The organism is Catenuloplanes japonicus (genome assembly GCF_000717135.1).
In the GTDB taxonomy this organism is placed as follows: domain Bacteria; phylum Actinomycetota; class Actinomycetes; order Mycobacteriales; family Micromonosporaceae; genus Catenuloplanes; species Catenuloplanes japonicus.
This window is the reverse complement of record NZ_JNXY01000029.1, coordinates 56,003-111,419: the sequence shown is the minus strand read 5'-3', so window position 1 is coordinate 111,419 and position 55,417 is coordinate 56,003. Positions and strand designations below refer to the sequence as shown.

At 71.8% G+C, this 55,417-nt stretch carries 58 protein-coding genes (2 of these 58 cut by a window edge); 24 read left to right on the top strand and 34 right to left on the bottom strand.

Translation table 11 applies throughout. The features are described 5' to 3' along the window. From OP04_RS34900 to OP04_RS34875, 6 genes are all read right to left on the bottom strand, one after another. Nucleotides 1-547, bottom strand: the beginning of a protein-coding gene (locus tag OP04_RS34900; protein WP_033344186.1) for a methyl-accepting chemotaxis protein. The gene continues 1,022 nt to the left of window position 1, outside the view; only the first 547 of its 1,569 coding nucleotides appear in the window; its start codon is at nt 545-547; its stop codon lies beyond the left edge, outside the window. Between the two features lie 4 nt (nt 548-551). Next, nucleotides 552-1,619, bottom strand: coding sequence for a multiple monosaccharide ABC transporter substrate-binding protein (chvE, locus tag OP04_RS34895; protein ID WP_033344185.1), 1,068 nt, complete (start codon nt 1,617-1,619; stop codon nt 552-554). Nucleotides 1,620-1,691: 72 nt separating this feature from the next. Then, complete coding sequence (locus OP04_RS34890) at nt 1,692-2,420, bottom strand: hypothetical protein (RefSeq protein WP_033344184.1); 729 nt, start codon at nt 2,418-2,420, stop codon at nt 1,692-1,694. A 33-nt stretch (nt 2,421-2,453) separates the two neighbouring features. Beyond that, nucleotides 2,454-3,119, bottom strand: coding sequence for a FadR/GntR family transcriptional regulator (locus OP04_RS34885; RefSeq protein ID WP_033344183.1), 666 nt, complete (start codon nt 3,117-3,119; stop codon nt 2,454-2,456). A gap of 4 nt (nt 3,120-3,123) precedes the next feature. Beyond that, nucleotides 3,124-3,879, bottom strand: coding sequence for an SDR family NAD(P)-dependent oxidoreductase (locus OP04_RS34880; protein WP_033344182.1), 756 nt, complete (start codon nt 3,877-3,879; stop codon nt 3,124-3,126). A gap of 1 nt (nt 3,880) precedes the next feature. Beyond that, nucleotides 3,881-4,720: a fumarylacetoacetate hydrolase family protein gene (locus OP04_RS34875; protein ID WP_033344181.1), complete on the bottom strand. Its 840-nt coding sequence runs from the start codon at nt 4,718-4,720 to the stop codon at nt 3,881-3,883. 907 nt (nt 4,721-5,627) lie between these two features. Between OP04_RS34875 and OP04_RS50460 the strand changes: the two genes are divergently transcribed. Next, nucleotides 5,628-6,344: a hypothetical protein gene (locus tag OP04_RS50460; protein WP_051799552.1), complete on the top strand. Its 717-nt coding sequence runs from the start codon at nt 5,628-5,630 to the stop codon at nt 6,342-6,344. Here the strand turns inward: OP04_RS50460 and OP04_RS34865 are convergent. Beyond that, on the bottom strand, nt 6,328-6,990 hold the full coding sequence (locus tag OP04_RS34865) for a GNAT family N-acetyltransferase (protein WP_033344180.1): 663 nt from the start codon (nt 6,988-6,990) through the stop codon (nt 6,328-6,330). The genes OP04_RS50460 and OP04_RS34865 overlap by 17 nt on opposite strands. 92 nt (nt 6,991-7,082) lie before the next feature. Here OP04_RS34865 and OP04_RS34860 point away from each other — a divergent pair, with 92 nt between their 5' ends. The 4 genes from OP04_RS34860 (at nt 7,083) to OP04_RS34845 (ending at nt 10,957) form a co-directional block, all read left to right on the top strand. Continuing rightward, nucleotides 7,083-8,084 (top strand): proline racemase family protein, encoded by a 1,002-nt coding sequence (locus tag OP04_RS34860; protein WP_198154081.1) that lies wholly within the window; start codon nt 7,083-7,085, stop codon nt 8,082-8,084. After that, a complete protein-coding gene (locus OP04_RS34855) occupies nt 8,081-8,983 on the top strand; it encodes an ornithine cyclodeaminase family protein (RefSeq protein ID WP_033344179.1) in 903 nt (300 codons plus the stop codon). Before OP04_RS34860 ends, OP04_RS34855 begins: the two co-directional genes overlap by 4 nt. Before the next feature lie 45 nt (nt 8,984-9,028). Next, nucleotides 9,029-9,799 carry an SAM-dependent methyltransferase gene (locus tag OP04_RS34850; protein ID WP_033344178.1) on the top strand — a complete coding sequence of 257 codons (771 nt, stop codon included), beginning with the start codon at nt 9,029-9,031 and terminating at the stop codon, nt 9,797-9,799. Between the two features lie 63 nt (nt 9,800-9,862). Next, nucleotides 9,863-10,957 (top strand): site-specific integrase, encoded by a 1,095-nt coding sequence (locus OP04_RS34845; protein ID WP_033344177.1) that lies wholly within the window; start codon nt 9,863-9,865, stop codon nt 10,955-10,957. Here OP04_RS34845 and OP04_RS54960 read toward each other — a convergent pair. From OP04_RS54960 to OP04_RS34810, 8 genes are all read right to left on the bottom strand, one after another. Next, on the bottom strand, nt 10,938-11,654 hold the full coding sequence (locus tag OP04_RS54960; RefSeq protein WP_198154080.1) for an MmyB family transcriptional regulator: 717 nt from the start codon (nt 11,652-11,654) through the stop codon (nt 10,938-10,940). The two genes, OP04_RS34845 and OP04_RS54960, sit on opposite strands and share 20 nt — an antisense overlap. A gap of 81 nt (nt 11,655-11,735) precedes the next feature. After that, nucleotides 11,736-12,317 (bottom strand): TIGR03086 family metal-binding protein, encoded by a 582-nt coding sequence (locus tag OP04_RS34835; protein ID WP_085067007.1) that lies wholly within the window; start codon nt 12,315-12,317, stop codon nt 11,736-11,738. A gap of 37 nt (nt 12,318-12,354) precedes the next feature. Then, on the bottom strand, nt 12,355-12,867 hold the full coding sequence (locus tag OP04_RS34830; protein ID WP_085067006.1) for a globin domain-containing protein: 513 nt from the start codon (nt 12,865-12,867) through the stop codon (nt 12,355-12,357). Next, nucleotides 12,864-13,322, bottom strand: a complete 459-nt coding sequence (locus OP04_RS34825; protein ID WP_033344176.1) for an SRPBCC family protein — start codon at nt 13,320-13,322, stop codon at nt 12,864-12,866. The genes OP04_RS34830 and OP04_RS34825 overlap by 4 nt, the downstream gene beginning before the upstream one ends. A gap of 53 nt (nt 13,323-13,375) precedes the next feature. After that, the gene (locus tag OP04_RS56580) at nt 13,376-13,501 is read right to left on the bottom strand and encodes a hypothetical protein (RefSeq protein WP_269746725.1); all 126 of its coding nucleotides are present in this window, start codon (nt 13,499-13,501) and stop codon (nt 13,376-13,378) included. A 158-nt stretch (nt 13,502-13,659) separates the two neighbouring features. Beyond that, the gene (locus tag OP04_RS34820) at nt 13,660-14,508 is read right to left on the bottom strand and encodes an NmrA family NAD(P)-binding protein (RefSeq protein WP_033344175.1); all 849 of its coding nucleotides are present in this window, start codon (nt 14,506-14,508) and stop codon (nt 13,660-13,662) included. A 70-nt stretch (nt 14,509-14,578) separates the two neighbouring features. Further along, on the bottom strand, nt 14,579-16,774 hold the full coding sequence (locus tag OP04_RS34815; RefSeq protein ID WP_033344174.1) for a heavy metal translocating P-type ATPase: 2,196 nt from the start codon (nt 16,772-16,774) through the stop codon (nt 14,579-14,581). Continuing rightward, nucleotides 16,767-17,645: a hypothetical protein gene (locus OP04_RS34810; protein ID WP_051799548.1), complete on the bottom strand. Its 879-nt coding sequence runs from the start codon at nt 17,643-17,645 to the stop codon at nt 16,767-16,769. The genes OP04_RS34815 and OP04_RS34810 overlap by 8 nt, the downstream gene beginning before the upstream one ends. 101 nt (nt 17,646-17,746) lie before the next feature. On the opposite strand from OP04_RS34810, the gene OP04_RS34805 reads away from it, so the two are divergent. Then, entirely contained in the window at nt 17,747-18,043 is a 297-nt protein-coding gene (locus tag OP04_RS34805; protein WP_033344173.1) for a metal-sensitive transcriptional regulator, read from the top strand. Here the strand turns inward: OP04_RS34805 and OP04_RS34800 are convergent. Further along, on the bottom strand, nt 18,040-19,110 hold the full coding sequence (locus OP04_RS34800; protein WP_033344172.1) for a hypothetical protein: 1,071 nt from the start codon (nt 19,108-19,110) through the stop codon (nt 18,040-18,042). The genes OP04_RS34805 and OP04_RS34800 overlap by 4 nt on opposite strands. Then, a complete protein-coding gene (locus tag OP04_RS34795) occupies nt 19,107-19,781 on the bottom strand; it encodes a GNAT family N-acetyltransferase (protein WP_033344171.1) in 675 nt (224 codons plus the stop codon). The genes OP04_RS34800 and OP04_RS34795 overlap by 4 nt, the downstream gene beginning before the upstream one ends. A gap of 71 nt (nt 19,782-19,852) precedes the next feature. Between OP04_RS34795 and OP04_RS34790 the strand changes: the two genes are divergently transcribed. The 4 genes from OP04_RS34790 to OP04_RS34775 all read left to right on the top strand — a co-directional run bounded on the left by OP04_RS34790 (nt 19,853) and on the right by OP04_RS34775 (nt 22,996). Then, entirely contained in the window at nt 19,853-20,518 is a 666-nt protein-coding gene (locus OP04_RS34790) for a glycoside hydrolase family protein (RefSeq protein ID WP_033344170.1), read from the top strand. A 43-nt stretch (nt 20,519-20,561) separates the two neighbouring features. Then, nucleotides 20,562-21,197, top strand: coding sequence for a class I SAM-dependent methyltransferase family protein (locus OP04_RS34785; RefSeq protein ID WP_033344169.1), 636 nt, complete (start codon nt 20,562-20,564; stop codon nt 21,195-21,197). 96 nt (nt 21,198-21,293) lie between these two features. Further along, complete coding sequence (locus OP04_RS34780; protein WP_198154079.1) at nt 21,294-21,707, top strand: peptidase inhibitor family I36 protein; 414 nt, start codon at nt 21,294-21,296, stop codon at nt 21,705-21,707. After that, nucleotides 21,704-22,996 carry a TolB family protein gene (locus OP04_RS34775; protein WP_033344168.1) on the top strand — a complete coding sequence of 431 codons (1,293 nt, stop codon included), beginning with the start codon at nt 21,704-21,706 and terminating at the stop codon, nt 22,994-22,996. Before OP04_RS34780 ends, OP04_RS34775 begins: the two co-directional genes overlap by 4 nt. Before the next feature lie 454 nt (nt 22,997-23,450). Here OP04_RS34775 and OP04_RS34770 read toward each other — a convergent pair whose 3' ends face one another. The 3 genes from OP04_RS34770 to OP04_RS34760 form a co-directional block, all read right to left on the bottom strand. Further along, nucleotides 23,451-23,828 (bottom strand): hypothetical protein, encoded by a 378-nt coding sequence (locus tag OP04_RS34770; protein WP_033344167.1) that lies wholly within the window; start codon nt 23,826-23,828, stop codon nt 23,451-23,453. A gap of 68 nt (nt 23,829-23,896) precedes the next feature. Next, on the bottom strand, nt 23,897-24,874 hold the full coding sequence (locus OP04_RS34765; RefSeq protein ID WP_198154078.1) for a 2-dehydropantoate 2-reductase: 978 nt from the start codon (nt 24,872-24,874) through the stop codon (nt 23,897-23,899). After that, entirely contained in the window at nt 24,868-26,253 is a 1,386-nt protein-coding gene (locus OP04_RS34760; protein ID WP_198154077.1) for an L-serine ammonia-lyase, read from the bottom strand. The genes OP04_RS34765 and OP04_RS34760 overlap by 7 nt, the downstream gene beginning before the upstream one ends. A 115-nt stretch (nt 26,254-26,368) precedes the next feature. Between OP04_RS34760 and OP04_RS34755 the strand changes: the two genes are divergently transcribed. From OP04_RS34755 to OP04_RS34735, 5 genes are all read left to right on the top strand, one after another. Continuing rightward, nucleotides 26,369-27,274 (top strand): N-acetylmuramic acid 6-phosphate etherase, encoded by a 906-nt coding sequence (locus OP04_RS34755; protein ID WP_033344166.1) that lies wholly within the window; start codon nt 26,369-26,371, stop codon nt 27,272-27,274. 3 nt (nt 27,275-27,277) lie between these two features. Further along, nucleotides 27,278-28,243, top strand: a complete 966-nt coding sequence (locus OP04_RS34750; RefSeq protein WP_033344165.1) for a BadF/BadG/BcrA/BcrD ATPase family protein — start codon at nt 27,278-27,280, stop codon at nt 28,241-28,243. Between the two features lie 325 nt (nt 28,244-28,568). Beyond that, nucleotides 28,569-30,281: a DUF4331 domain-containing protein gene (locus OP04_RS34745; protein ID WP_063746740.1), complete on the top strand. Its 1,713-nt coding sequence runs from the start codon at nt 28,569-28,571 to the stop codon at nt 30,279-30,281. Between the two features lie 15 nt (nt 30,282-30,296). Beyond that, on the top strand, nt 30,297-31,532 hold the full coding sequence (locus OP04_RS34740; RefSeq protein ID WP_033344164.1) for a tetratricopeptide repeat protein: 1,236 nt from the start codon (nt 30,297-30,299) through the stop codon (nt 31,530-31,532). Next, the gene (locus OP04_RS34735; protein ID WP_051799545.1) at nt 31,529-33,268 is read left to right on the top strand and encodes a sulfite exporter TauE/SafE family protein; all 1,740 of its coding nucleotides are present in this window, start codon (nt 31,529-31,531) and stop codon (nt 33,266-33,268) included. Before OP04_RS34740 ends, OP04_RS34735 begins: the two co-directional genes overlap by 4 nt. A gap of 171 nt (nt 33,269-33,439) precedes the next feature. On the opposite strand, the gene OP04_RS34730 is transcribed toward OP04_RS34735, so the two are convergent. After that, nucleotides 33,440-34,069 carry a TetR/AcrR family transcriptional regulator gene (locus tag OP04_RS34730; RefSeq protein ID WP_033344163.1) on the bottom strand — a complete coding sequence of 210 codons (630 nt, stop codon included), beginning with the start codon at nt 34,067-34,069 and terminating at the stop codon, nt 33,440-33,442. 52 nt (nt 34,070-34,121) lie between these two features. Between OP04_RS34730 and OP04_RS34725 the strand changes: the two genes are divergently transcribed. The 4 genes from OP04_RS34725 (at nt 34,122) to OP04_RS34715 (ending at nt 36,255) form a co-directional block, all read left to right on the top strand. Beyond that, nucleotides 34,122-34,994, top strand: coding sequence for a ketopantoate reductase family protein (locus tag OP04_RS34725; protein ID WP_033344162.1), 873 nt, complete (start codon nt 34,122-34,124; stop codon nt 34,992-34,994). A gap of 105 nt (nt 34,995-35,099) precedes the next feature. Continuing rightward, a complete protein-coding gene (locus tag OP04_RS34720; protein ID WP_198154076.1) occupies nt 35,100-35,420 on the top strand; it encodes a PadR family transcriptional regulator in 321 nt (106 codons plus the stop codon). Further along, nucleotides 35,417-35,977 carry a hypothetical protein gene (locus OP04_RS53880; protein WP_157240790.1) on the top strand — a complete coding sequence of 187 codons (561 nt, stop codon included), beginning with the start codon at nt 35,417-35,419 and terminating at the stop codon, nt 35,975-35,977. The genes OP04_RS34720 and OP04_RS53880 overlap by 4 nt, the downstream gene beginning before the upstream one ends. 62 nt (nt 35,978-36,039) lie before the next feature. Next, nucleotides 36,040-36,255: a hypothetical protein gene (locus tag OP04_RS34715; protein WP_033344161.1), complete on the top strand. Its 216-nt coding sequence runs from the start codon at nt 36,040-36,042 to the stop codon at nt 36,253-36,255. Between the two features lie 21 nt (nt 36,256-36,276). On the opposite strand, the gene sodN is transcribed toward OP04_RS34715, so the two are convergent. The 4 genes from sodN to OP04_RS34695 all read right to left on the bottom strand — a co-directional run bounded on the left by sodN (nt 36,277) and on the right by OP04_RS34695 (nt 38,398). Further along, a complete protein-coding gene (gene sodN / locus OP04_RS34710; protein ID WP_033344160.1) occupies nt 36,277-36,681 on the bottom strand; it encodes a superoxide dismutase, Ni in 405 nt (134 codons plus the stop codon). A 1-nt stretch (nt 36,682) separates the two neighbouring features. Next, nucleotides 36,683-37,177 (bottom strand): flavin reductase family protein, encoded by a 495-nt coding sequence (locus OP04_RS34705; RefSeq protein WP_198154075.1) that lies wholly within the window; start codon nt 37,175-37,177, stop codon nt 36,683-36,685. 91 nt (nt 37,178-37,268) lie between these two features. After that, nucleotides 37,269-37,526: a YbaB/EbfC family nucleoid-associated protein gene (locus OP04_RS34700; RefSeq protein WP_033344159.1), complete on the bottom strand. Its 258-nt coding sequence runs from the start codon at nt 37,524-37,526 to the stop codon at nt 37,269-37,271. A gap of 62 nt (nt 37,527-37,588) precedes the next feature. Beyond that, nucleotides 37,589-38,398, bottom strand: coding sequence for a sulfite exporter TauE/SafE family protein (locus tag OP04_RS34695; protein WP_198154074.1), 810 nt, complete (start codon nt 38,396-38,398; stop codon nt 37,589-37,591). Nucleotides 38,399-38,487: 89 nt separating this feature from the next. Between OP04_RS34695 and OP04_RS34690 the strand changes: the two genes are divergently transcribed. Next, nucleotides 38,488-40,056 carry a flavin monoamine oxidase family protein gene (locus OP04_RS34690; RefSeq protein ID WP_033344158.1) on the top strand — a complete coding sequence of 523 codons (1,569 nt, stop codon included), beginning with the start codon at nt 38,488-38,490 and terminating at the stop codon, nt 40,054-40,056. A gap of 36 nt (nt 40,057-40,092) precedes the next feature. Here OP04_RS34690 and OP04_RS34685 read toward each other — a convergent pair whose 3' ends face one another. The 4 genes from OP04_RS34685 to OP04_RS34670 form a co-directional block, all read right to left on the bottom strand. Next, nucleotides 40,093-41,247 carry an EAL and HDOD domain-containing protein gene (locus tag OP04_RS34685; RefSeq protein WP_085067005.1) on the bottom strand — a complete coding sequence of 385 codons (1,155 nt, stop codon included), beginning with the start codon at nt 41,245-41,247 and terminating at the stop codon, nt 40,093-40,095. Between the two features lie 55 nt (nt 41,248-41,302). After that, nucleotides 41,303-41,809 carry an HAD domain-containing protein gene (locus tag OP04_RS34680; RefSeq protein ID WP_051799542.1) on the bottom strand — a complete coding sequence of 169 codons (507 nt, stop codon included), beginning with the start codon at nt 41,807-41,809 and terminating at the stop codon, nt 41,303-41,305. Then, entirely contained in the window at nt 41,797-42,333 is a 537-nt protein-coding gene (locus tag OP04_RS34675) for a hypothetical protein (RefSeq protein WP_033344157.1), read from the bottom strand. Before OP04_RS34675 ends, OP04_RS34680 begins: the two co-directional genes overlap by 13 nt. A gap of 208 nt (nt 42,334-42,541) precedes the next feature. Then, nucleotides 42,542-43,804 carry a saccharopine dehydrogenase family protein gene (locus OP04_RS34670; RefSeq protein WP_051799541.1) on the bottom strand — a complete coding sequence of 421 codons (1,263 nt, stop codon included), beginning with the start codon at nt 43,802-43,804 and terminating at the stop codon, nt 42,542-42,544. A 113-nt stretch (nt 43,805-43,917) separates the two neighbouring features. Here OP04_RS34670 and OP04_RS34665 point away from each other — a divergent pair, with 113 nt between their 5' ends. Beyond that, on the top strand, nt 43,918-44,625 hold the full coding sequence (locus OP04_RS34665; RefSeq protein WP_033344156.1) for a TetR/AcrR family transcriptional regulator: 708 nt from the start codon (nt 43,918-43,920) through the stop codon (nt 44,623-44,625). A gap of 281 nt (nt 44,626-44,906) precedes the next feature. Next, on the top strand, nt 44,907-45,491 hold the full coding sequence (locus tag OP04_RS34660) for a hypothetical protein (RefSeq protein ID WP_157240788.1): 585 nt from the start codon (nt 44,907-44,909) through the stop codon (nt 45,489-45,491). Here OP04_RS34660 and OP04_RS48715 read toward each other — a convergent pair. Then, a complete protein-coding gene (locus OP04_RS48715) occupies nt 45,488-46,330 on the bottom strand; it encodes a family 43 glycosylhydrolase (RefSeq protein ID WP_085067004.1) in 843 nt (280 codons plus the stop codon). The genes OP04_RS34660 and OP04_RS48715 overlap by 4 nt on opposite strands. A 194-nt stretch (nt 46,331-46,524) precedes the next feature. Between OP04_RS48715 and OP04_RS34650 the strand changes: the two genes are divergently transcribed. Further along, on the top strand, nt 46,525-47,706 hold the full coding sequence (locus tag OP04_RS34650) for an alpha/beta hydrolase (protein ID WP_085067003.1): 1,182 nt from the start codon (nt 46,525-46,527) through the stop codon (nt 47,704-47,706). A gap of 167 nt (nt 47,707-47,873) precedes the next feature. Here OP04_RS34650 and OP04_RS34645 read toward each other — a convergent pair whose 3' ends face one another. The 3 genes from OP04_RS34645 to OP04_RS53875 form a co-directional block, all read right to left on the bottom strand. After that, nucleotides 47,874-50,495: a M48 family metalloprotease gene (locus OP04_RS34645; RefSeq protein ID WP_033344154.1), complete on the bottom strand. Its 2,622-nt coding sequence runs from the start codon at nt 50,493-50,495 to the stop codon at nt 47,874-47,876. Then, entirely contained in the window at nt 50,492-51,001 is a 510-nt protein-coding gene (locus OP04_RS34640; protein ID WP_033344153.1) for a hypothetical protein, read from the bottom strand. Before OP04_RS34640 ends, OP04_RS34645 begins: the two co-directional genes overlap by 4 nt. A gap of 96 nt (nt 51,002-51,097) precedes the next feature. Then, the gene (locus tag OP04_RS53875) at nt 51,098-51,346 is read right to left on the bottom strand and encodes a hypothetical protein (protein WP_198154073.1); all 249 of its coding nucleotides are present in this window, start codon (nt 51,344-51,346) and stop codon (nt 51,098-51,100) included. Nucleotides 51,347-51,526: 180 nt separating this feature from the next. Here OP04_RS53875 and OP04_RS50450 point away from each other — a divergent pair, with 180 nt between their 5' ends. Continuing rightward, on the top strand, nt 51,527-54,997 hold the full coding sequence (locus OP04_RS50450) for a PQQ-dependent sugar dehydrogenase (RefSeq protein ID WP_051799539.1): 3,471 nt from the start codon (nt 51,527-51,529) through the stop codon (nt 54,995-54,997). Between the two features lie 45 nt (nt 54,998-55,042). Here the strand turns inward: OP04_RS50450 and OP04_RS50445 are convergent, their stop codons facing one another. Beyond that, nucleotides 55,043-55,417: the end of a helix-turn-helix domain-containing protein gene (locus tag OP04_RS50445; RefSeq protein ID WP_085067001.1), read on the bottom strand. 534 nt of this gene lie beyond the right edge of the window; 375 of the gene's 909 nt are visible here — the last part of the coding sequence; its start codon lies beyond the right edge, outside the window — the gene reads right to left on this strand; its stop codon occupies nt 55,043-55,045.

The window sequence follows — 55,417 nt, the reverse complement described above, 5'->3', positions numbered from 1 at the left end:
CCCGGTTGCTGGCGGTGGTCCGCGCCGCGTCCTCGAACGTGATGGTGTCGGCGAACAGCTGCCGCTCGTTGTCGAGCACGGCGCTGGTCAGGTAGTTGTCGACGTCGGTCTGCTCCCACGCCAGGCGCGCCTGCGACTGCTCCGCGACCGCGGCGGCCACGAACCGCGTGATCACCTGCGTGTAGTCCGCGTACACCGTCCTGATCCGCTCGACGGAGGAGGCCAGTGCGGGCGGCAGCGCGATCGCGCCGAGCTGGCCGAGCAGTTCCTCGCCCTGGGCCACGTGCGCGGACAGCAGGTCGGACTGGGCGGCCGGGTCCGCGCGGATGACCGACTGCAGGCCGCTGACCTTGAGCTCGCTGGCCAGCTGGTCGAGGCGGAGCACCAGCGCGCTGGCCGCGTTGACGTTCTCCAGCTGGTCGGAGGCCCGGTCGGCCTGCCGGTCGCTGATGATCGTGACGGTCATGCAGGTCGCGAGCGCCAGCAGGGACGCGGCCACCAGCAGCGCCAGCTTCGTGCGTACCGAGAGGTCGAGGAATCTGCTCACCGTGTCACCCCGAGATCTGTGCGGCCGTGTAGTAACCACCGTCGACCAGGACCCGCTGATAGTTGGCCTTGGTGACGGTCACCGGCTGGAGCAGGAACGTGGCGACGTCCTTGACGCCGTTGTTGTACTGCTTCGTGTCGTTCACGATCGGTTCGCCGACGCCGGTGACCAGCGAGTTGACCATCTGCACGGCGACCTTCGCGAGCTCGCGCGTGTCCTTGTAGACGGTCTGGCCCTGCTCGCCCTTGGCGATCAGCTTCACGGAGTCGATCTCCGCGTCCTGGCCGGTCAGCACCGGCAGCGCGGTCGGGGCGTAGCCGCCCTCGGTCAGCGCCTCGATGATGCCGCGCGTGATGCCGTCGTAGGGCGACAGGATCGCGTCCACCCGCCGGTTCGCATAGGTGCTGCTCAGCAGCCGGGCCATCCGCTCCTTGGCGACCTTGCCGTCCCAGCGCTGGGTGGCCACGGCCGCGAAGCTCGTCTCTCCGCTGCGCACGACCAGAGAGCCGCTGTTGATGTACGGCTGGAGCACGCTCATCGCGCCGTTGAAGAAGAACGTGGCGTTGTTGTCGTCCGCGGAGCCGGCGAACAGCTCCAGGCTGCGCGCCCCGCCGCCCCGGCCCAGGGTCTCGACGATGTAGGTCGCCTGCATCACGCCGACCTTGAAGTTGTCGAACGTGGCGTAGTACGAGATGTCGTTCGTGTCGCGGATCAGCCGGTCGTAGGAGATGACCGGGATCTTCGCGGCCGCGGCCCTGCCCAGCACGTCCTTGAGCTTGGTGCCGTCGATCGCGCCGACCACCAGCGCCTTCGCGCCGTCGTCGATCATCTGCTGGATCTGGGACACCTGCACGCCGGTGTCGTCGTCGGCGTACTGCAGCGACGTCTTGTAGCCGAGCAGGGAGAACTGGGACTGCATGTTCTCGCCGTCGCCGATCCACCGCTCGGATTTCTGGGTGGGCATCGCGAGTCCGACCAGGCCGCGGTCCGGCGCGCTGACGTCCGCCGTGTCACCGCCGCAGCCGGCCAGCGCCAGGACGAGCACCAGGCTCGCCGTGAATCTGCGGGTCATGGCCTCAGCAGACCACCACCGGGCGTCTTGAGACCCTAAAACCGGAAAAATCCTTACTTAGTACGGCACGCTCTAGTACCGCACGTATGGGCTCGTCAGGTCGTTCCAGCGCAGCCAGGACGTGATCGTGCCGCCGAGCATCAGGATCGCGTCGTAGAGCGCGTGCGCGACCATCGCGGCGATCAGCCCGTGCCCGAACGTCAGGTAGAACATCGCCATCCCGACGAACCACGAGTTCACCGTGCCGAGCCAGCCCAGATAGGAGTGCCCGTTGCGGAACCGGCCGTTCACGGTGAGCAGCGCGGCGGCCAGCAGCCAGCTCGACGCGCCGGTCAGATGGTCCTCCAGCAGGCCCAGCGTGGCGAAGTTCGCCAGCGGGATCAGCAGTGTCTCGTACAGCCACCGGATCAGCCCGAGCGTGATCCAGTTCAGTGCGGACAGGATCGGGACCATGCTGATGAAGAAGATGCAGCGGAACAGCAGCTCCTCGAAGAGCCCTGCGTTCAGGCTCAGCCACATGCCACGCCCGAACATCATGCCCGGCGGTGGTGGCGGCGCGTACTCCACCCGCGCCGCCACCACGATCGCGAAGACCGCGAACGCGGCGGCCCAGGCGAACAGCGGCCAGACCGCCAGCAGCCCGCCCGGCACGTCCGTGACCGGCCCGAACACCAGATCCACGGCCGGCCGCATCTGATCGTCGAAGAAGATCCACAGCAGCCCGAGCACGGTGAACGCCCAGGCGGTGACGCGCAGGAAGACGGCAGTGATCGCGGCCGGATGAATCTGTATCGGATCCACGACTCTCAGTGCAACAGATCAGGTCAACACCGCTCACACGGTACGCCGCAGCCACTCCTCGATCTCGGCCACGTGCACGGTCGCCCACGACCGCGCCAGCTCCGGTTCCCCGGCCGCGATCGCGTCCAGGATCGCCCGGTGCTGCTGCCGGGTCCGCCCGATCGCGTCCGCCTGCGTGCGCCCGCGCCAGGTCCGCGCGCGCACGGTCGGCCCGCTCAGCGCGTCGATCAGCGAGCACAGCACGTCGTTGCCCGCACCCGCCGCGATCCGCCGATGGAACTCCAGGTCGTTCGCGACCACGGCGTCCAGATCCTCCAGCCCGTCCAGCGCGTCCACCAGCCGGCGCAGCTCCTCCACGTCCGTCATCCGCTGGGCGGCCAGCGCGGCCGCGGCCGGCTCCAGGATGCGGCGGACCTCGAAGAACTGCAGCACGCCGGCGTCCGGATGGAAGTCGACCACGAACGCGACCGCGTCCAGCAGCAGCGCGGGGGACAGGCTCGTCACGTACGTCCCGTCGCCCTGCCGCACGTCCAGCACCCGGATCAGCGCCAGCGCCTTCACGGCCTCGCGCAGCGAACTGCGGGACAACCCGAGTCGCTCCGCGAGGTCCGCCTCCTTCGGCAGGCGATCGCCGGGCCGCAGCGTACCCGCGAGGATCATGTCCTTGATCTTCGCGATCGCGATGTCGGTGAGCGCCACGTCGTTATGCCGGCTTGGGCGGAAGACGCAGGCCGTGCACGCCGCCGTCCACCGCCAGCACCGCGCCCGTGGTCGACCCGGAGTGCGGCCCGGCCAGGTACGCGATCGCGGCCGCCACCTCGTCCGCCGCGACCAGACGACCGGTCGGCTGCCGGGCCTCCAGCGCCGCCAGCGCGGCCGCCGGGTCCTCCGCCTGCGCCATCAGCCGCCGCACCCACGGCGTGTCCGCGGTGCCCGGATTGACGCAGTTGACCCTGATCCCCTCGTGCACGTGGTCCGCGGCCATCGCCAGCGTCAGCGCCTGCACCGCGCCCTTGGTGGCGCTGTAGAGCGCACGCTGCGGCAGGCCCACGTGCGCCGCGATCGAGCAGGTGTTCACGATCGCCGCGCTCGCCGACTCGCGCAGGTGGGGGAGCGCGGCACGGGTGACCCGGACCAGGCCGGTCACGTTCACGTCCAGCACCCGCGCCCACTCGAGGTCGTCGTTGTCCTCCACGGTGCCGACCGCGCCGACCGCCGCGTTGTTGACCAGGATGTCCAGCCCGCCGAGCCGCTCCGCCGCACTGTCCACGGCCGCGCGCACCGCCTCGTCGTCCGCCACGTCCGCGGTGAACCCGATGATCGACTCCGGCAGCCCCTCCAGCACCCGGTCCAGCACCGCCACGTGCGCGCCCCGCTCGGACAGCCAGCGCGCCGTCGCCAGCCCGATCCCGGACGCGCCGCCGGTGACCAGCGCGGACAGCCCGTCGAACTCGCGCATCTCAGGCCGCCCCGAACGTCTGCCGCTGCCGCCCGAGCCCGTCGATCTCCAACTCGACGACGTCACCGGCCCGCAGGTAGGGCTTCGGCTCCGGCTGCCCGAGCGCGACACCGGCCGGGGTGCCGGTGTTGATCACATCGCCCGGATAGAGCGTCATGAACTGGGACAGGTAGCGCACGATCTCGTACACGCCGAAGACCATGTCCCTGGTGTTGCCCGCCTGCTTGGCCTCGCCGTTGACCCAGAGGCGCAGCCCCAGATCCTGCGGGTCGGCGATCTCGTCCGCGGTCACCAGCCACGGCCCCAGCGGGTTGAACGTCGCGCTGTTCTTGCCCTTGTCCCACTGCCCGCCGCGCTCCAGCTGGAACGCACGCTCGGACACGTCGTTCACCACGGCGTACCCCGCGATGCAGCCCTTCGCCTCGTCGACGTCCTTCAGGTAGGCGGCCTTCCGCCCGATCACGACGGCCAGCTCGACCTCCCAGTCCGTCTTCACGCTGTTACGCGGGATCAGCACCTCGTCAAAAGGTCCGATGACCGTGTCCGCCGCCTTCATGAACACCACCGGCTCCCCGGGCGTCTGCGCACCCGACTCCGCCGCGTGATCCCGGTAGTTCAGCCCGATGCACACCACCTTGCCGATTCTCGCCACCGGTGCGCCGATCCGCAGCCCTTCGGCCTCGATGATCGGCAGGTCATCCGGAATCTCCGCCAGCCCGCCCGCAGCCAGGAAGCGCGCGTCGACGTCACCGGTCACGCCGGACAGATCCCGCAGCCGCCCGTCCTCACCGAGCACCGCCGGCCGCTCCTCGCCGACCGGCCCCACCCGCAACAGCTTCACACCAACCACCGCCAAACATCAGATGACTAGGTACCCGCCCCACCCAACCAGCCCCCCGACATCCCGCACAAGGCCCCCAGATCAAGATCCAGTTCATTTTCCCGCTTCCGGCGTGGTGCGGCAGCGTTGCTCCCGCGGGCAAACCTCGCGCCGGGCTCCGCTGGCGCTCCGCACGACACGAGGAGCCGGTTCCGCCGTGCACCGGCAAACCCGCGGCCCGTTGCCTGACCGGAAGGCCCCCACCCGAGCACTTGAAGCCTGTGTAACTCCTATTTCACGAAATGTCGGACGTAGCGTGCCCGCAGTGCATGGCGAGGTGCTTTGACTCTCCTGGCGCGGGTGGCGCGGGGACTGACGCTATGGGCCTTAAATGGTGATATTTCGGGTGTGGAGCGTCGGCGTGGTTCCGGGGGCGCGCACCGGACCCTGGGTTGTCCTGGTGGTGCGGAGTCGGCTCCGAGCGGTGGGCCGAAGCGGAGCGATGCCGGCGGAGTCCTCGGTGCGGCGGGAGGTTCGCCCCCGGGAGCAACGGGCTGGGCCGTGCTGGAAGCGGGAAGGTCCTCGATGTCCGAGTCTCGGGATGCGGCGGGTTGGTCTCGGCTGTCGTGTTCGTGAATCCGGGGGCGGGTACGGAGGCCGGCTGTCCGCGGCGGTTGGATGGTGCTCTCGGTTGTCGCGTGCGGGGGCGCAAGGGCGGGTGAGTGGTGACGCTTTGTGATTGGGAATGCGACACAGGGCATTCGAATAAGGTTCTTACCTCTGAGTAGGGTCAAAAGCTGATCACGATCCAGTGAAAAAATGGTGTGAGTGATGACCGTGGTAATCCCGTTGTAACGTGTCTGACCTGCGGTTTTGACCGAACGGGTCTGTTGTGGACGCTTTGTGGGTCGACCTTACGCTGCGCCACATGATCAAGGGGGAGACCCACACCGGCTGGTGGCGCCGCGCGATGCTCGGCACGCTCAGCTTCGTGGTGGCCGGCACGATGGCCACCGCATGTTCGACGACGCCCGAGGCGGTCCCGGGCGGGGGCGGCGCGTCGGGCGGTCCGCTGCTCGAACCGGTCGCGGCCACGTCGCTGCTGCCGTTCGGGCCGGACGGCTTCGGGCATCTGACCGTCGACATCGCGGAGGAGGACGCGCTCGCGACCGGCGACCTGCAGCCGGACCCGATATCGACGGTGCAGAACCGGACCGTGTACTCGTTCACCGGCGGGCCGGCGCCGGACCCGGCCAAGATGGCGGAGGATCTCAAGCTTGAGGACGAGGTCGCGAAGGCGGACAACCACACGTCCACCTCGGCCGAGGCGAACGCGAACGCGGCCCAGCTGTACGCGGACTCCGCCCGCCGCACGCTCGAGCGCATGAACGCGTTCCTCGACGCCGGTGGCGCCGCCTTCCGCCGCGGCTCGCTCGACACGCTCGCGGCGCCGAAGGACGCGGCCACGGCCGAGGGCATCAAGCGTGGCTCCAAGCGCGCGGACCTGCTGGCCGCCTACGAGAACCGCGGCCTGGCCAGGGCGTCGGACGGCTCCTACCGGATGCCCGCGGGCCGCGGCTGGACCATCACGTTCGACATGGACGGCGACACCGTCAAGTTCATGTCGCTCACGAAGAAGCCGTGACCCGCCTGCCCCCTGTCGCCCCGAACAGCGGGAGGCAGGGGGCGAGTCCGGCAATCTGTGCGGGCGGATGCGGGACCGTGGCCCAGTCGGCCGCGTCCAGACGGAGACGATCGGAGATGACGGTCTCGCCGTGCAGGAGGCCCTCGGTGGTGCCGTCGTGCCGGTAGCCGAGCCGCCGGGAGACGCCCTGCGAGCCGGCGTTGTCCTGGAACACGTCGGTGAACGCGTCCTCGGCATGCAGGCCGTGGAACGCCAGGTGCAGCAGCGCGGCGCGGGCCTCGGTGCCGAAACCCTGCCGATGGTACGCGAGCCCGAGCCATGATTCGGTCCGCACGTGCCGCGTGGTCGTGAAGTCGCGTGCCTTCAGCGTGACCAGGCCGATCGGCGTGCCCTGGTGGAACGCGGCCGTCTCCAGCGCCCAGTCCTCCGGCCGCCACGCGTCGAGGCGCTGCCGGTGCTGCGCGATGACGTGCTGCGCGCGGGCGGGCGGGGCGAGGTCGGTCCACGGCGTGAGGAACGGGCGTTCGCCCGGCGGGTGAACGCCGGCCGCGGCCACGTCTCCCAGCGTGACCAGCTCGTTCTCGCTGGGAAGGCGCAGCGTGAGGCGCGGTGTGGTGACGGTGAGGCGGGGCAGCGGACCATGCATGGACGGGGATGCTGTCAGGCACGGAGCGTGGCGGCAACGGGGTTTGTCGTACCGTGGGATGCCTTTGAACTGGATCTTGATCTTGTGGTCGGATGGGGTTCATGATCGGTGACCGGGTACGAACCGTCGACTACCACACCGGCGGTGAGCCGTTCCGGATCGTGGCGGCACCGCCGGTGACCATCGCGGGCGCGACCGTGGCGGAGCGGCGCGTGTTCGCCATCGGCGATGCGGCGGTGGACGGGCTGCGGCAGGTGTTGTGTCACGAGCCGCGCGGGCATGCGGACATGTACGGCGGGTTCATCGTGCCGCCGGACGACGCGGGCGCGCAGCTGGGCGTGCTCTTCTGGCACAAGGACGGCTTCTCCACCGCGTGCGGGCACGGGACGATCGCGCTCGGCGCCTGGGCGGTCCGGTCGGGCCTGGTCGCGGCGCCGGACGACGGCGTGACGGACGTGGTGATCGACGTGCCGTCCGGGCGGGTGACCGCGCGCGTGCACACGGCCGCGGGGCGGGTGACCGCGGTCGACTTCGTGAGCGTGCCGTCGTTCGTGGTGGCGTCCTCGGTCGTGGTGCCGACGTCGCGCGGCCCGGCCGAGGTCGTGGTGAGTTACGGCGGAGCGCTGTATGCGCAGCTCCCGGCCGCCGCGGTGGGACTTGCGGTGCGGCCTGAGGATCTGACCGCGCTGATCGCTCTCGGTCGGGAGATCAAGGCGGGGCTGGCCGATCATCCGGCGTCGAGGCATCCCACGGACGACCGGTTGAGCGGGATCTACGGCGTCATCTTCCATGAGGAGGCCGACGGGGCCCGGCATCAGCGCAACGTGACGATCTTCGCGGACGGCGAGGTGGACCGGTCGCCCTGCGGGTCCGGGACGGCCGCGCGGGTGGCGACGCTGGCCGAGGACGGGACGCTGAAGGCCGGGGAGACGCTGCTGCACGAGTCGATCGTGGGGTCGCGGTTCACGGCGCGGTTCACGACGGCCGGCGAGTCCGTGCTTCCGGTGATCACCGGGATGGCGTATCCGACCGGGGAGCACGAGTTCGTGATCGACCCGGAGGACCCGATGACGCCCGGATTCGTGCTGCGATGATCCCGTATCTGTCCGCCGACGAGGTGTTCGCGCGGCTCAGGCCGGCCGATGCGGTCGCGGCGGTGCTGTCGGCGCTGCGTGACGGGCTCGACCCGGCCGCCGGCGTGCCACGATCGGCCGTCCCGCTGGCGCACGGCGACCTGCTGCTGATGCCGGCCGAGTCGGCGCGGCACGCGGGCGTCAAGCTGGCCACGGTCGCGCCGGACAACCCGTCCCGCGGGCTGCCACGGATCGCCGCGCTCTATGCCCTCTTCGACGCGGAAACCCTGCAACCGAAGGCCGTCATCGACGGTACGGCGCTGACGACGCTCCGCACCCCGGCCGTGTCGGTGGCGGCGGTGCACCCGTTCCTGCCGGGCGCGCCGCGCGTGGTGGTGTTCGGCGGCGGGCCGCAGGCGGCCGGGCACGTGGCGACGCTGGCGGACGTGGTGGAGCCCGCCTCGGTGACGGTGGTGACCCGCGGCGGCGTGGCTCATGCGTTCCCACCGGGCACGATCTCGCTCCGCGCCGGCAGCCCCGAGGTCGGCGACGCCCTGCGCGCGGCCGACGTCGTGGTCTGCGCGACCACCGCCCGGACCCCGCTCTTCGACTCGGCCCTGCTCCCGGACAGCGCGATCGTCGTCGCCGTCGGCTCGCACGAGCCGGACGCCCGCGAGGTCGACGCCGCGCTCTGCGCCCGCGCCACCGTCATCGTCGAGGACCGCGCCACCGCGCTGCGCGAATGCGGCGACCTCGTCATGGCGATCGCCGAAGGCGCGCTGACCCCGGAACGCCTGCTCCCGATGGCCGACGTCGTCCGCGGCGCCGTCCCGGTCCCCTCCGGTCGCCCCGTCCTGTTCAAGGGCTCAGGCATGTCCTGGCAGGATCTCGTTGTCGCGGAGGCCCTGCTGACGCATTGATGTTCACTGTGGACCAACCTGTGGTGATCGGCCTACGCTGCGTCGATGGACAAGCCGAGCGTGGCGCGGATGTACGACTACTACCTGGGCGGACAGCACCACACCGCCGTCGACCGCGAGGCCGGCGACCGCATGCTCGAGGCCATCCCCACGCTGCGGCAGATCGCGCACGCGAACCGCGCGTTCCTGAGGCGCGTCGTCGGCCACCTCGCCGCGGCCGGTGTGCGGCAGTTCCTCGACATCGGCTCCGGCATCCCGGCGTCCGGCAACGTGCACGAGGTCGCGCAGGCGGTCGCGCCGGGCAGCCACACGCTCTACGTCGATCTCGACCCGGAGGCGGTCGCGCTGAGCAACACGCTGCTGCGCGGCAACGAGGACGCGGCCGCGATCCAGGCGGACCTGGCGACGCCGGCCGACATCCTGGACCATCCGGAGTGCGAGCGGCTGATCGATCCGGCGAAGCCGACCGCGCTGCTGTTCCTGTCCGTGCTGCAGTTCGCGCCGGACGAGGACGTGGTGCCCGCGGTCCGCACGCTCCGGGACGCGCTCGCCCCGGGCAGCTACCTGGCGCTCACCCATCCGGTCGCGCCGCCGGAGGACGACCCGAGCGCGGCGATCCGCACGGTGTACCAGCCGACCGGCACCCGCACGGTCGGCGCTCGCTCGCACGCGCAGCTGCTGGCGCTGTTCGGCGACTACGTGCCGGTCGCGCCGGGCCTGGTCCCGGTCACGCACTGGCATCCGGACGGCGATCCGGGCGAGGCGGACCCGCGCGCGATGCCGATGGTCGCCGGGCTGGCCCGCAAACCGATGTGACAGGGAACGCGGGTGTTCCCTGTCGCTTAAGGTCGGGGGAGGATCCTCCTACCGAGGAGAACGATGAAGGCCGAAGATCAGCGCGCCCTGCGGATGCTGTTCGTCACGTCGCACCCGGTGCTGCCCGTCACCGCCCGGGTCGCGCTGACGCTCGCGCTGGTCAGCGACCTGAGCACCACCGAGATCGCCGACGCCTACCGGATCGCCGAGCCGACCGTCGCGCGCCGCATCCGGTCCGGGAAGCGCACGCTCGCGGCCGCCGGCGTCCCGTTCGCGCTGCCGTCCGGCCCCGAGCGCGCGGACCGCCTGCGGTCGGTCCTCGAGGTGCTGCGCCTGATCTACGTCGAGGGTGACCTGCGGGAGGAGGCGCTGCGGCTCGCCCGCATGCTCGCGCAGCTGCTGCCCGCGGAGACCGAGGTCAGCGACCTGATCGCCCGTCTGGACCAGCCACGAGCAGACCACCACGGGGGTACGCTCCGCGACAGCACCCGAGACTTCCTGGCCGGACGCGCCGCGAGCACCCGGCGCTCCTACGCCCAGACGCTCGACCGCCTCCGCACGGCGCTCGGCGACGACACGCCGCTGACCGCGCTCACCGCCGACCGGCTCGCCCGCGCCTGCCGCACCGCCTGGAACACCACCGCCCCCGCCACCTGGAACCGGCACCGGGCCACGGTCCGCTCGTTCGCCGCCTGGGCCGGACTGCCCGGCCTCGCCACCGGCCTGGAACGGCGGGCCGACGCCCGCACCCCAGGGGCGCCGCCGACCCGCGCCGAGGTGCTGGCGCTCGGCGCGGACCCGGCCCACCCGCTGCGCGACCGCACGCTGTGGCTGATGCTGCACGAGTCCGGCGCGCCGGTGACCACCGTGCTCGGCCTCGACGTCCAGGATCTCGACCTCGACGACCGTCACGCTCCGGCCAAGGGCGTGACCTGGCGTTCCGCGACCGCGCGCCTGCTGCCGGAGCTGATCGGCACGCGTACCCGCGGCCCGCTCTTCCTCACCGGCCGCCGCCCCGGTCCGGCCCGCACCCCGGCGGACGCGGCCGACCTCTGCCCGGACACCGGCCGGCGCCGCCTCTCCTACGAGCGCGCCGCCTACCTGTGCAAACGCGCGACCGGCAGCACGCTCAGCCGGCTCAGCCCCACGCAGTCCTAGAACGGACCGGCGCACCCCGGCGGGCCGCTGACATGGCCGGTTCCTGAGGCCGCTCGGGCTGGTAGATGACGAGCAGCTGGCCGGTGGCGCCGCGCACGTCGAGGGCCTGGGACACGAACGAGAGCGGTCCGGCGTCCGGATGGTCGATGTGGATCGCGTCCTGGGTCTTGCCGTAGACGGCCTGCGACGACCACAGCGCGCCGAAGTCCTCGCTGCCCGCGCGCAGCGCGCCCACCAGCTCGCGCAGCCGGGGATAGTCCGGGTCGAGGCCGGAGGCGTGGCGCAGTCCGGCCACGACCGACGCGGCGAACTCGTCCCATCGGACGAAGAACCGCCGGGCGGCCGGGTCGAGGAAGGTCATCCGGGCCAGGTTGTCCACCGTCTGGAACGGGGAGAACAGCGCCCCGGCCGGCGCGTTCAGCGCCACGAAGTCCTTCGCCGGGTTCAGGACGAACGCGGGGGCGGACGCGTACCCGTCGAGCAGATCCCGCAACGGCCCGCTGACCGACTCCCGCGGCGTCCGGCGGGTGCCGGGGTGGAAGGCGTCTTCGAGGGGACGCCGCTGTCCGCGCTGCGCGCCCAGTTCGAGGTGAACGTGTTCGGTGCGGCGGCCACGGTGCAGGCCGTGCTGCCTCGGCTCCGACGCGCTGCGCGTGGCCCGTACCGCCCGCGCGGCCGTCGACCGGGACCTCGACATGTGGGAGAACCTGTCGCTCTCCACCGACTTCCGGTAGATCACAGCTGATCCAAGGCCGCTTGGGTGGCGACGCCACCAGTGTCATGCCGTGACGTGCTGCCCGCGGGGATCGCGGCCGATGAAGGCGACCAGCCGGTCCACTGCCGGGGCGTCCGCGCCGATCTCGATCTCGTGGCCGAACATCTTGTCCGGCCCGCGGTACTCGGGGGTCAGCATGCCGCGGGCCGCGTCGAGACCGGCCTGCGCCTCCGCGTCCGTGAACGGCACCGGCTGCCCGGTGGCGACCGCGAGATCCCAGCCGTGACCGACGTACTCGATCAGCATCATGCCGAGCACCATCGTGCCGGGCAGCTCGGACGACACCAGCCGCACCGGCCGCTCCGCCGCCCCGTCCCGGAACGCCGCGACCGCTCGCCGCCCGGCCTCGGCAAACTCTGCCGCCGGATCCGCACCGCACCGGTAGGCCGTCGGATCCTCCGTGTGCTCGTCCCCGGCCGCGCGGGCCGCGAACATCCGCAGCCAGCCCACGAGATGATCGACGAGCGCGGCCACGTCGAACTCCGGGCACGGCGTCGGCAGCCCTCGCTGCCCCGCCTCCACCCCCGCGATGAGCACCGTCGTCTTCTCCACCACAGATGCCAGATCATCGGCGTCAGCAGGCATGACCACCCTCCTCAGGCTCGGCGAACATCCCCCGATGCTAGAGCCGGCCTACGCTGCCTTCTTGGACAAACGCGACATCGACCGGCCCGCCGCCCGCAGGCCGGGGCGCGAGCGGGCCGTCCCACGACCAGCGTGGAATCGTGAGTCCGGTGGGGACGTCGTCGGCGGAGTCCGGGTAGCGGGAGATGGGGCCGGTGGTGGTGGCCCAGGCGAAGTAGTCGTGGAGCACGCGCGCGACGGGGGCGGCCAGGCCCACGTCGGTGAGCGCGGCGTCGAAGGCGGCGATGGCGCGGCGGTCCATCTCGTTGTGGTGGCCGTTGCCGGCGTGCATGCGGACGACGGAGGTCTCGTCGCCGAAGGTGCCGGTGTACGCATCAGGGCCGCCGAGGGCCTCGGACCAGTAGGCGGCCAGGTGGGCGCTGTGGTCGGGGTGGTGGCCGTGGCTGAAGGCGTGGCTGACCACCTCGTCGGCGAGGACGCGGGCGTGCCAGGCGTGGGCCAGCCGCAGCAGGCCGTCGTGACCGCCGGCGGCCTCGTAGACGGTGGTCATCGCAGCGCCTCGTAGTACGGCTGCATGGCGGGGAAGTAGTCGTCGAAGGACGGGGACGGGACGCCGGCCAGCAGGTCGAGGTAGTACTCCCAGCCGGGACCGATCGAGCCGATGCCCTCGGTGGTGGTCAGGTGGTGCACGAAACTCAGGGTCGAGTCCGGTGAGAGCAGCAGCTCCACCTGCCACCCGCCGGACTCGTCGAGGCCGGTCAGGGCCAGCCGCCGTTCCGGCTCGCACGCGTCGATGCGCATGTCGAACCAGGGTTTGCCCTCCTCGTACGCCATCTGGACCTTGATCGTGGCTCCTGGAGCGCCGTCGCCGGTCCAGGTGCCGAACCAGCGCGCGGTCCGGTCCGGCTCGGTGAGCTCGGCCCACAGCTCGGCGATGGGGAGGTCGAACGTGCGGGTGAGGATGAGGTCCGTGCCGTCGAGCCGGCCGGTGGGTGCGGAGGTCATGCCCCGATCATGTCGCAGATCGGGGCGGGAGACCGAGCGCGACTCGAAAACCCTCACGACCGGGTGATGCGGTAACGCAGCGTCAGGAACGGCAGGCCGTAGAGGGAGAACGCGTGGGTGGCCCGCAGCGCGCCGTCCGGGTCCGCGAAGACGTCGAGGCGCTCGGCGAAGCCGTGCACGGCGAGCGTGGTGAGTTCCTGGCTCTCCGCGTCGACGTAGGTCAGGTAGTGGCCGGGGTGCTATTTCATGAAATATCGGGCGCGGAGTGCCCGTTGATCGAGGCGGGTCCGGACCTCGACGCCAAAGGCCCGGTAGGTGCCGAGACCATGCCGAACCGTCACCGGAAGTCGGCAGCATGGTCACGTGCCCACTCGGCGTACGGCCGCGCCGCCCTGCCCGTGACCGTCTCGACATCGGGCGAGACCCACGCGTTCGTGTCCGGGTTCTGCCCCATCTCGAGGAACCAGTCGATGATCTGCGCCGGATACACCGCTTCCCATTGCTCCCGCGCCTGCTCCGGCGTCAGCTCCACGAACGTGACCTCCCGCCCGATCGCCTCGCCGATCTGCCGGACCGCTTCGGCCCGCCGCACCGCGACCGGCCCGGTCGGGATGTAGACGCGCCCGGCGTGCCCGTCCTCGGTCAGCGCGACCCGCGCCACCGCCGCGATGTCGGCCTCGTGCACCAGCGCCGACCGCCACTCCGGGAACGGCGCCCGCACCTCGTTCGACGCGCGGATCATCGCCGCCCACTCCCGCGTGTTGGTCGCGAACTCGCCCGGGAACAGGTGCGTCCACTCCATCGAGGACGCCTCGATCGTGCGGCGCAGCGACCGGTGCGCGGTCTCCAGCGGATCGTCGTCGTCGCGACTGAAGTCGTCGTGACCGAGATGGGTCAGTCGCCGCACGCCCGCCTCCTCGGCCAGCGCCACGATCTCGGCCCCGGCCGGCCCGACCGCGCCGCCCATCGCGACCAGATGCATCCGCGCGACACCACGCAGCGCCGGGACCAGGGTCTTCGGATCGTCGAAGTCGCCGGCCACGACCTCGACGGTGGACGGCAGCGCGCGGGCGGCCGGGCCGGACGGATCACGGGTGAGCGCGCGGACGTCGTGCCCGGCCGCGGCGAGCTGGCGGACCAGCGCGCCGCCGACCGCGCCGGTCGCGCCGGTGACGAGAATCGGCATGCCATTCATGAGAACACATGCAAAACGCGAACAACCTGTTCACTTCTACGTCCTGAGCTGCCGGAACAGCTCAGGAAAATCGTCGGAGACGCAGGCTGTTCGCGACCACGAAGACGGACGAGAACGCCATCGCCGCGCCCGCGATCATCGGGTTCAGCAGGCCTGCGGCCGCGAGCGGCAGCCCGGCCAGGTTGTAGGCGAACGCCCAGAACAGGTTGCCCCGGATGATCGTCAGCGTGCGCCGGGACAGCCTGATCGCGTCCGCGGCCGCGGTCAGGTCGCCGCGCACCAGCGTCAGGTCCGCGGCCTCGATCGCCACGTCCGTGCCGGTGCCCATCGCGAGCCCGAGGTCGGCCTGGGCGAGCGCGGCCGCGTCGTTCACGCCGTCCCCGACCATGGCCACGACCCTGCCCTCGGCCTGCAGTTTCTTGACCGCGTCGACCTTGCCGGCCGGCAGCACGCCCGCGATCACGTCGTCGGGAGCGATGCCGACCTCGGCCGCGACCGTCCGCGCCACGGCGGCGTTGTCGCCGGTCAGCAGCACCGGCCGGAGCCCGAGCCGCCTCAGGCGCACGATCGCGTCCGCGCTGGTGGGCTTGACCCGGTCGGCGACCGCGAACACGCCGCGCGCCTCGCCGTCCCACCCGGCCACCACCGCGGTCCGGCCCTGCGCCTCGGCGGTCTCAAGAGCAGAGACGAGCAGCGGGGGTACGACGAGAGCGCGCTCCTCCATCAGGGCCGGGCGGCCGATCACGATCTCGCGGCCGTCGACCTCTGCCCGTACCCCCAGGCCTTCAAGGTTGTGGAAGTTGACGACCGGCGGCAGGCCGGTGTGACCGAAAGCGATCGCGGCCCCGATCGGGTGCTCGGACGCGGACTCGACCGCGGCCGCGAGCCTGGTCAGCTCCGCCGCGTCCTGGCCGGGCGCCGGGATCGTGTCGGCCAGCGTCATCCGGCCCTCGGTGACGGTGCCGGTCTTGTCCAGCAGGATCGTATCGGCGCGGCGGGTCAGTTCCAGCACCTCAGGGCCCTTGATCAGGATGCCGAGCTGCGCGCCGCGGCCGGTGCCGACCAGCAGCGCGGTCGGCGTGGCCAGGCCGAGCGCGCACGGGCAGGCGATGATCAGCACGGCGACCGCGGCCGTGAACGCGGCGGTCCAGCCGGCGCCGGTGCCGACCCACCAGCCGAGCGTGCCGGCCGCCAGCGCGATCACCACGGGCACGAACACGCCGGAGATCCGGTCCGCGAGGCGCTGCACGTCGGCCTTGCCGGCCTGCGCCTCCTCGACGAGCCGGGCCATCTGCGCGAGGCGGGTGTCCGCGCCGACCCGGGTGGCGCGCACGGTGAGCCGGCCACCCGCGTTGACGGTCGCGCCGGTCACGGCGTCACCGGGCCGGACCTCCACCGGCACTGACTCGCCGGTCAGCATGCTGGCGTCCACGGCGGACGTGCCGTCCTCGATCACGCCGTCCGTGGCGATCTTCTCGCCGGGGCGTACCAGGAAAAGGTCGTCGGGTCTGAGATCCTGCACGGGGATGCGGGTCTCGGTGCCGTCGCGGAGCACGGCCACGTCCTTCGCGCCCATGTCCAGCAGCGCGCGCAGCGCGGCCCCGGCCCGCCGCTTGGATCGGTGCTCGATGTAGCGGCCGGTCAGCAGGAACGTGGTGACGCCCGCGGCCGCCTCGAGGTAGATGTTGGCGGCGCCGTCGGACGGCCCGATGTCCAGCCGGAACGGGTGGACCATGCCGGGCTCGCCCGCGGTGCCGAGGAACAGCGCCCACAGCGACCAGCCGAACGCCGCGATCGTGCCCAGCGACACCAGCGTGTCCATGGTCGCGGCGCCGTGCCGCAGGTTGATCGCGGCGGCGCGGTGGAACGGCCAGCCGCCGTAGACCACGACCGGCGCGGCCAGCGTCAGCGACGCCCACTGCCAGTAGGTGAACTGCCAGGCAGGAACCATGGCCAGAAGAATCACGGGTACGGAGAGCACGGCCGAGATGATCAGCCGGGTCCGCAGCGGGTCCGTGACCTGCTGTTCCTCCACCGGCGCGGCGGGCAGCGCGGCCGTGTAACCGGTCTTCTCCACGGTGGCGATCAGGTCGTCCGCGCTCACGTTCTTCGCGACGGTCGCGGTGGCCTTCTCCGTGGCGTAGTTGACGGTCGCGGTCACGCCGTCCATCCGGTTGAGCTTCTTCTCGATGCGGTTCGCGCAGGCGGCGCAGGTCATGCCGCCGATCGCGAGCTCGATGCGCTGCGTGTCAGCCATGGGTGTGCCCCGGCTCCCCGTGCTCGGTGGTGATGGTGAACGCCGCGGTCCGGACCGTGCCGCGGTGCTGGAAGTCGAGGAACAGCCGGTACGTGCCCGGCGACGGGATCTCCGCCGTGAACCGCAGGCCGGGTCCGTCCTCCGGGTGGACGTGCAGGTAGCCGAGGTCGCCGTCGCGGAGCGCGATCAGGTGGCCGTTCGCCCCGAGGTACGGCTCCAGGTCGGTGACCGGCGCACCGTCCCGGCTGACCGTGAACGTGAACGCGCCGGTCTGCGCGTCGCCGTCCAGCGTGACGGTGTAGCCGTCGACCTCGTCCCGGAAGCCGGGGCCGGGCAGCGGTGCCGGCCGGTAGTCGCCGGCGGCCGGCACGTCCGCGCCCAGCGTCAGCGGTTCGTCGCGACCGGTCGGACGGAAGTCGGCGAACACGCGGTAGTCGCCCGGCGCCGCGACCTTCAGCGGGGTCTGCCAGGTGCCGTCCGGCGCGCGCTCCGGGTGGAGGTGCTGGTAGCCGGTCAGGTCCCGGCGGACCACGATCAGGTGCAGGTCGCGCTCGTGCGTGGGCGTGAACGCGGTGACCGTGGCCTCGTCCGGCCCGATGATCCGGAACCGGAACGGCTGCGTGTCCGTGCTGCTCAGCGCGTCGGTGAGCGGGGCCAGGCGGTAGCCGTCCTGCGCGATGGCGAGGCCGCCGGCCTCGTGGCCCTCGGCCTCGTGGCCGTCGGTGCCGTGTGCGCCGTCGCTGTGGGTGTCGTGTGTGGCGGGCGGGGGCGCGGTCACGTCCGGGCCGACCACGCGGCCGAGGCCGAGCGCGGCGCCGAAGACCGCGACCAGGCCCAATCCGAAGCCGGCGAGTCGTACGGGAGTGTTCACGGCTCCGACTCTAGCCATACCCCCTGGGGGTATCAAGGGCCGCGTGCCGTGTGTCTCGTTGGACGCTCGTCATACCCCTGGGGGGTTGTATCATCCGTCGCATGAGCAAAACCGCGCCGACCAGGGGCTACACCGCGTCCAAGGGAGACCTGCAAGCGCGTCTGCGCCGCATCGAGGGCCAGGTGCGCGGCATCGAGCGCATGGTCGACGAGGACCGGTACTGCATCGACGTGCTCACGCAGATATCGGCGATCCAGGCGGCGCTGGACAAGGTGGCGCTGGGCCTGCTCGACGGCCACGCACGGCACTGCATGCACGAGGGCGCCGCCGAGGGCCGCGCGGACGAGATGGCGAACGAGATGATGGCCGCGATAGGGCGGCTGATGAAGCGCGGTTAGAAGCGCACCGTCTCCAGGCCGCCGAGCTCCTCGACCGCGCTGCGGTCCTCGCGGGCCAGGATCGTCAGCATCCGGACCGCCTCCTCCATCGTCACCAGCCGGCCGCGCGAGACGGAGGCGGCCGGGTCCGGCGTCTCCAGCCACAGCACCGGGTTCTCGTCGTCGCGCCTGACCTGCACGATCGCACCGGACCGGCCCGCGAACACAGCCCAGTTGCCGGCGTGGCGGAGGATCTGCTTCTCGAGGCGGGCCGTGCACTCGTCCAGCGGGCGCAGCAGCGGCAGCGCGGCGTACCCCCGATCGCCGGTCTGGTAGGTCATCTCCAGCATGCCGGGGACCGGGCCGGCGGGCAGTGGGGCCGGTGGCGGGCTGCCGTCCAGGAACATCGGGCCGAGCGTGTCCGCCAGCGTGAACAGCGGCAGGTCGATGCCGTCGCCGACCAGGCGGTCCCAGCGACGTTCCACGGTCAGGTCGTGGCCGTGCGCGTCCCGGACCCGCAGGCGCACGCCGGACGGCAGGCCCGGCAGCTCGCGCGTGAGCAGCGCGGACGCCTCCCGGACGATGGCCACCCCCTCGTGCCAGGGGCCGCCGGGCCACGCGTCCAGCAGCGCGATCGCGGCCCGGGGCGACGGCTCGCGCGTCCACACCCTGTCCGGCCTGGTGCCGCCCGGCAGTTCACCGTCGATGACCTCGCTGCGGTGCACGGCCAGCACCTCGCGCGTGATCGCCGAGACCTCCGGGAAGCGGCGGAACATGTCGGCCGCGCCGACCGGCGTGACCGCGGCCCGGTCCAGCGGGAACGCGATCGGCACCAGTGCGGTCGTGGTCCCGGCCGGGTCGGCCGTGAGCGCCGCGTCGATCAAGATCTCGGCCAGATCCTCACGGTACGAGTCGCGGTCCGCCTGCAGCATGGTGACGATCCCGCCGTCGCCGACGTGGTAGACCGTGACCATCGCGTTCCCGGCGATGGTCAGCGACTGGGTCAGCACCTCGTGCCGCCCGGCCCGGCCCGGCGTCACCGGCCTGCGGCGCGGGCCCGCCAGCAGCTCCGCGATGTCCACGATCACGCGTCCGGGCTGCGCAGCATCGCGAACTCCGGGCGGGCGCGCACGGAGAAACCTATCGACTCGTAGAGGCGGATCGCGGAGACGTTGACGGCGGCCGCGTGCAGGAACGGCGTGGCGCCGCGCTCCCGGATGCCGGCCGCGACCGCGCGGACCAGGCGGGTGGCCAGGCCCTTGCCGCGGAAGTCCGGGTCCGTGCAGACCGCGCTGATCTCGGTCCAGCCCGGCGGCTGGAACCGCTCACCGGCCATCGCGATCAGCCGGCCGTCGTGGCGCAGGCCGAGGTAGGTGCCGAGCTCGACCGTGCGCGGGCCGAACGGGCCCGGCCGGGTGCGGGCGGTCAGGTCCAGCATCTCCGGGATGTCCGCGGGACCGAGTCGTACCGCCTCCGGGTCGGGCTCGGCGACCAGCGAGGTGTCGGACATCTGCACACCGGCCATCTTCTCCACGACAGTCCAGCCCGGCGGCGGGGTGATAACCGGGCCGGTGACCAGCACGTCCGCGGACGGGCCGGCGAGCCGGGCCAGGTCGGCCCACGAGTCCGCATCGGACGGATCGGCGAGCGCGTGGAAAGGGCTTGCCTCGGGCAGAAAACGGGCCGCGGTGCCGGCGCGCTCCGCGAGACGGGCGTGCGGACCGTGGACCAGCGACGCCCATACCGGGTTATCGAGCATGGGGTGAATTGTCGCGCGTACCCAGGCATGGGTCTAGATCAACTACTGGTGACGGCCGTTATGATCGGGCCGTGACAGAGCCGTTCGGATTCCTTCTCGCCTTCAGCGGCGACCACACCGGTGACATCCGGTTCGCCCTCTCCGAGGGCGCCGATGCGCTGCGGTGGCGGGTGCTGCGCGACAGCGCCGGGGTGCTGCGCGGCGGGTCCGAGCCGTTCCTGGCGCGGGCGGAGTCCGGGGAGATCGTGTGCCTGGCGTCCACGGCCGGCGGTGTCGTCGTGTGGACCACGGCGGACCTGGAGACGTGGGACGGGCCACGGCCGCTGCCGGCCGCACCGGCCGGGGCACACCGCGATGCGTTGCTGCCCGCCGTCGCCGCCTCGTCCGCGTCGGCCGCGCTCGGCGTCGACGGGCCGCGCGCCGCACTGCTGCACGCGGGCGGCGCCGTGCACACCTTCCGCGCCGAGGGTGGCACCCTGGTGCAGGAACGCGACGGTGCCCTGGTCAAGCACGGCATAGCCGGCGGCGACGCCGCGATCGTGTTCGCCGGACTCGGCGGCCGCACCTGGTACCTGCTCGCCGCCACCCCCGACGGCCTGCGCCCCTACGTCACCCGCAACCTCGCCGGCGGCGCCTGGCAGCCCGCCGGCGCCGACGGCATGCCCGCCGGCGCCCGTCGCGGCGGCGTGGTGACCGTGACCGAGGACGAGTTCAAGCGCCTCGAGTCACACGCCTGACCAAGGCGTTGACCATGGCCGATTCACCCGCCAAGGTGAATCCATGGCCGCGAATGAAGACTGGTACGAGTGGCACCGCCCGTACGACGAGCCCGGCTCGCCGCTCGCCACCCGGCTCCTCGTCGTGCAACGGCACATAACCGGCTGGCTGGACAGCCGGCCCGGTGAGCTGCTCACCTGCGTCAGCGTGTGCGCCGGCCAGGGCCGCGACCTGCTCGGCGTCCTCGAATCCCGCCCCGACGCCCGCCGCGTCCGGGCCCGCCTCATCGAACTCGACGACCGCAACGTGGCCGCGGCCGAGGCGCACACGGCCCGCGCCGGCCTGAGCGGCGTGGAGATTCTCCGCGCCGACGCCGGCGACCTGGCCAACTATGCGGGCGCCGTCCCCGCCGACCTGCTCCTGTTCGCCGGCGTCCTCGGCAACGTCACGGACGAGGACGCACGCCGCTCGGTGGCCGCGTTCCCGTCGCTGTGCGCCCCCGGCGGCACCGTCATCTGGACCCGCACGCGCGAGGAACCCGACCTCACCCCGGCGATCCGCGGCTGGCTGTCGGACGAAGGCTTCGAGGAACTGGCCTTCGAAGCACCCCCGAACGCGACGTTCTCGGTCGGCGTCCACCGCCTCACCGTCCCCCCGTCCCCCATCACGAAGACCCGCATCTTCACGTTCGTCCGCTGAGCCGCCCGGTGCCCGCGGATGGATCAACGACAATCTCGCCACGCCCCGTACCCGATCGCCTATCGTTTGATGGTCATCGATGTGTGGAGGTGCGGTGTGGAGCGTGTGATCAAGCGGGCGGTCGTGGCTGCGGCGCTGGCGATCGGGGTCGGGGCGGGGAGTCTGGTCGCGGCCGCACCGGCGATGGCGCAGGCGTCGGCGGCGTGGGAATGCCCGTCCGGCAACGTCTGTGTCTGGACCGAGCCGTACGGGACGGGCTCGCGGTGCAACTGGAGTGACGCGGACAGCGACTGGCGCAGTGGCAGCATCAGCTGCTCGTGGTCCGGCAGTCTGCCGGTCAGGTCCATCTACAACAATGGCACGAGCAGCAGTTACGCGGGCGTGGCGCTGTACCGGTCGTCGGGCTACAACGACTTCTACTGGTGCGTTCCCCAGGGCATCCTGCGCAACGACGAGAACGTGTTCCTGCGGTCGCACCGCTGGGTCGCGAGCGCCACGGGCTGCCCGTGAGCCGCCGGTCGATCGGGTGGGCCGCCGCCCTCGCATCGCTCGTGCTGGTGCTGAGCCAGGAAACGGCCCATGCGGCCTCCATACAGCCCGAGCTGATCAGCATCCCCGACGGCGGCGGCCTCGCCCTGGGCGACACCGAGGATCCCGAGGTCAGCGCCGACGGACGTTTCGTCGTCTTCCAGTCCCTGGCCGACAACCTCGTCCCCGGCGACACCAACGGCTGGTACGACGTCTTCCTCCGCGACCGCACGCTCGGCACCACCATCCGGATCAGCACCGGCTACGACGGCACGGACAACCCCGACGGCGCCACCAGCCCCGCGATCAGCGCGGACGGTCGCTTCATCGCGTTCGACTCCTATGCGGAGAACCTCGTCCCGGACGACAGCAACGGCGAGGCGGACGTCTTCGTCTACGACCGGCTCTCCGGGAAGAACACGCTCGCGAGCCTGACCAGCACCGGCCTGCAGGCGATCAAGAACAGCTACAGCCCGTCACTCAGCGCGGACGGACGCTACGTCGCGTTCTCGACGCATGCCCGCAACCTGCTGCAGAGCGAACGCAACGGCCCCCGCCTGCCGGACATCGTGGTCCGCGACATGCTCCTCGGCACCACCACCCAGATCAGCCTGGACCCCAACGGCGTCGGCGGCACCGGCACCCACCTCGATCCGCAGGTCAGCGCGGACGGACGGCACGTCGCGTTCATCTCCTCCTCGCGGGACCTGGTCGGCGACGCGACCTACGGCTACGGCGTCTTCCTCCGCGACCTGCAGACCGGCGTGACCACGCGCGCGGCCCGGACGTCGACCGGCACCCCCGCGGTGGACATCTACGAATATGCGATGAGCCCGGACGCCCGCTACCTCTCCTTCGCCACGCCCCGGACGGACGTGGTCGCCGGCGATCTCAACGGCGCCACCGACGTCTTCTTCCGCGACCTGACCGCCGGCACGACGGAGCTGATCAGCATCGCGGACGACGGCACCCAGGGTGACGGCGACAGCGGCGGCCCGGCGGTCACGCTCAGCGGCGGCTGCGTCGTCTTCACCTCGGTCGCGGCCACGCTGGTCCCGGGCGACACGAACGCGGCCTGGGACATCTTCGTCCGCGACCGCACGGCCGGCACCACGACCCGCCTCTCCGGCAACGCCCCCGCCGGCCACAGCTGGTCCCCGCGCCTCACGCCCGACGGCGCCACCGCGGTCTTCCACACCTACGCCCCGCTCGACCCGTCCGACACGAACGGCGCCTTCGACGCCTACGCCCTGAACCCCGGATGCCCCTGAAACCCCTTCACAAGCAGATTTTCCCACTCACGCCGTGGTTGCGGTCCGCATGCTCCCGCGGGCACCGGTCCCGCCGTGGTCCCGAAACACCCACCCGACCGCTAAATACCGAAATTTCGGGCGCAAAGCGCCCGCACTGGACGGCGGCCGTGCCGCAAGCTCGCGCTCGTCGGCGCCCGCATCGGCACTGATCTCGGCCGCCCCTGCACTGGCCTCAGCCATAGCTGCATTGATCTCGGCCACCCCTGCACTGATCTCAGCCACCCCTGCACTGATCTCAGCCACCGACGCCCGTGGAAGTTTCTCCCAACCCCGGTGAATCTCGGCCACGTCGTGAGACGCAGGCGGTCGAGGAAAGAGGTGCCCAGGCAGACACGCTCTTTGTGTCTGCCTGGACACCGAGTTTCCTCGACCGTGGCGGCGAGCCCGGAGGAGCGGAGCGACGACCAAAAGCTCAGTGCCGACACTGGATCATGGCCTCGGCCAGGGCGGGGTCGGTGTCGAGGTCGTCGGAGGTGGTGAACTTGCCGCCGGTGAAGCCCCAGCCGGGGGAGGGGCTCATGTCCGCGGTGATGCGGTAGAGGTTGCGTCCGTCGGTGCACCGGATGTACTGCGGGGTGAGCGCCTTGCCGTCGATGTCGTGGCAGGCGGTGGACGCTTTCTTCGCGTCGATGGTCTTGCCGGGCTTGAAGGTCTCGGCGCACGACATGAACAGGTCGGCGCCGCGGATCTCCTCGGCGGGCCTGGCCGTGGACGCGACCGGCCTGCTGCAGGCCGTGGTGGTGGCAAGGAGCAGGACATATATGAAGATCATCGATATGGCGGGACGCACGCGACAATGTTGAAGTTAGGTGGGAGCCGAAATCAATCGTGAACTTTTCCCGTCACCCGAACGGGTGATCACGTAGCCGGGTAAAGCCCCCGGGAACGGGCGGCGAGCCGGGTCAGCCCGAGCAGCGCGTCGATGCTGGGCGTGGCCACGCCGACCCGCGCGCCGATCTCGCGCACGGCCGTGACCAGCGCGTCCAGCTCGATCGTGCGGCCCGCCTCCGCGTCCTGGAGCATCGAGGTCTTGAACGCGCCGAGCCTGCGCGTGACCGCGACCCGGTCCTCCGTGCTCTGCGTGATCGGCGCGCCGATCACGGCCCCGATCGCGGCGGCCTCGGTCATCACGCGCTGGATGAACGCGTTGACCAGCGGGTCGTCCAGCACGCGGTCCGCGGTCGCGCCGGTCAGCGCCGAGATCGGGTTCATGGTCATGTTGCCCCAGAGCTTGAACCACACGTCCCGCTGGATCGCGTCACTCACCGTGACCTTGAAGCCGCCACCGCGCAGCAGTTCGGCGGCCTGCGAAGCACGCGCGGACAGGGCGCCGTCCGGCTCGCCGAGGATCAGCTCGTCGCCGGCGGTGAGCAGCGCGTGGCCGGGCGCGGCCTGCCGGGCGGCCAGGTGGACCACGCAGCCGAGCACCTGCGCCGGCGGCAGTGCCGCGGTGGTCACGCCGCCGGGGTCGGCCGAGTCCAGCACGGTGCCGGCGAGCGCGCCGCCGAAGCCGTGGAAGAACCACCAGGGCACGCCGTTCAGCGCCGGGATCAGCACGGTGGACGGCGTGAGCAGCGGCGCGAGCGCGGGTGCCAGCGCGGGCAGGTGGTGTGACTTGACCGCGATCACGACCACGTCCTGCGGGCCGAGGTCCGCCGGGTCCGCGCTCGCGGCCGCGACCGGCGCGGACGCGTCGTTCACGCGCCAGCCGTGGGTACGCAGCGACTCCAGCGTGGCCCCGCGCGCCACGGCCGAGACCGGGATGCCGGCCAGCGCGAGACGGCCACCGATCACGCCGCCGACCGCACCGGCGCCGACCACGCAGACGCTCAGCATTCGATCACGTTCACCGCGAGGCCGCCGCGCGCCGTCTCCTTGTACTTGACCTTCATGTCCGCGCCGGTCTCCTTCATCGTCTTGATGACCTTGTCCAGCGAGACGTGGTGCCGTCCGTCGCCGCGCATCGCCATCTTCGCCGCGGTCACCGCCTTCACCGCGGCCATGCCGTTGCGCTCGATGCACGGGATCTGCACCAGCCCGCCGACGGGATCGCAGGTCAGGCCCAGGTTGTGCTCCATGCCGATCTCGGCCGCGTTCTCCACCTGGGCGGGCGTGCCGCCGAGCACCTCGGTCAGCCCGCCGGCCGCCATCGCGCACGCGGACCCGACCTCGCCCTGGCAGCCGACCTCGGCGCCGGAGATCGAGGCGTTCTCCTTGAAGAGCAGGCCGATCGCGCCCGCGGCCAGCAGGAACCGCACGATGCCGTCGTCGTCCGCGCCGGGCACGAAGTTCTCGTAGTAGTGCAGCACCGCGGGGATGATGCCGGCCGCGCCGTTCGTCGGCGCGGTCACCACCCGGCCGCCGGCCGCGTTCTCCTCGTTCACCGCCATCGCGTAGACGGTCAGCCACTCCATCGCGTGCTCCAGCGGCGACCCGGCCACCCGCAGCTGACGGGCGGTGGTGGCGGCCCGGCGGCGTACCTTCAGGCCGCCCGGGAGCAGCCCTTCGGTGCTGGTGCCGCGGGCGACGCACGCGCGCATCACGTGCCAGATGTCCAGCAGACCCGCGCGGATCTCCGCCTCGGTCCGCCAGGCGGTCTCGTTGCGCAACATGATGGCCGAGATCGACAGCCCGGTCTCGCGGGTCAACCGCAAGAGCTCGTCGCCGGTACGGAACGGGTGCCGCACCACCGTGTCGTCGACCTTGACCCGGTCCGCGCCCGCGGCCTCCTCGTCCACGACGAACCCGCCGCCGACCGAGTAGTACGTCTTCTCCAGCAGCGTCGCCCCGCCCTCGTCGAAGGCGTGCAGCGTCATGCCGTTCGCGTGGTAGGGCAGCGACCGGCGCCGGTGCAGCACCAGGTCCGTGCCCGGGTCGAAGCGGATCTCGTGCGCGCCCAGCAGCGACAGCGTGCCGGTCGCGTGCACGTGCTGCACGCGCTCGTCCGCGGTGGCGATGTCGACCGTGTCCGGCGCATCACCCTCCAGGCCCAGCAGTACCGCCTTGGGCGTGCCGTGCCCGTGCCCGGTCGCGCCCAGCGATCCGAACAGCTCCGCCCGCACGCTGCTCGTGTGCGCCAGCAGGCCCTCGTCCTTGAGCCGGTGCACGAACCTCCGGGCCGCCCGCATCGGGCCGACCGTGTGCGAGCTGGACGGGCCGATGCCGACCGAGAAGAGGTCAAAGACCGAGATGGCCACGTTGCTTGTCTCCGTCATGTCTCACCGGGTGATCCGTCGCTACGGTATCCCGGACGCGTTGATAGGTTCGCCGCTGATGCACAAGGCTGTTCCCCGGTTCGCCTCCGGTGAACGTCCGACCTGGGGGAGCGAGATGAGTCGTCCGGCTGTGCGCGTGGTCTCACCCACCGAGGAACGGAACCCGGCCACCGCCGGGATCGACCGCCTGGACACGCTCGGCATGCTGCGGCTGATCAACGCGCAGGACGCGCTGGTGGCGGCCTCGGTCGCGGGCGCGCTGCCCGCGCTGGCCCGCGCCGTCGACCTGGCGGTGACGGCCCTCCGCCAGAACGGGCGGGTGCACTACGCGGGCGCGGGCTCGTCCGGGCGGCTCGGCGTGATGGACGCGGCCGAGATCCCGCCGACCTACGGCTACCCGCCCGACCGGTTCGTGGCGCACCTGGCCGGCGGTCCGGCCGCGATGACCGCGGCCGTGGAGGAGGTCGAGGACGATCCCGCGCTCGGGCGCGCGGACCTCGCGGGCGTGACCGCGTCGGACCTGGTCGTGGGGTTGGCGGCCTCCGGGCGTACCCCCTATGTCTCGGGAGCTTTTGAATCGGCGCGCGCCGTGGGGGCGCCGACCGTGCTGATCACCGCGAACCCGCACGCGACGCTGGCCGTGGACGTGCTGGTCTGCGCGGACACCGGCCCCGAGGCGATCGCCGGCTCCACGCGGATGAAGGCCGGCACCGCGCAGAAGATGCTGCTGCACACGTTCTCCACCGCGGTGATGGTCCGGATGGGGCGCACGTTCTCGAACTTGATGGTCGACGTGCGCGCCAAGAACGCGAAGCTGCGCGGCCGGATGCTGGCCACGCTCGCGGAGGCCACGGGCGCGGGCGACCGGGAGTGCCGGGAGGCGCTGTCCGCGGCGGACGGCGACCTGAAGGTGGCGATCACCGCGCTGCTCGCGGACGCGGACCCGCCGGCGGCCCGTCGTGCTCTCGAAGCCGGCGACGGAGTGGTACGCGACGCGCTCGCCCGTCTCGGCCGGGCCTGACCGATGGGCCCGGTCGTCGGGATCGACGTCGGCGGCTCCGGGATGCGCGGGCGCGCGGTGCACGGCGACCGGGTGCTGGCGGAGCTGTCCTGGCCGGGGCCGGTGCGGATCTCCGGTGCGTCGCTGGGGTCGCGTGTCGGTGAGCTGGTGCGCGCGCTCGCTGCCGATGCCGAGTCGGTGGCGATCGGGTGCGCGGGCGTGGCCACGTTCGGTGCCGCGCTGTCGGAACCGCTGGCCGCGGCCGTGCCGGCACCGTGCGTGGCGGTCTGCTCCGACCTGCTGACCGCGTATGCGGGCGGTCTCGGGCTGTCGGCTGACGCGCTCCTGGCCGACGGCGGCGCGGGTGTGGTGCTGGCGGCCGGTACCGGGGCGGTCGCGTTCGGCGGATCGTCGCGCACCGGCTGGCGGCGGGCGGACGGCTGGGGACACCTGCTCGGCGACGACGGCGGCGGCGCGTGGATCGGTCGTGCCGGGATGAACACGGCGCTGCGCGCAGCGGACAGGCGGCACGGTGGGTCCGCGGTGCTCCTGGAGCTGCTGCGCGCACGCGTGGGAGAGCCGTCCACGGTGGTCGCGGCGCTGACCGGGCGCGCGGATCGGGCGGGCATGCTGGCGGCGTTCGCACCCGCGGTGATCGAGGCGGCGGGGGTGGACGCAGCAGCGGCCGGGGTCGTCCGTGACGCGGCCGCGCATCTGGCGGACACGGCAGCGGCGGTGCTGGATCCGGGAGCGGCCGCAACGGTGACGGCCGGCTCGGGGGAGGTCGCGGTGACGGGCGGGCTGGTGCGGCCGGGCGGGATTCTCGCGGGTCTGCTGGAGGACGCGCTGGCCGCACGGGGTCTCGTTGTCCGGCGGCCAGCGGGCACACCGCTGGACGGAGCCGTGGCACTGGCCGCAGCCGTTGCCCGCGGACGCCTGCCTGCGGAGTTGGCGACGGCCGCCGCCCTGACCGTCCGTCCCCAAGCGTGATCGCCAGGGCGCCCTGTGCCCGACATTTCGGTAAATAGCCTCCCGCGCGCCGAAGGCCCGAAACGGCCGAGTCTCGCCGCGAACCGACGGTAAGCAGAACAACGGTGGAACCGGCGCCTCGCGCCCGAAATATCCGCCTGTCCGGGGCTACCGACCCGAGAAACGCGACACCCCTCCGCGCCGGGCCCAACCAGGGGATTCGGAGCCTCACCCCGTACCGGATGGGTGGTTGTCGGCAGTCCCACAGCACACCATCCGATGTGAACCGGGGACCGAACCTGCCCGTGGAAACCAGCCATTTCCACAGACCGCAGGGGGAAGATCCATGTCCACGATACCGCGCAAAGCGGGCGCCGCCATCGCCGCCGCGCTGATAGCCGGCTCCGGCGTCTACCTGCTCGCGCCGCCGGCGGCGGACGCGTCCAGCCACCGCGAGGCGCCGCTGATCGCCTCCGACCCGGCCGTCGACAACACCGACTTCTACGCGTTCACCAGCCCGGACCGGCCAGGGTTCGTCACGTTCATCCTCAACGTCATGCCGTTCGAGGCGCCGGACGGCGGGCCGAACTTCTTCCCGTTCGCCACGGACGCCACCTACAACATCAAGGTCGACAACGACGGCGACGCCAAGCCGGACGTGCACTTCAAGTGGACGTTCCGCACGGACGACCGGCGCGGCAACAAGACGTTCCTCTACAACGACGGGCCGGTGACCTCGCTCGACGACGAGAACCTGCTGGTCCGGCAGTCCTACAAGCTGGAGGCCTCGTTCGACGGCGGCCCGTTCCAGCTGGCGACGGGCAACGCGCCGGTCGCGCCGTCCCGGGTCGGGAACGCGTCGATGCCGGACTACGGCACGCTCCGCGACGCCGCCTCGATCAAGCTCGACGGCGGCTGGCGGATCTTCGCGGGACAGGCGGACGACCCGTTCTTCCTGGACCTGCGCGTGTTCGACCTGCTCTACGGCGGCGACCTGAGCGAGACCGGCAACGACTCGCTGCGCGGCTTCAACGTCAACACGATCGCGCTGGAGGTGCCGTACAAGGACGTCGCGCTCGGCCACGACGGCACCCGCAACCCGGTGATCGGCGCGTGGAGCACCACCGAACGCCCGAAGGTGCGCATCACCGGCGAGAACCGCGGCGTGACCGGCGAGACCGTGCAGGTGTCCCGGCTCGGCAACCCGCTGATCAACGAGGTGATCGTGCCGGCCGGCCTGAAGGACACGTTCAACGCGTCCCGCCCGGACCAGGACGCCGGCAACCCGGCGCTGGTCGCCCGGGTCAACGACCCTGAGGTGCCGCAACTGCTCCAGAAGATCTACAACGTGCCCGCGCCGGCCGCACCCCGCGCCGACCTGGCCGAGATCTTCCTGACCGGCCTCACCACCAAGGCCGGCGGCCCCATCCCGGCGGACCTGAACTCCCAGCTGCTCAACCCGGACACGAACCCGGACGCGTTCCGCCCGTCCGAGCAGCTGCGACTCAACCTCAGCACGCCGGTCACGGCCGAACCGTCCCGCCTCGGCGTGCTCGGCGGCGACCTGCAGGGCTTCCCGAACGGCCGCCGGCTCACCGACGACGTCGTGGACATCTCGCTGCAGGCGCTGGTCGGCGCCGCCCAGACCGGCAAGCTCGTCGACGCGCTCGGCGCCGGCGACAAGGTCGACGCGAACGACCAGGGCTTCTTGGCCACGTTCCCGTACGTGGCGCTGCCGAACACGGCACTGACCGGCAACCCGGCCGCACCGGCGGCCAACCAGGAGGGCACCGGCGCGGCGATCGACCCGGCGCTGGCCGCGCAGTCCTCGCCGCTGGGCGAGGCCATGCTGACCACGGCCGCGGCCGGACTCGCGGGTGCGGCCGGCGCGGCGCTGGTGGTCTTCGGACTGCTCTGGCGTCGCCGGCAGACCGCGGCGGTGGCCGCCCCGTTGCCGGCCCCGGTCGCGTTCACACCGGGACGTGCGGTGGGCAGCGCCCGGGTCGACGAACCCACGTTGCCGCCGGCCAGCGACCCCTTCAAGACCAAGATCGACTGAGCGCGGGTACGAGTCATGGCTGACACGAAGAGTCTGATGCAGGCCGCCGCGGTGGTCGTCACGGCCGCGGTCGCGGTCACGATCGGCGCGGCGCTGCTCCACCGGCCGTCCCCGGCGATCACCCCGGCCGCCGCGGCCCCGCGGACGGACACGATCACGGTCCTTCAGGATCGGCTGCGGCTCGTACCCGACGACTGGCGGTCCTGGGCGCGTCTCGGCGCGCTCTGGGTCGACAGGGCGCGGAGCGACGGCGACCCCGGCAACTATGCCAAGGCCGAGGCGGCCGTCCGTCGCTCCTACGCGCTGCACCCGGACGGGAACACGGACGCGCTGGTCGCGGACGGGATGCTGGCGAACGCGCGGCACGACTTCGCCGCCGCGCGCGACCTGGCCACCTCCGCGCTGGCGCTCAACGACCATGACGCGGCGGCGCAGGCGGTGCTGGCGGACGCGCTGACCCAGCTCGGTCCCGCCGGCACCGCCACGGACGCGGTCCAGCGGTTGCTCGATCTCCGGCCGGGGCTCACCGCGTACACCCGGGGCTCCTATGACCTTGAACTTCGTGGTGACGATGCCGGGGCGGAGGACCTGATGTCGCGCGCGCTCACGTCCGCCACCTCTCCGCCGGACGTCGCGTTCTGCCGCGCCCAGCTCGGTGACCTGGCCTGGCAGCGCGGCGACCTGGCCGGCGCGGCCGCGCACTACGAGGCCGGACTGGTCGCGGACCCGGGCAATGTGGCGCTGCGGCGCGGGCAGGCGAGGGTGGCGTCGTCGCCCGAGCTCTGGGCGGCGCTGCCACCCGAGGCCTCGCACCTGATGGAGTACGCGGACCTGCTGCACTCGCTCGGCCGCGACGACGAGGCCCGGGTGCAGCTGACGCTCGCGAAGGCCCAGCACGACCTGTTCACCGCCGCCGGCGGCGTCGACGGGATCACCGGCGCACACCTGGCGATCGCGCTCGGCGACCCGTCCGCCGCCGTCGCGGCCGCCGCGGCCGAATGGGAGCGGCGGAAGCACCCGGACGTGGCCGACGCCTACGCCTGGGCGCTGCACGCGGCCGGCCGCGACGCGGAGGCGCTGCCGCTGGCACAGGAGGCGTTGCGCGGCGGGGCACGCCCCGCGTCCTACCTCTACCACCTCGGCGTCATCTCCTCGTCCCGCCCGCTCCTCGAGGAGGCGCTGGCCCGCAACCCGATGTTCTCGCCGACCGGCGCCGCAGACGCGCGTCGTCTCCTGGAGGTGACCGCATGATCCGGCGTGCGCTGCTGGGGCTGGCCTTCGTGCTGGCCGTCGTGTTGTGGCCGGGCTCGCCCGCGGCCGCGCACCCGCTCGGCAACCTGTCGACGAACCAGTACGTGGGCCTGACGATCCGGCCGTCCTCGGTCACCGCGCTCGCCGTCCTCGACCTGGCCGAGCTGCCGACGCTCCAGGGCCCGGAGCCGACGTGCCCGCAGTTCGCCTCCGCCGTGTCGCTGCGCGTCGACGGCCGGCCGGCAGAATGGGTGGTGGAGACGTCGTCGTTCGCCTACGCACCCGGCACCGGGGGCCTGCGGACGAGCCGCCTGACCTGCTCACTGCGCGCCGACGTGCGGGTGACCTCACAGATCACCATCGACAACGGGTACGGTCCGTCGCGGGTCGGCTGGCACGAGATCACCGCGGTCGCGGTCGACGGCGTGCGGCTCGTCGACCCGCCGGTGCCCGCGACCAGCATCTCCGACGTGCTGCGTACGTACCCGGTGGATCCGCTGGCGTCGTCGCCGTCCGTGCGGTCCGCGGAGCTGCGGGTCGCGCCGGGTTCCTCGCCCGGGTCGCCCGGCGTGTCTCCCACATCGGACATATCAGGATTTGGGTGGCTGGCGGCGGCGGAGGCGGAGTTCCAGCGGCTCGCCGCCGGCCGGCTGACACCGGCCGTGGGGGTGCTGGCCGTGGTCCTGGCGCTGCTGCTCGGCGCCGGGCACGCGGCACTGCCCGGCCACGGCAAACTCGTGATGGCCGGATACGCGGTGGCTTCCTCCGCCGGCTCCGGCGCCCGGCGCTGGTGGGACGCGTCCGTGGTGGTGGCGACCGTGACGGCGTCGCACACCGGCGGGGTGCTGCTGGTCGGCCTGCTCCTGACCGCGACGTCGCTGGTGGGGGAGCGGGTGCTGGGCGTGCTGGGGGTGGTGAGCGGGGTCGTCGTGGTCGCGGTGGGCGTGGGAATGCTCCGGAACCGTTCCCGGACGCACGATCACCACCACGGTCCCGGCGGCCACACGCACGACGTGCCCGGCCATGACGTGCCCGGCCACGGCGAGGCCGGCGACCTCGGGCCTGGGCACGGTCATGGGCACCGCCACGGGCACGGGCATGAGGTGGCGGGCGGTGTCGCGGTGCTGATGAGGCCCACGATCACCGGGCCCCGGGTTGCCTCCGGTGCGGCGGTTCCCGGAGCCAACGAACGCCGCGAACACGGCCACGGACGCGGTCATGGCGTCAACCGCGGGCGCGTGTCAGGCCACGGTGCCGGCGTCAACGAGGGCCACAACCACGCGGAGGATCACAGCCATACGGAGGTTCACGGTCACGGCGCGGGTCATGACCACGGCGGGGGGCACAGTCACGCCGAGGAACCGCACCGTCACGACGACCACGACCACGACCACAGCCACGGCGCATCACGGTCCGGGCGGCGGCTGAGCCTCGCCGGGATCGGCCTGGCCGGTGGCCTGGTCCCGAGCCCGAGCGCCGTGGTAGTCCTGCTCGGTGCGATCGCGCTGGGCCGTACCGCGTTCGGCATCCTCCTGGTCATCGCCTACGGCATAGGCATGGCTGCCACCCTCACCGTGGTCGGCCTCCTCCTGGCCGCGATCCGTCACCGCCTCGGCCACCTCCCGCAGCTCCCACGCCCGCTCCGGCGACTGCCCGCCCTGCTCCCGCGGGCCACCGCAACCCTGGTGATCATCGTCGGCATCGGCATGGCCCTCCGCGCGACACTGCTGATCTGACCCTTCCCGGCCCCGAGGGACCGCAGACCGGCGATCGGTCGGCGGTCCCTTCCCGTCCCTCACCACATCCCGCGCCGCCGAGGTCCCATGGCCGGCAAGCGCTGGGCCCTTCCTGACGTGAGAGCTCGGCCGACCGTGTGAACGGCCGGTGCGGCGGGCCGCGCCGGGGCCTCAAGACGGCGTAGGCGGCGCGCTCATCGCGGCCGCCAGGAACGTGATGGCCCAGCTGCGGGCCGCCTCGCCACCGGGCGTCGAGTGGCCGGCCGATCCCGGCTGGTTGTAGACCTCGATCCGGTCGACCGCCGCCACGGCCAGGATGCCGCGGATCCGGAACCACAGCTCCCCTTCCGTCAGATGGGGGAGCGCACGCTGGAACGCCGTCTGGAAGCGTCCCCGGATCTCGCTCTCGGCGGGCCCGGTCCAGCTGCGGGCCTCCTTGGCCGGGTCGCAGATGATCGTCACGATCAGGCGGGACGTGCGGGCGCCGTTCTCGTCGCCGGCCCGCATGCCGTCGAACATCGGCCCGGCGAACGCCTCCACCAGTTCGGCGACGGTCGGTTCCGAGGTGCGCGCCAGGAGGCGGTCGAGGCCGGCGGACTGGGCGGCGTTGATCGGGGCGACGACGCGGCGGGCCACCGCGGCCATCAGCTCCGCCTTGGAGCCGAAGTGGTAGCCGACCGCGGCCAGGTTCACCTTGGCCAGGTCGGTGATCGCGCGGACCGAGGTGCCGCGGAAGCCGCGCTCGGCGAAGAGGTGTTCGGCCGCGTCGAGGATCTGGGTGCGGGTGTCGGGCGGTGCCATGCGTGCGTACTATACAGACGTATGATTCAAACGAACGTATGAATGAGGGATCATGAAGCTGCTCGTGTACGGCGCCGGGGTTCTCGGCAGCCAGCTCGCCGTCCGGATGCACGAGGCCGGCCACGACGTCACGCTGCTCGCCCGCGGTGAACGGCTGGCCGCGCTGCGCCGGGACGGTGTGCTGCTCGCCGCGCCGGACAGTCCGGAGGTCAGGGCGGTCCGTGTTCCGGTCGTCGACCGGCCGGCCGGCGACTACGACCTGATCACGGTCCTGGTCCGCACCCACCAGGTCGACGGGATCCTGCCGTCGCTCGCCGACGCCGGCGGCGACGTGCTGTTCCTGATCAACTGGGCGGCCGGACCGGAGCCGCTGGGCGCGGTGATCGGCCGGGAGCGCGTGCTGCTCGGCTTCGGTACGAACGGCGGCACCATGGACGGCCACGTGGTCCGCCACCGCGCCGCCAACCTGCTGGTCCGCCTGACCCCGATGCCGGTCGGCGAGCCGGACGGCCGCGTGACGCCACGCCTGACCCGGATCGTGGGGGAGTTCCGTGCCGCCGGGTTCAACACGAAGGCCGAGCCGCGGATGGACGACTGGCTGAGGACGCACGCGGCGTTCGAGGTGCCGCTCGGGCAGGCCGTGCACGCGGCGGGCGGACCGGTGGCGCTGTCCGGGGATCCGGCCGCGGTCCGCCGGATGCTCCACGTCATCCGGCAGAACCTGGCCGCGATGCCGGCGTCGCCGTACCCCCGTGGTTTCACGGCTTTGCAGACGCTGCCGGAAGGACTGCTCGTGCCGGTGCTGCGCCGGTTCCTCCGCAGCGACACCGCGGTCAACAGCGGCCTCTCCGCGGATTCGGCGGCGGCGATCGGAGAACTCGATCACCTGGCGGCGCAGCTGCGCGCGCGTGAAAGCGCCCGATAGCCTGCCGCGCTGCCGGATTTAACGGATATGGGCACCCTATAAAGACTTTTGCCATAGCTTGTACGTATGGGACTTCGTCAGAGGCGAGAGGGACCGCGGATCACGATGCCGACCGCCGCGGTCCTGCGGCACATGCTGCAGAGCCCGACCGATTCCTGCTACGGGCTCGCGCTGGCGGAGGCGACCGGATTTCCGTCGGGCACGATCTATCCGGTGCTCGCCCGGCTGGAGGCGGCAGGGTGGGTGACCAGCTTCTGGGAGCGCGAGGAACCCGCGGTACTGGAACGGCCGCGACGCCGGATGTATCAGCTGACCGGTGTGGGGGCGCATGCTGCCCGGACAGCCCTGGCTACTACCTATCAGGCGTTGGGGCTGCCTGCTTTCGGATTCCCGCAGGCGCCGAGTCCGCAGGTGGGCCCGTCATGATTCCGCAGGAGTCCTTGGCTGCTGCCAAGGCGGAGTCGGCAAGGCGTTACGCCAGAATTTATTCCATCTCCATGGGCGTCATTTTACTGCCAGTTTTACCGGTCATCGGCGCATTCGGCGGCCCTGCTTGCTTCGCCTACGTCCTCTTTGGCGTGGGGTCTGTTGTCGTTGTCATCCTCGCCGTTGTTGCAACCATCGGCGTTTGTAAGTTGGCACGATTGGTCAAGTTGGCACGACCTGGCCGGACAAGGAGCTGGCTTGCAGGAGCTCGGCAGCGGCTGAGGAACCCGTTCTCCCGCGGGCGGCACATTCGCGCCGGTAGCCCGGAGTCGCAGCTGGTCGCAAACGACAAGGGTCGGCTCGTCGCGTTCCTGCTGCGCAGCGCCCTGGCGCAGCTCCCCGAGCCGGTGCGGGATCGGTGGAGTGAGGAGTGGGCGGACCACTGCAGCTGCCAGGAAGGATGGCGGCTCGTGTGGTGGGCGCTCTGCCTGCGCGCCACCGCCGCCCGCACCGGCCGGGAGATCCGCCGTGCACACCTCCCGCTCAGCGGGAACTGATCACATCACGCGGAATTGTCCGCGCGGACCCTATAAAGACACACAGGATAGGAGGCCGGTCGATGGTGCCGTCGTGGATGCTCGCCGTGAAAGCCGTTGTCCAGCCGCTTGCCGGCGCTCTGCCCGCGTTGATCCTTGTCATCTTCGTCGGCTTCCTCGGCCTCGTGGCGCTCGCCTGTCAGGGGGAGCGCCGCACCTACGCCCTCGAATACGCCGAGAAGTTCATCAGCCTCGCCCGCGTTCTCATCGGCGTGCCGTCCGAGCCGGCCAGCCGATGAGAAACGCGTGGTGACGATGGATCAGGCCTGCTTCGTCTCCCAGAAGATCGTGGAGATCTCCTCGATCTTGGCGAGCAGCTGGTCCGCCACCGCCGTGTCCGCCGCCCCCTTGGCGCCGCCCGCGCCGGCGAGCTTCGTGGCCTCGTTGAACAGCGCGTGCAGCTGCGGGTACTTCTCGAAGTGCGGCGGCTTGAAGTAGTCGGTCCACAGCACCCACAGGTGGTGCTTGACCAGCTCCGCGCGCTGCTCCTTGATCAGCAGCGCCCGCGTGCGGAACTCCGGATCGGTGCTGGCCTGGTACTTCTCCGCGATGGCCTTCACGGACTGGGCCTCGATGCGGGCCTGCGCCGGGTCGTAGACGCCGCACGGCAGGTCGCAGTGCGCGCTGGCGACCAGCGTAGGGGTGAGGAAACGCGGGAGACGCAACTCAGTGTCCTTTCGAGACGGTGACGGTGCTGAAACTGCGGTCGTGGTGGATCAGGCGGTCGCCGGGGTCGCCGAGCATGACGGAGAGCACCTCGGCGACGACCACGGTCGAGGTGCCGACCGGGAGCAGGTGCAGCGGGCGGCAGCGGAGTGCGGCCTGGGTGCCGGGCAGCAGCGGTTCGCCGGTGGGGAGCGTGTCCCAGCCCTGGTCCGGGGTGAAGCGCGGCGCGCCCGCGGTGGCGAAGTCGGCGGCGATCCCGGCGTGGGACGGGCCGAGCAGGTGCACGACGAACGACGGCGCGTCCACGATGATCCGGGCGGACGGCGAGCCCATCACGGAGAACGAGAGCGCGGGCGGGGCGACGGAGACGGACGCGACGCTGGACGCGGTGAGTCCGGCGGGTCCGTCCGGACCGGCGGCGCTGATCAACGCGACGCCGGTCGGGTAGCCGCGGAACGCGTCCCGGAACCGTACGGAGATATCGGTCGTGATCACGTGTTTCCTCGTTCGCCGCGGTGCTGTGCCGTGACGAACGTTAAAACCTCAACAGCGCTTCAAGTCAACCGAGACCGGCGTCACGTCACGATCAGCCGACCGGCCGCCCCAGGCGGTTGAGCGCCTCGGTGAACGCGACGGTGAAGAGCTCGTCCCGCGTGCCGAGCGCGGCGTCCTCGAGTGCGGCGTTCACCGCCCGGAGGATGGCGTCGGCCATCTCGTCGTACCCCAGGCGGTGCAGTCGTGGGTCGAGCGCGATGCGCCGGAGTCGCCCGTCCTGTCCCGCCACCACGGTGACCAGGCCGTCCAGCGCCTGGCCGTGTCCCTCGTATTCGATTTCGGCCGCCATTACGACACCCCCCAATGGTCGTCGGCGTACCGTGTCATGACATCACGGGCATGCGGTTCCGTCTATGGAAATAGGACGAGCTTGCCTATTGCGACGAGCCCGACCGATACGATCATCGTGCGCATCACCACCGGAGAGAGCTTCCGCCCGAAGCGTGCTCCCGCTATGCCGCCGAGCGTGGCGCCGACCGCGATCAGCCCGGCGGCCTTCCAGTCGACCGAGTCCCAGGCGACGATCATGAAGGTGATGGCGGCGATCGCGTTGACGCCGGTGGTGAGCAGGTTCTTGAGCGCGGTGATGGACTGCAGCGACGTCGCGGTGATCATGCTCATCCAGCCGATGATCAGCACGCCCTGCGCGGCGCCGAAGTAGCCGCCGTAGATGCCCAGCACGTAGATGCCGATCGTCAGGGCGAGGCTGTGCTGAGATCGGACTGCGATGCCCGGTTTTGGCATCGCTTTTCGATCGTCCGGGTTTTGGCTGAAGGCTGGCCTGTGGTCTTTGACGTGTCTTTGCAGTGCGGGGCCCCAGATGACCATGACCAGGCCGAGGCCGATCAGCACCGGGACGATCGCGCGGAACGCGGAGTCCGGCAGCACCAGCAGCAGCGCGGCGCCGGTCAGGCCGCCGGCCAGGGACGCGGGCAGCAGGCGGCGCAGGGCGGGACCGTGCTCGGCCAGCTCGCGGCGGTAGCCGAGCGTGCCGGTGATGCCGCCACCCACGAGTCCGATGTTGTTGGAGATGTTCGCGACCAGCGGGGGATAGCCGAAGAACAGCAGCGTGGGGAACGTGACCAGCGTGCCGGACCCGACCACCACATTGATCATGCCGGCCCAGAATCCGGCGGCCAGGATGGCCAGTGCCTCGATCACGGCGATCATGCTAGTGAATCGAGATTTCGAAATATCTCGTTAACAGGTGTTACGTGATCGACGCAATCTCGCGGTCACAGACTCCGGGCATGACCACGAGACGTGAGTTCCTGCGCGCTGTCGGCGTGTCCGGCGGCGCCGGCGCCATGTTCGCGACGATGGGGGCGCTCGGCCTGGCACCGGACGCGGCGCACGCGGCCACCCCGAAATACCACGCGCCCAGCCCCGGCGACTTCACGCTGACCGGACGGTCCGCGAAGAAGGTGGTGATCCTCGGCGGCGGCGTCGCGGGGCTGGCCACCGCCTACGAGCTGGGCAAGGCCGGTTACGACTGCACGGTCCTCGAGGCGCGCGCGGTCGCGGGCGGCCGCAACCGGACGATCCGCGGCGGCGACACCGAGACGGACCTGGACGGGCGCACCCAGCGTGCCACGTTCTCCGACGGCCAATATCTCAACGCGGGCCCGGCCCGGCTCGCCCAGTGGATGGTCACGCTCGACTACTGCCGTGAGCTGGGCGTCCCCGTCGAGGTCTTCACGAACAGCAACGCGGACGCGCTGATCTACAACGCGGGGATGAGCGCACCTGTCCGTTATCGCACAGCAAAAGCGGATTTTTACGGGTACGTGGCGGAGCTGCTCACCAAGGCCACGAACCAGGGCGCGCTGGACACCGCGCTCACCGCGGACGACAAGGCGCGCCTGGTGTCGTTCCTCAGCGGCTTCGGCGCGCTCACCGGCGGCGTCTACCAGGGCACGAGCCGGCGGGGGTACGCCTCGGACCCGGGCGCGGGCAACGACGCGGGCACACTGCTCGGCGCGCCGCCCGCGCTCTCCGACGTGCTGGCCTCCGGCGCGGGACGCTACTTCAGCTTCGAGCTCGGCTACGACCAGGCGATGCTCATGTTCCAGCCGGTCGGCGGCATGGACGCGATCCCGCGCGCGCTGACCGGCGCGATCGGGGCCCGGCGGGTGGTGCTCGGCGCGGCCGTGACCTCGGTGACGTCGTCCGAGCGCGGCGTCACGGTGCGTTACACCCGCGCGGGCCGGGCCGCGGAGATCAAGGCCGACTTCTGCGTCGCCACGCTCCCGCCGCACCTGATGGCCCGCGTGCCGCACAACCTCGGCCCGGACGTCACCGCGGCGCTGGGCGCGTTCGGCGTGACCGCGTCCGGCAAGATCGGCCTGGAGTACCGCACCCGGTGGTGGGAGAACGAGCTCGGCATCTACGGCGGCATCACCGAGACGGACCTGGACCTCGCGCACGTCTGGTACCCGTCGTACGGCTACCACGGGCGGCGCGGCGTGATCGTCGGCTACTACAACACGGGCGCGAGCGCGGTGTCCTACGGCGCACTCACCCACCCGGAGCGGCTGGAACGCGCGCTCACCCAGGGCGCGAAGATCCACGGCCCGCGCTACCGGCAGGACCTCGCGTCGTCGTTCTCGATCGCGTGGCAGAAGGTGCCGTACCTGGAGGGCGCGTGGACCGGCGCGCCCTACGGCACGGCCGGCTACGACCTGCTGCTGCAGCCGGCCGGCCGCGTCTACTTCGCCGGGGACTGGCTCAGCCACGCGATCGCCTGGCAGCACGGCGCGCTCGTCTCCGCCCGCGCGGCCGTGACCGCGCTGCACTCGCGCGTGATGACCTCGTCCTGATCGGGGCGCCGTCCCGGACGCCCCGATCGGCGGATCTCAGGGCGTCCGGGGCGGGTCTATCACCTCGTAGGCGGTGATCAGGCCCAGCAGGTTGCCGAGCGCGCCGGTGCCGTCCGTCAGCGCGTCCGTCAGCTCCGCGTTCAGCGACAGCCGCGGCGCCAGCTCGGACGCCGGGGTGCCCAGCGCCTCCGCGGCGGACGACACCAGCCCGACCGCGAACGCCTCGTCCGCCGGCAGGTTCAGCCGGCGGGCCAGGTTCTGCGCCATCCGCGCGCGCCCGAGACCGGCCGGCGTCTGCCGCGGCACGTCCTCGTCGCCGACCGTGTCGCCGGCCAGCATCAGTGTGGTCCAGTCCCGCAGCCGGTCCTCGCCGAGCAGCAGGATCGCCTCCTGGACGGACTTCACCGGCACCGGCAGGCCGAGCGGGTCCGCGTTCGCGGCGGCCAGCACCCGCATCGACAGCGTCGCGTCCGAGGTGATCAGCGAGTTGACCTGCGACGGCGGCAGGTTGTTGTCGACCAGCATGCCGAGCAGCTCCATGCCGCGCAGCCGCGGCGCCGGGAGCGCGGCCGCGGAGACCACCTCGGGGCGCGCGACCGCGTAGCCCTGGAAGCCGTCGAACCCGGCGTCCAGCGCGAACTCCATGTGCTCGTCGTTCTCCACCCGCTCCGCGATGACCTTGATCTGCGGGTACGACCGGCACAGCGCCAGCGTCTCCAGGATCAGGTCCCGCGACGACTCCAGCACGTCGACCTTGACGTAGGTGGCCAGCGGCAGCAGACGGTCCGCGCCGGTGCCCGGGATGAAGTCGTCGAGCGCTACCTCGTACCCCTCGTTGACCAGACGGCGGACGCCGTCGACCACCTCGTCGTCGACGTCGATCGTCTCCAGGATCTCCAGCACCACCTTCTCCGGCCCGAACGGCAGCGGCAGCACACCGGTGACGAACTCACGCGTCATGTTCAGGAAGCACCGGCCGCCGCCGCCCAGCGACTCCAGACCGATGTCCGTGATCGAGGTGACGATCACCTGGCTGGTCGCACCCGAGTCACGGTGGGTCGCCTCCAGGGCCGCGGAGTTGCGGCGGAACAGCAGCTCGTGGCCGATGACCGCCCGCTCGCGGTCGAGGACCGCCTGGCGGCCCACGTGTACGGTACGCGCGGGGCGCGCACCTTCCGGGGAGTTGGACATGGCCGCCGTATCGGCGTCCGGCGCGGCGAGCTGAACCTTTCCCGCACCGCGGTGGCTACCTGGTGAACTCCGTTATCGCGTCCAGGTCGGCCGGCTGGAGGCCGCGGCGGGCGTCCGGCGCGATCAGCAGCGCGCGCTCCGGCCCGCCCAGCGTGTCCCGTTCCGGTCCCGGCGGCGGCAGCGCCTCGTCGTCGGTCCAGATCAGCCGCCGCCCCTCGGTGTGGACCACGTCACGCGCGGCCGCCAGCTTCAACGGCCAGCACTCCGCGCCGCGCGGCAGCGGGCGGAGCGTGAGCGCGCGGGGCAGCTCCGGCAGCATCCAGAGCCGCTCCAGCAGGTGCGCCTCCGGGCACCAGGTCGTGCACCAGCGGATCTCGACCGCGTCGTCCGCGATCAGCCGTTTCATCCGGGCGATCAGCGCGGGCGCGAACCGCAGCGGATACGTGGCGTCGTCCTCCGGTGAGTAGACGTCGCGGCGCAGCGGCGGGCCGCCCCAGCCCGGCCGCTTCGCGTTGATCACGCCGTCCACGTCCAGCAGCCAGACCGGTGTCAGCCCGGCCAAGCGACCTCCTCCAGGAACCGGTCCGCCTCGACGACCAGGTCCTTGAGCGCGTCGATGGAGGCGGCGAGCGGTCCCGGGAGGTAGAGCCCGTGGTCGGCGCCATCGAACTCCAGCACGTGCGGGGTCAGGCGGCGCGCGACCCCGGGATCCCAGGTCGGGTCGCCGGTGCCGCCGACCAGCAGGAACGGCGCGGTGGCCCCCTCGAGGGCACGTACCACCCACGGGAAGATCAGCAGCGGCGTCAGCCAGATCGCGGGGAGCGCGCGCTCGTTCGCCAGCGCGGCGCCGTTGGTCCCCAGCGACTTCCCGATCAGCAGCGGCGTGCCGGGAAGCCGGTCCAGCACCGGCGTGATCTGCCGGTGCACCCACGTCTCGATCACCGGCTCGCGATGATCCGGAAATCCTTCCGTCCACTCATGCCGGTGCACGGTCGCCCCGCGCCGCTCCGCCACATCCCCCGTATAGAGCAGCATCCCGGTCGTCGGTCCGTACCCGCCACCCGGCATCACCAGAGCATCCACCATGCGCGCGACTCTAGGCGATCCCGCGTTCCAGATCTCAAAGCCGAAAGCGAAGCCAAGACCACAACCGATCTCCCGCTTCCGGCGTGGTCCCGTCCCGCGCGCTCCCGCGGCCTCGGATCCGTGGCCGGTCACCACCGCCGCGGGCTGATCCCGCCGCCATCCTCATTTCGCACGGGCTCACGCCCAGGCTGTCGACGGGCCGGGGTCCTCAGGCGGCGGCGCCGGCGGCGAGACCGTGGGTGACGGACGGTGTCACGGGGATCTCGCGCAGGCCCCACGGGGAGCCGTAGGCGGTCAGCAGGTCGAGGAACGGGCGGGCGGGGAACGCTTCGGGGCCGAGGACGCCGGTGCCGGTCCAGGCGCCGGTGGCGAGCAGTTCGAGCGCGACGACCGGGTTGATCGCGGTCTGCCAGACGACGGCCTGACAGCCGTACTCGGACATGGACCACTCGTTGTCGACCACGTGGTAGAGGTAGACCTCGCGCGGGGCGCCGCGGAACGTGCCCCGGACCCAGGTGCCCGCGCACGTCTTGCCGCGCATGCGCGCGCCCAGCGTGGCCGGGTCCGGCAGTGCGGCCGCGACCACGTCGCGCGGGGAGACCGTGACCGGGCCGGACGGGCCGGGGACGATGATGCCCTCGGTACGGTCGAGGCCGATCTGGTGCAGCATCCGGAGCGTGCGGATGAAGTCCTCGCCCAGGCCGTACTTGAACGTCACCCGCCGGGCCGGCACCCACCGCGGGATGAGCAGCACCTCCTCGTGCTCCACGTTGACGCACTGCACCGGCCCGATGCCGTCGGGGAAGTCGAAGACCTCCGGCTCGCTGAACGGCGCGGTGGTGAACCAGCCGCGGCCGCGTTCCCACACGACGGGCGGGTTCAGGCACTCCTCGATGGTGGTCCAGATGTTGAACGAGGGCGCGAACTCGTGGCCGTCGACGGTCAGGTTGCCGCCGTCGCGCACGCCGATCTCGTCGATCTCGTCGAACAGCTCGTCCGCGGCGTGCCGGGCGAACACGTCGGACAGTCCCGGCTCGACCCCCATGCCGACCAGTGCGAGCCCGCCGTCCCGTGCCCACGCGCCGGCCTGGGCGAACTGGGCGTCGCCGAGCTTGACGCCGCACTGCGCGTACGGGCTGTCCGGGTGCGGCCGGGACAGCGACATCGCCATGTCCAGGTACGTGACGCCGGCGGTGCGCGCGGCCTCGAACAGCGGCATGACGAACCGTGGGTCGAGCGCGTTGAGCAGCACGTCCGCGCCGGTGCGCCGGATCAGCGCCGCGATCGCCGCGGGGTCGGCCGCGTCGACCCGCTCGGCGCGGAAGCGCACGTCGCCGGTCGCCGTGACCGCGGCCTGCGCACGTGCCAGGTCATAGTCGGCCACGACCATCTCATTGAAGAACCTTCGCCGGGCGGCGATCCGGGTGATCGCCGTGCCGACACCGCCTGCACCCATCAGCAGGACACGCATGGGGGAGAGACTCCAATCGAACTGGTGTCAATGTTGCGGGGCCCCGTAGCTGATCAAACGCGCCCGGCGCGCGTAAGGTCAACTGTGTTGGCATAAGAACCTGGAGGCGTGCGATGCCGAAAGTCGTGGTTCCGGAGGAGAAACGCCGTCGCCGGAGACCGACCCGCAGCGGCAAGGTGCTGTCCGAACAGATGATCGTCGATACCGCGCTGCGCCTGCTCCGCGAGCACGGCGCCGCCGGCCTGACCGCCCGCCGCCTCGGCCTCGCGCTCGACTGCGACCCCAGCACGCTCTACCGCTACTTCCGGGGCATGGACGAGCTGACGCTCGCGATCGGCGACACGCTCATCGGCCAGGCGCTGCAGGGCTGGGGCCCGACCGGCTCCTGGCGCGACGACCTGCGCACGCTCGGCCTGCGCATCCACGCGGCCTACGTGGCCCACCCGCAGGCCGCCGTGCTCACCACCAGCCGCGTCACCGGCCGCGCCAACGAACTGGCCGCGGACGAGGCCGTGCTGACCGTGCTGAGCGCGTCCGGCCTCCCGGTCCGCCAGGCCGTCGCCGTCTACCACGCGTTCATCGACCAGACGCTGGCCTTCGCGTCCCTCGACGCCGCCTCGCTCGCGCTCCCGAACGCCGCGCTGCTGGCCGAGGAGGAGGTCTGGCGCTCGACCTACTCCCGCCTCCCCTCCGCCACGCACCCGCACATCGCCGAGGCGGCACCGCTGCTGGCCACGCAGATGGTGTCGAGCGCGTTCCCCGCCGCGCTGGAGCTGCTGCTGGACGGCGTCGCCGCCCGCATGCACCCCCGGCCGAGCTGACCGACCACTCAGATCACCTTCATTTTCGAGCGCGCGAGTCCCGTCGTGCGCGCGTTGCGCGAGGCGCGTCCGGTGCCGCGCGCAACGGCGGTGACGGCGCGGCCGGGCTCGGGCGCAGGTGGCGCGGTGAGGGTGGACCGCGGTGCGGGAGGCGGGGCGGGGGTTGGCATGCTGTCGGGGTGATTGTGGGTGCGGTTGTCGGGCTGTGGGTTGGGGTGGGGGTGGCCGCGCTGCTGTGGACGCGGTCCTGGATGCGGTGGTTGCGGCTGCGGAGACGGCCGGTGCTGAAGTGCGATCAGCTGGCCTCCGTCAAGGAAGGGAGCCCGGTGACCGTGGGCGGGCGCACCGGGCCGGACAAGGGGCTGGTCGGGCCGTGGTCGCGGACGCCGTGCGTGTGGCACGGGGAGACGGTGCGGCGCGGGCACCGGGACGGCGGCGGGTACGTGGACTGGCGCACCGACGTCGCCAAGGGTGACGGGGACCGCGGGATCTACCACGGGGGTGTGCGCGTGGAGGTCGCGGAGGATCTGGCGCGGCAGGGGCTGTTCGTGATGCGGGCGCCGATGATCGCGCGGTCGCATCAGGACAACGGGCGGGAGCGGGACGGGCTGAAGCGGCCCTACTCCGTGGCGGAGGACGTCGTGCGGCCGGACGTGGCCACGATCGTCACCGGCACGCTGCTGATCGAGCCGGACGGCACGCGGCGGCTGATCCGGGGCGGGTGGGCCGACGGCACCGCCGAGGGCGATCCCGACGAGGTCCGGGGGCGCTTCTCGGCGTACCGCCGGCGGCTGTTGATCGTGGGTTTGATCCTGGTCGCGGCGGCCGGGCCGCTGACCACGCTGGTCGCGACCGGAACCCTTTAGGAGGGGCGCACCGGGAGGATCGCGCCGTCGTCGGCGAAGTGCAGCGCGTCGATGGCGGTCTCCCGGTGCGTGCCGTCGCCGCCGGGGATCCGGAAGCGGTGGTAGGCGATGTGCCACTCGTCGGTGCCGGGCACCCGGACGACCGAGTGGTGGCCGGTGCCGAGGATGCCGCGCGCCGCGTCCTTGGCCAGGACGACGCCGCGCCGGTCGCTCCACGGGCCGAGCGGACCGTCCGATGTGGCGTAGGCGACCTGGTAGTCCGCGCTGCGCGTGTCGTTCTCCGACCACATCAGGTAGTAGACGCCCTCCCGCTTGATCACGAACGGTGCCTCGTTGTACCCGTCCGGCGTGTGGACCAGCACCTTCGACGCGTCGAACGACACCATGTCGTCGTTGAGCGGCACCTGGTAGGCGGCGCCCTGTCCCCAGTACAGGTAGGCGCGCCCGTCGTCGTCCGTGAAGACCATCGGATCGATCATCTGCCCGGGGTACGCCCCGGCCGCGACCAGCGGCTCGCCGATCGCGTCCCGGAACGGGCCTGCGGGGGAGTCCGCCACCGCGACGCCGATGCTCTTCTCCGCGCAGAAGTACAGGTAGTAGCTGCCGTCGTGCTCGACCGCGGCCGGTGCCCACGCCTGTGTGCTGCCCCAGCTGACGTCCTCGAGGTCGAGGACCACGCCGTGGTCGGTCCAGCGGGACAGGTCCGTGGACGAGTAGGCGCGGAACCGCGTCCCGGACCAGCCGTCGAAGCCGTCCGTGGTCGGGTAGAGGTAGTAGGTGTCGCCGTACGCCACGAGGTGTGGATCGGCGGTGAGCCCGGGGAGGACGGGGTTAGGCATGATCGGGACTGTACGCGGTGATCAGCGCCGCGTACCCGGTCGCGGTCACCGGCAGCACGCGCCCTGGCCGATCTCCATGCGTCTATGGATGTTCCATCTATGACAACCCGGCAACAATGAGTGTTCAGGTCGTGACTCAGGGCGTCTGAATCGACCATGGTGGTTCGTGGACCACGGACCCCGGGGAGCGGCTCATGATCGACGACCGGATCGGCGCGCTGCTGGACGACGTACGGGCCGGCACGCCCGACGCGGCAGCACGACTGTGGAAGACCGCGGAGACGGAGGGCGGCCCGCTCATCTCACCCGGCCCCGGCGGCACGTCGCTCGTCACGTTCTGCTGGCGCGGCGAGGCCGGCACCGCCACCGTACGCTGGGGCGCCGAGGCCACGCTGGAACGCACGCCCGGCACCGACTTCTGGCACGCCACGGTCGCGCTCCCGTCGCGGCTGCGCACGCTCTACTACCTCAGCCACGGCGACGCCGCGGTCTCCCCGTACGACGACACCGGCGTCGGTGACACGCACGTCGACCCGCTCAACCCGCGCCCGTTCCTGTTCCCGCGCGACCCGTTCGACCCCACCGACCGCGACTGCTGGGCCTCGGTGCTCGAACTCCCGGACGCGCCACCCGAACCCTGGCTGACCGGCCCGCCCGTCCCGACCGGCACGCTCACCCCCGCGGACGTCGACAGCGCCGCGCTCAGCGGGCCGCGCCACATCACGGTCTACCGGCCGGCCGGCGTACCCACGCACGGCCTCGGCACGCTCGTCGTCTTCGACGGCCACCTCGTCCAGCACGTGCTGCGGCTCCCGACGCTGCTCGACCGGTTGATCGCGGCCGGACGCGTACCCCCGATGATCGTGCTCTTCGTGCACGTCGAGGACGCGGCCCGCGACGCCGAACTCGGCACCAACCCCGCCTACGCCGAGTTCGTCGCCCGCGAGCTGATCCCCTGGGCCCGCCACGAATTCGGCACCACGCCCGACCCGGCCCGCACCGGCCTGGCCGGCGTCTCGCTCGGCGGCCTCACCGCCACCCACGTCGCGTTCACCGCCCCCGACGTCTTCAGCCGCGTCCTGTCCCACTCCGGCAGCTACTGGCGCCCCGGCCCCGACGGCGAACCCGAGTGGCTGACCTCCCGCTTCGCCGCCCTCCCGCGCGCCGACCTGCGCCTCTACGTCGACGTCGGCGACCGCGAGACCATGCTCGGCCCCGCCGGCGCCCCACCCCAGCTCGACGTCAATCGCCGCTTCCGCGACGTCCTCCACGCCCGCGGCTACCCCCTCTCCTACCGCGAATACCTGGGCGGCCACGACTACGTCAACTGGCGCCGCCTCTTCCCCGACGCGCTGACCGGCCTGTTCGGCCTTTAAGGGCATATTTCCCGCTTCCGGCGTGGTCACCGTCCGCGAGCTCCCGCGGCCGCGGATCCGTGGGTGGCCACCCGGCTGCCGGACGCCCGGTGGTCCCGGTCGTCGCTGACGCTCCTCCCTGGCAACCGCCCGGGACCGCCACGCGCCGGGGTGGGCGCGGTTGCGGGTCACACGCCTTTCAGAAGCGCCATCCGGGCGGCGAAGAGCGCCTCCGTCGTGCGTAGCAGGTGTTCCGCGCCGCGGCCGAACGTCTCCGGCATCTCCTCGTCTCCGGCGGGGTCGAGCGAGAGGCGCACGCACCAGTTCGCCTCGATCGTCAGGTGGTGGAGCGCCGAGGACAGCATGGTGCTGACCTCCGCCACCGGTGGTGCGGGGAAGTGCGCCGCGGCCTCCACCGTCTGCAACTGATGGCGGCACGCGGCGAGGACCCGGGCCGGATCGTGGGTGCGCGCTGCCTCGACGAACTCCGCGTTCGCCCAGACGACGTCGTCCAGTCGGCTGCTTCCGCCACCGCTGGACCAGACGGACAACGCCTGGTTCCGATCCATCACCGGTGGCGGACCGGGCGGCGGCTGGATCGGGGCGCCGCTCAGCGAGGCCGGGCACCAGACGATGGTGGCGACGGACGCGGCACACAGCACCAGCATCGCCGGGACCAGCGGATTCCGTCGCCGGGCGGCGCCGGACCCGGTTTCCCGGACACCGCGTTCCGCGGTCGGGCGGCGGGCGGGGACCGCTATGGCGAGGACCGCCGCGATGATGCCGGTGGTGGCCAGGATCTGCAGCGGCCGCCGGGCCAGGATGCTGTCGACCTGGCCGCCGTGCCAGTGCGCCAGCCACATGGTGAGCGTGACCGCGCTGCCGAGTACCCAGGTGCCGCACGCGGCCGCGACCCAGCCGTGCCGTCGGCGCAGGACCGCCGAGAGGACCAGTTGCGCCGTCACCGCCGCCGTGAGTTCCCAGGCGGACAGGACGATCGCGCGCTCCGGACCGCCGCCGGGGACCAGCAGACGGAACACGGGCAGGGCCGCCAGCCAGACCACCAGCGCGAACCCGGCGCCGGTCGTTGCCGCCCGGACCACCGGCCCGGACCGCGGAGCGAGCAGGAGCGGCACGAGCCAGAGCGCGGCGAGCGCGGCCGCGGTGACCGGCGGCGCCGGATGGAGGTTGCCGAGCAGCGCGAGGACGGCCGCCTGCACGACCGGGCGGTCCACCGGGCGCCCATAACGAGCGGCGTGATCGAGATAGGGCCGCAGCACCTCCGTCCAGTTGACGTCCGCGCTGGCATACGTGTCGACGTGCCCGAAAAGCCCGATGCAGAGCAGCCCGAGTACGCCCGCGAACAGCAGGCCACGGCCGGTGCTGACGTGTGGGCCCAGCAGAAGGGCGCAGCGTCCGGCCCACGCGCACACCAGGAGCATCAGCGTCGGGGCGAATGCCAGAGCCGCGGTCCGCAGCACGCCGAGCGACGTCACCGCCACCGGCACCTGTTCCAGCGCCACCAGGTCACCGACCGCGATGCCGGCGCCGAGCGCGAGTCCGGGTGCGGCGAAAAGCATCCGTGCCCGGCCCCCGGCCCGCCGGAACGCGGCGCCGCGCCACGCGATCACGCCGACCGGCAGCGCGAAGAGCACGCCCCACACCACTCGCATGACGTCGAAGGAGCCGTTGTCCGCGTGGTACCACCCGACCATGCGCAGGACCGACAGCAGGTGCTGGTATCCCACCTGGAGCGCGAGTCCGGTGGCGAACGCCTCCAGCGCGCCCGGCCGCAGCAGCGATGCGGGCTCGCGGAGCGCGGCCCGGCGGGCGGCCGCGGTGGGGTGGGTGGCGATCCAGCGCAGGATCCGGCGGTGCGGACGCCCCGACGCCAGCGACCGATACGGGTCGTCGCTGCCGGTCCAGCGGGCGACCAGCGCGTCAGCCTCCCGCTCCCGGCTGCGCAGGACCGCGTTGCGGACCAGCAGGATCAGCGCGGCCAGCACCAGTACGCCGCCGTAGAGCCGGGCGTTGAACCAGCTCAGCGGGTTGAAGTGCGACCACAGCGGGATCTTCGGGTAGAACCGGGCCGGGGGTAGGAGCGGGATCAGGACCCACGGCAGCACCGCGACCGCGACGCACGCGCGCCACACCGCGATCGTGAGGTACGTGAGCGGGATGTCGCCGGTCCGGACGTGCGCCAGCTCGTGCAGGACGATCGCGTCGAACCCGGCACGATCCTGGTGGAAGAGCGCGATCAGCCCGGCGTCGAGGCAGACCCGGGGCCGCCGGCGCGTGCCGAACGCGACCCCACCGGCACGCGGCCCGGTCAGATCCAGGTAGAACTCGGGCCTTCGCCGCAGTCCGGCGACGACGGTCGCGTCCTGTAGCGGCTCGCGGAGCATCTCCCACACCTCGGGCCGGTCCTCGATCCGGCACAGGCGGGATCGGCGGATCCGCCACCAGGGGGACAGCAGATAGACGAGCGCGGCGACCGTCGACAGCACCAGCAGCCCGGCGGCGATCCACACGACCGTGGGGAGGAGGAGCCCGGACACACAGGCCCGGTAGACCGCCCATTTGCCCGCGTCCGGATCGGGGACCCCACTGGTCGTCGGATACAGATTCGCCCGGACGTTGCAGGCGCTGGAGCGGCTGACAATGCCGGAGAATCCGCCGTTGGACACGTAGGCGTAGACGAACGCGGTGACGGACACCGCCAGCACGACCAGCGTGGCGAACCGCAGGCTCGTCCCGGACGGCGCCCGGGGCGGCGCGACGGTTGACAGCGCCGGCGCGGCGGCGGTCATCGGCGGCGGTCGAGCAGCAGGTGGACGACCTGGGCGCACTTGTCGGCCAGGGCGGCGTCGCCGGTCTGTTCCCGGACGAGCGCGCGGGTGCCGGCCACGGCCGCGTCCCGTGCCTCGTCGGTGATCTCGCCGGGTACCGGCTTCGCGCGGCGGAGGCCCTTGACGGCGCGGGCCACCCGGCGCAGCGCGTAACCGGCCGCCTCGCCGAGCAGGTGCTCGTAGACGACGGTGGCGGCGGCCAGCGCGATCGGCGTGACCACCAGGATCTGGGTGTCGATGCCGGAGCCGAGCGTGGCGCCGGAGCGGACGCGGGAGTTGAGCACCCGGCCGGGGTCGCGCAGGAAGCCCTCGCCGAGTACGGCGAATCCGGGCAGTTCGGCCGGGGCGACCTCGCCCACGATCTCCCGTGCGAGGTCCAGGACGAACTCCTGGGCCGTGGTCGTTCCGGTCACCGTTGGCCACCCGCTCTCCGCCTCGGCGGCGACGGTCACCACCAGTGCGTTCAACGAGGGATCGGCGCCGGACGGAGATCAACCGTTCAGCCGATCCCGGCCGGAACCGCCGCGCTCCCGGCGTACCCCCGTGTGGTGGTGATCGTGAATTCAGGCCGTTGAGGTGGCCGGCTCCGCGGCGCGACCGTCCTGCGCCGGCGTCAGCAGACCGTGCAGGGACAGCGCGATCACGGACGCGACCAGGCAGCCGGTGACGGTCAGCCCGACCCGGAGCGTGCCGCCGCCCGCGCCGATCAGCGGGCCGGCCGTGACCGGGCCGAGGGCGGAGACGAACACGCCGATCAGGACGCGCCGGGCTTCCGGCCGCGCGGGTAGCGCGGCACGCAGTGCTTGCACCATGCAGGTGGTCTCGCCGTCATGCACAGTGGATGGTTAATGCGCAATACGCTGTCGCCTATTCGACTTTCCGCCGGTCCTTTTACTCGATTGTGGAGGCGGTCGCCGCAGTGTCGAATCGATGACGTCACCACTCACTGGTTCTGTGCGGCCCGTCTCCCGGCCGCACTGAAGGGGGGAACCGTGCGCGCCAGACTCATCGCCCTGCTCGCCTGCCTGCTGATAGCGGTGTTGCTTCCCGTGCCGCCCGCACAGGCGGCGCCACCTGCGAACTTCCTGACCTCGCTGGTGGTCGGATCCGGGCTGGACGGGCCCAGCGGGTTCGAGATCGCGCCGGACGGGCGCATCTTCGTGCTGGAGCGGGCCGGCAAGGTGAAAATCGTCAAGAACGGGCGGCTGCTGGCGACTCCGTTCGCGGATCTGCCCTCCGAGCCGAGCGGTGACCGCGGCCTGATAGGCATCGCCTTCGACCCGGAATTCGGCGTCTCGAACCATTACGTCTACTTCTATTACACCGGCCTCGACCTGCGTAACCGGCTGGTCCGCTTCAACGCCTCCGGCGACGTCGGCACGGAGGGGCCGTTCACCATCTTCCAGACGCAGTCGCTGTCGCAGCAGCTGCACGTGGGCGGCAGCATCCGGTTCGGCCCGGACGGGAAGATGTACTTCGCGGTCGGCGACAACGGCTACCCGGCCAACGCGCAGGACCTGACGAACCCGCACGGCAAGATCCTGCGGATCAACCGGGACGGCACGATCCCCGCGGACAACCCGTTCTACGGCCAGGCCGGCAAGGAACAGGCGATCTGGGCGTACGGGTTCCGCAACCCGTGGCGGTTCCAGTTCGACCGGGCGACCGGCTTCCTCTACGGCGGCGACGTCGGCAACTACACCTGGGAGGAGGTCAACCGGATCGTCAAGGGCGGCAACTACGGCTGGCCGATCCAGGAGGGCGTCTGCACCACCGGCTGCGCCGGATACACCAACCCCATCCACGCGTACGACCACGCGGGCGAGAGCGCGGCCGTGACCGGCGGCCCGGTCTACCGCGGAGAGGACTTCCCCGCGGCCTACAAGGGCAGCCTGTTCTTCGGCGACTACGCGAAGGGCTTCATCCGGCGCGCGGAACTGAACGCGGCCGGGAACGTCACGCGCGTCTCCGACTTCGACGCGAACGCGGGCTCGGTCGTCGACATCAAGGAGGCACCGGACGGTTCGCTGTACTACGTCACCTACTTCCCGGGGCGGCTCTACCGGATCTCCTACGAGCTGGGCAACCACTCGCCGTCCGCCAGCGCCACCTCGGACGTGACCAAGGGCCAGAACCCGCTGACGGTACGGTTCGACGGCTCCGCCAGCACCGACCCGGACGGGGACCCGCTCACCTACGCCTGGGACTTCGGCGACGGCACCACCGGCACCGGCGTCAAGCCGGTCAAGACCTACAACCGGGTCGGCGTCTTCACCGTCTCGCTGACCGTCAGCGACGGGCAGGGCCACAGCTCACAGGCGATCCCGATCGTCATCCAGGTCGGGATCCCGCCGACCGTGACCGTGGCGGTCCCGGCAGACGAGTCGACCTATCGGGCCGGGGACACGATCACGTACAACGCGTTCGCGATCGACGGCGCCGGATTCGACCTCGACGACAAGGACATCAAGACCACGGTGCTGCTGCATCACGGCACGCACACGCACCCGTTCGCCGGGCCGCTGACCGGGCGCGCGGGCTCGTTCACCATCCCGGTCACCGGTGAGTCGGCCGCGGACACCTGGTACGGGATCACGGTCACCGCCACCGACTCCAGCGGGCTGAGCACGTCCAAGACGGTCGAGATCCGGCCGATCACGGCGCCGATCACGGTCACCACGGACCCGCCGGGCCTGACCGCGCACCTCGACGGCATCCCGATCAGCACGCCGCACCAGGTCCGCGGCGTGTCCGGGTTCCACCGGGAGATCTACGCGCCGCCGACCGCGACCGCGTCCGACGGCCGGGTCTACCACTTCACCGGCTGGTCCGACGGCGGCGGCATCCGGCACACCGTCACCACGCCGGACACGGCCACCACGTACACCGCGAAGTACGAACTGTCGCCGAACTGGACGGCCACGTACTTCAACAACACCACGCTGTCCGGCACGCCGGTGCTGACCCGCGCGGAACGGACCCTGGACTACATGTGGGGGCTCGGCGGCCCCGGCGGCGGTGTGTGGACGGACAACTTCTCCGCGCGATGGACGAAACGGCAGTACTTCGCGGCCGGCCGGTACCGCTTCACCACGATCTCGGACGACGGCGTGCGCCTCTACGTCGACCGGAAACTCGTGATCGACAGCTGGGTGGCACAGTCCGGCAGCGCGCACGAGTGGGTCGGCGACCTGGGCGCGGGCAACCACACGATCACCATGGAGTACTACGAGGGCGGCAACGACGCCGTGGCCAAGCTCGCCTGGTCGGCCACCACCGACCAGTCCCACGAGCGGTTCACGGCCGAGTACTGGAACACGCCCGGCGCCGGCAGCGCACCCGCGATCCCGCGCACACCACCCGGCGTGACCCGCGCGGAGGACACGGTCGACCACAGCTGGGGCACCGGCTCACCGGACCCGGCGATCACGCCGGAGCACTTCGTGGCCCGGTGGACACGGCGGATCAGCCTCACCCCGGGGGAGTACGAGTTCAGCACGACCGCGGACGACGGCGTGCGGCTCTACGTCGACGGTGTGCGGCTGATCGACGCGTGGGCGGACAGCGGCGCGACCACGCGTACGGCGAGGACCGTGCTGGGCGGCGGGCCGCACACGATCGTCATGGAGTACTACGAGAACTGCTGCGACGCGGTGGCGAAACTGTCCTGGCGGCAGACCGCGGACGCGGTGGACCCGCCGAACTGGCAGGCGTCCTACTGGAATTCGGCCACTCCGGTCGTACCCGCGAGGGCTCCTGACCTTGCTCGTGCGGAACCGGCCATCAACCATGCGTGGGGCGCCGGCTCCCCCGGAACCGGCATCAACGCGGACAAGTTCGTCGCCCGGTGGACGCGCACCGACACACTGCCCGCCGGCGTCTACCGCTTCAGCGGCGCCGGCGACGACGGCATCCGGGTCTTCGTGGACGGCGCGCCGATCGTGGACCGCTGGTTCGACCAGAACGCCACGTTCAGCACGGACCGGCTGCTGCTCGCCGGCGCCCACGAGATCCGCGTCGAATACTACGAGAACGGCGTGGACGCGACGGCCCGATTCGCCTACCAGCGGGTCGCGGACGCCGGGCCGTCGGACATGTGGGCCGGCGAGTACTTCGCCAACGTCAGCCTCTCCGGCACCCCGCTGGTCACCCGCGACACCGCCGAGATCGACTTCGACTGGGGCGCCGGCTCCCCCGACCCGAAGATCCCGGTCGACAATTTCTCCGCCCGCTGGACCAAGGTGGGTGACTACGCGGCGGGGACATATCGGATGTCGGCGACGGCGGACGACGGCATTCGGGTACGCGTCGACGGGCGGCTGGTCATCGACGCCTGGCGTGACCAGGGCCCGACGACGTTCACGGCGGATGTGGCGCTGACGGCGGGGGAGCACACGGTGGTGGTGGAGTACTACGAGCACGGGGTGGGGGCACTGGCAAGGTTCAGACAGACCCTCATCTAGCAGGTCGCTCAACAGGGGACATCGGTATCGCGCCGGTGTCCCCTGTCATGTGCGCGAGGGCCGATCGAGACCTTCCTGGAGCTCGCGGCTGTACTGAAGTTCGTAGCGCCTCAGGATCGGGTCGATGTCCTCGGTGGCGTCGGCCGCGAACGCGGTGAAGACACGCTCGTAGAAGTCGATGTCCTCGGCTCCGCGGGAGACCAGCCCGGTGTTGTAGACGTCGACGAGCAGGAGGTCGTTGTCGAAGAGCATGAAACTGTGCAGCGGAGGGATCTTGGTGATGGCATCGTCCGCGATGATCGCGATCGTGACGTTCGGCCGGGCCGCTTGCGTGCGGAGGTGGCTGATCTGCGCCAGCATCTCCGCGGGCAGTTGTTCCGGTGGGCACACGCGCTGACGCAGCGCGTTTTCGGTCAGCAC

What these genes read in the sequence shown, in the direction of transcription:
- OP04_RS34760 (WP_198154077.1), bottom strand. Translation starts at nt 26,253, where the DNA reads ATGACGGAGACAAGCAACGTGGCCATCTCGGTCTTTGACCTCTTCTCG.
- OP04_RS34670 (WP_051799541.1), bottom strand. Translation starts at nt 43,804, where the DNA reads ATGCGTGTCCTGCTGATGGGTGCAGGCGGTGTCGGCACGGCGATCACC.
- OP04_RS34685 (WP_085067005.1), bottom strand. Translation starts at nt 41,247, where the DNA reads ATGTCCAACTCCCCGGAAGGTGCGCGCCCCGCGCGTACCGTACACGTG.
- OP04_RS34845 (WP_033344177.1), top strand. Translation starts at nt 9,863, where the DNA reads ATGAAGGCCGAAGATCAGCGCGCCCTGCGGATGCTGTTCGTCACGTCG.
- OP04_RS50460 (WP_051799552.1), top strand. Translation starts at nt 5,628, where the DNA reads ATGATCAAGGGGGAGACCCACACCGGCTGGTGGCGCCGCGCGATGCTC.
- OP04_RS34750 (WP_033344165.1), top strand. Translation starts at nt 27,278, where the DNA reads ATGGGCCCGGTCGTCGGGATCGACGTCGGCGGCTCCGGGATGCGCGGG.
- OP04_RS34645 (WP_033344154.1), bottom strand. Translation starts at nt 50,495, where the DNA reads ATGACCGCCGCCGCGCCGGCGCTGTCAACCGTCGCGCCGCCCCGGGCG.
- OP04_RS34880 (WP_033344182.1), bottom strand. Translation starts at nt 3,879, where the DNA reads ATGCGCGAGTTCGACGGGCTGTCCGCGCTGGTCACCGGCGGCGCGTCC.
- OP04_RS34805 (WP_033344173.1), top strand. Translation starts at nt 17,747, where the DNA reads ATGAGCAAAACCGCGCCGACCAGGGGCTACACCGCGTCCAAGGGAGAC.
- OP04_RS34855 (WP_033344179.1), top strand. Translation starts at nt 8,081, where the DNA reads ATGATCCCGTATCTGTCCGCCGACGAGGTGTTCGCGCGGCTCAGGCCG.
- OP04_RS34740 (WP_033344164.1), top strand. Translation starts at nt 30,297, where the DNA reads ATGGCTGACACGAAGAGTCTGATGCAGGCCGCCGCGGTGGTCGTCACG.
- OP04_RS34720 (WP_198154076.1), top strand. Translation starts at nt 35,100, where the DNA reads ATGCCGACCGCCGCGGTCCTGCGGCACATGCTGCAGAGCCCGACCGAT.
- OP04_RS53880 (WP_157240790.1), top strand. Translation starts at nt 35,417, where the DNA reads ATGATTCCGCAGGAGTCCTTGGCTGCTGCCAAGGCGGAGTCGGCAAGG.
- OP04_RS34850 (WP_033344178.1), top strand. Translation starts at nt 9,029, where the DNA reads ATGGACAAGCCGAGCGTGGCGCGGATGTACGACTACTACCTGGGCGGA.
- OP04_RS34700 (WP_033344159.1), bottom strand. Translation starts at nt 37,526, where the DNA reads ATGGCGGCCGAAATCGAATACGAGGGACACGGCCAGGCGCTGGACGGC.
- OP04_RS34815 (WP_033344174.1), bottom strand. Translation starts at nt 16,774, where the DNA reads ATGGCTGACACGCAGCGCATCGAGCTCGCGATCGGCGGCATGACCTGC.
- OP04_RS34830 (WP_085067006.1), bottom strand. Translation starts at nt 12,867, where the DNA reads ATGACCACCGTCTACGAGGCCGCCGGCGGTCACGACGGCCTGCTGCGG.
- OP04_RS34715 (WP_033344161.1), top strand. Translation starts at nt 36,040, where the DNA reads ATGGTGCCGTCGTGGATGCTCGCCGTGAAAGCCGTTGTCCAGCCGCTT.
- OP04_RS53875 (WP_198154073.1), bottom strand. Translation starts at nt 51,346, where the DNA reads ATGGTGCAAGCACTGCGTGCCGCGCTACCCGCGCGGCCGGAAGCCCGG.
- OP04_RS34765 (WP_198154078.1), bottom strand. Translation starts at nt 24,874, where the DNA reads ATGCTGAGCGTCTGCGTGGTCGGCGCCGGTGCGGTCGGCGGCGTGATC.
- OP04_RS34725 (WP_033344162.1), top strand. Translation starts at nt 34,122, where the DNA reads ATGAAGCTGCTCGTGTACGGCGCCGGGGTTCTCGGCAGCCAGCTCGCC.
- OP04_RS34820 (WP_033344175.1), bottom strand. Translation starts at nt 14,508, where the DNA reads ATGCCGATTCTCGTCACCGGCGCGACCGGCGCGGTCGGCGGCGCGCTG.
- OP04_RS34755 (WP_033344166.1), top strand. Translation starts at nt 26,369, where the DNA reads ATGAGTCGTCCGGCTGTGCGCGTGGTCTCACCCACCGAGGAACGGAAC.
- OP04_RS34665 (WP_033344156.1), top strand. Translation starts at nt 43,918, where the DNA reads ATGCCGAAAGTCGTGGTTCCGGAGGAGAAACGCCGTCGCCGGAGACCG.
- OP04_RS34795 (WP_033344171.1), bottom strand. Translation starts at nt 19,781, where the DNA reads ATGCTCGATAACCCGGTATGGGCGTCGCTGGTCCACGGTCCGCACGCC.
- OP04_RS34860 (WP_198154081.1), top strand. Translation starts at nt 7,083, where the DNA reads ATGGGGTTCATGATCGGTGACCGGGTACGAACCGTCGACTACCACACC.
- OP04_RS54960 (WP_198154080.1), bottom strand. Translation starts at nt 11,654, where the DNA reads ATGTCGAGGTCCCGGTCGACGGCCGCGCGGGCGGTACGGGCCACGCGC.
- OP04_RS34785 (WP_033344169.1), top strand. Translation starts at nt 20,562, where the DNA reads ATGGCCGCGAATGAAGACTGGTACGAGTGGCACCGCCCGTACGACGAG.
- OP04_RS34675 (WP_033344157.1), bottom strand. Translation starts at nt 42,333, where the DNA reads ATGGTGGATGCTCTGGTGATGCCGGGTGGCGGGTACGGACCGACGACC.
- OP04_RS34835 (WP_085067007.1), bottom strand. Translation starts at nt 12,317, where the DNA reads ATGCCTGCTGACGCCGATGATCTGGCATCTGTGGTGGAGAAGACGACG.
- chvE (WP_033344185.1), bottom strand. Translation starts at nt 1,619, where the DNA reads ATGACCCGCAGATTCACGGCGAGCCTGGTGCTCGTCCTGGCGCTGGCC.
- OP04_RS34690 (WP_033344158.1), top strand. Translation starts at nt 38,488, where the DNA reads ATGACCACGAGACGTGAGTTCCTGCGCGCTGTCGGCGTGTCCGGCGGC.
- OP04_RS34745 (WP_063746740.1), top strand. Translation starts at nt 28,569, where the DNA reads ATGTCCACGATACCGCGCAAAGCGGGCGCCGCCATCGCCGCCGCGCTG.
- OP04_RS34730 (WP_033344163.1), bottom strand. Translation starts at nt 34,069, where the DNA reads ATGGCACCGCCCGACACCCGCACCCAGATCCTCGACGCGGCCGAACAC.
- OP04_RS34650 (WP_085067003.1), top strand. Translation starts at nt 46,525, where the DNA reads ATGATCGACGACCGGATCGGCGCGCTGCTGGACGACGTACGGGCCGGC.
- OP04_RS34735 (WP_051799545.1), top strand. Translation starts at nt 31,529, where the DNA reads ATGATCCGGCGTGCGCTGCTGGGGCTGGCCTTCGTGCTGGCCGTCGTG.
- OP04_RS34865 (WP_033344180.1), bottom strand. Translation starts at nt 6,990, where the DNA reads ATGCATGGTCCGCTGCCCCGCCTCACCGTCACCACACCGCGCCTCACG.
- OP04_RS34825 (WP_033344176.1), bottom strand. Translation starts at nt 13,322, where the DNA reads ATGACCTCCGCACCCACCGGCCGGCTCGACGGCACGGACCTCATCCTC.
- OP04_RS48715 (WP_085067004.1), bottom strand. Translation starts at nt 46,330, where the DNA reads ATGCCTAACCCCGTCCTCCCCGGGCTCACCGCCGATCCACACCTCGTG.